Consider the following 56,175-nt stretch of genomic DNA (forward strand, 5'->3'; position numbering starts at 1 on the left):
CAAGGTTGATAGGTCAGAGGTGTAAGTGTGGTAACATATTTAGCTGACTGATACTAATAGGTCGAGGGCTTGACCAAAATATAAAATAATTCATATGCAATTTTCAGAGAATAAATCTCTTAGAATAATCCGCGATAGCTAAATGGTGGAGCATTCGGCTGTTAACCGACAGGTTGGAGGTTCGAGTCCTCTTCGCGGAGCCAAATAAGTTAGAATTACAACTAAGTGATTCTAACTTATTTTTTGTTATTAATAAAAAATAAATATAAATTTTATATGAGGTTAGTAGATAAAACATAAATTTACTAATCTTTTTTGTTTATTTAAATAAATAATAACTATATTAAATAAAAATAGGTGAAAAAAATAATATTTTATCATATAATTGATTAATGTGACGATTAAATTAATTCAAATATATTATTACTAATGAGGGGTAAAAAAAATGGAAGTTATAATTATCGGAGCCGGTAAAGTTGGTTATACCTTGGCTAAATATCTTTCGGATGAAGGAGATAATATTACTGTAATTGATAGCAACATTAATGCATTAAATGCTATTATGGAAAAATTAGATGTAATGGGGCTAAAGGGCAACGGTACTAGTTTAAAAGTTCTTCATGAAGCTGGAATAAAAAAAGCTGATGTAGTAATTTCAGTTACAAATAGTGATGAAGTTAATATGTTATGCTCATTAACAGCTAAAAAACTAGGAGCAAAATATACAATTGCTAGAGTTAGAGCACCACAGTACTCTGAAGAAATAATTATGCTAAAGGATGAGTTAGGAATTGACTTAGTTATAAATCCAGAAAAAGAAGCAGCTTTGGAGATAGTAAAATTAATTAAGTTCCCATCTGTAAGAAGTGTAGATACTTTTGCAAAAGGAATGGTTGATTTAGTTGGATTTACTATACTAGAAAGTGATGGGCTAGATGGAAACGCTATATGTCAAATAAAAGCTCTTAAGGATTCTATATTAATATCAGGAGTTGAACGAAATGGTATAGTTTATATACCTACTGGGGATTTTATATTACGTAAAGATGATAAAATATATGTAATAGGTGAACATAAAAAAATAGAAACTTTCTTTAAAAAGCTAGGAAGATTTCAAGATAAAATAAAAAATCCTTTGATAATAGGTGGTGGAAGAATAACACATTATTTAGTTAATATAATAGATAAAATAGGTGTTACTCCTAAAATTATTGAATTTAATATAGAAAAATGTAGAGAGTTAAATGAATCATTACCTGATGCTATAGTAATTAATGGTGATGGAACTGATCATGAATTACTTTTATCAGAAAACCTAGAGTGTTCAGATGCTTTTATAGCATTAACTGGAAGAGATGAAGAGAATATAATAACATCATTATTTGCAATGAATAATAATGTTAAGAATGTAATTACTAAAATTACTAGATTTAATTATAATGTAATTGCTAAAAATGTTGGGTTAGATACTATAATAAGTCCTAAAACTATAACTGCTAATAAAATATTAAAATACATAAGATTTTTAAAGGATAGAAATAAGTGTTCTATTGAAAATGTTTATAAGATATTTGATGAAAAAGCTGAAGCAGTTGAATTATTGGTTAATAATAATGTTAGTTTTTTAAATAAAAAATTAAAAGATGTAAGCTTAATGAAAGATGTGATTATAGCTACTATAGTTAGAAATGATAAAATAATTATTCCATCTGGAGATGATAAAATAGAATTTGGAGATAGAATAATAATAATATCAAAAAAAGATAAAGTTAGTGGCATTAATGATTTAGTTTCTGGAGGATTTAGATAATGAATTTTCCAGTTATATTGAATATATTAGGCCACGTAATAAAGTATGAATTATTGTTATTATTAATACCATATTTTGTAGCAATTTATTATGGTCAAGGAGATGCAAGTGCATTTTTATATACGATATTATTAATGATTCCTATATCTTTAATTTTAACTAAAATAAAATCTAAAAGAAAAGAAATATATGCTAAGGAAGGTTTTTTAACAGTTGGATTAGCATGGATAGTAATTTCTATATTTGGAGCATTACCATTTATTTTTAGTGGAGCAATTCCATCTTTTATAGATGCATTTTTTGAGACAGCATCAGGATTTACAACAACAGGTGCATCTATATTAACAGAAATACAATCATTACCTAAGGGAATATTATTTTGGAGAAGTTTTACCCATTGGGTTGGAGGTATGGGATTTTTAATATTTATTTTAGCTCTAATGCCTTCTTTTGGTGGAAATACTATACATTTATTAAAGGCTGAAAGCCCAGGACCAACTCCAGGAAAAATAGTTCCTAAAATTAATCAAACAGCAAAAATATTATATGCAATTTATTTTGTATTGACTTTAATTGAAACTGGCTTTTTAAAGATTGCTGGTATGTCATGGTATGACTCTATAATTCATGCTTTAGGAACTGCTGGTACAGGTGGGTTTTCTAATATGAATGCAAGTGTTGCTGCTTTTAATAATCCTGCTGTAGAATGGATTATTACTGTATTCATGCTTTTATTTGGAGTAAATTTTGTTTTATACTTTCAAATTATAAGAGGAAATATAAAATCATTCTTTAAAAGCGAAGAATTAAAGTGGTATATAATTGCGGTAATGGCTTCAATAGCAATTATAACAGTGAATATAATACCATTTAATACAGGAGATGTAGTAAAATCTATAAGAGATTCATCTTTCCAAGTAGCATCCATAGTAACCACTACAGGATATGCAACAGCTGATTTTAATTTATGGCCAACACTTAGTAAAATGATTTTAGTTATGCTTATGTTTATGGGAGCAATGGCTGGTTCTACAGGTGGAGGTATTAAAACTGTAAGAATAGTAATAGTTTTTAAAGCAATAAGAAGAGAAATAGATAAAATATTACATCCTAGAAGAGTTAAGAGTGTAAAAATTGATGGAAATGTAGTAGAAGAAGAAACTATATCAGGTGTATTTTTATTTATATTTGCATATATAATCATAGCGCTTATAGCTATATTTATAGTATCTTTTGATAATTTTGATGTTACAACAACTGTTACATCAGTAATAGCTACACTAAGTAATATAGGTCCAGGACTTGAAATGGTAGGTCCTACAGGAAATTTTGCAGCATTTTCAGGATTAAGTAAGATAGTATTATCTTTCTGTATGCTTGCAGGTAGACTTGAGATATATCCAATGCTTATATTGTTTAGTCCATCATTATGGAAAAAGAAATACTAATATAAAAAATGATAGTTTATATAGAATAAGAGATACTAAATTATAATAGTATCTCTTATTTTTTTATTAAAAATCATAAGATATAAATTTATAGTAAATAATAGGATTTATGGTATATAATTAATAATATATAATTCATTATATAAAAGGAGGAGTGGCATATGTTATCTCGTGAAGTAGCACAAAGGGTGCTTGGAAGATGTTTAATAACTGGTGGAGATTTTGCTGAAATTTTTGAAGAAGATACTATAGATAATTCAATAAGTATACTAAATGGTAAGGTAGAAAATTCTGTAGGAGGAAGAGCTTACGGAATAGGTATAAGAATATTTAAAGGCTTGAAGAGCGTTTATGCATATACAAACAATAATAGTTTAACATCACTTTTAAATGTTGCCCAAAAAGCAGCATTAGCATTAGGTGAATTAAAGGAAGATAAAATGATAGTTTTAAATGAAAGAGAGACTATAAGCTTTAATCCTATAATAATTACTCCATCAACAGTAGAGTTAAATAAAAAAATTGGCGTGATGAAGGTTGCATATAATGCTGCTAAAAATTATCATAGTGAAATAGCTCAAGTTGGAGTAGGATATCTAGATAAAGACCAACATGTTTTAATTGCAAACACAGAAGGATTGTATACAGAAGACAGAAGAGTCAGAACTAGATTGACTGTAAATGCAATTGCATCAGCAAATGGGGAAAATCAAACAGGAACTGAGGGGCCTGGTAGACATATGGGATTTGAAATGTTTAAAGAAATAGATCCAGAGTATTATGGTAGAGAGGCTGCTAAACAAGCTTATACAATGCTACATGCAAAGAATTGTCCTGCAGGAAGAATGACTGTTGCTATAGATAACGGATTTGGAGGTGTTATATTCCATGAGGCATGTGGACATTCTTTAGAAGCTACATCTGTTGCAAAGGGCAATTCAGTGTTTACAGGAATGCTTGGAAAGCAAATAGCATCTACAAAAGTTACTGCTATTGATGATGGGACAATTCCAAATGCATGGGGATCATTAAATATTGATGATGAAGGAAATAAAACTCAGAAGAATGTACTTATTGAAAATGGAATATTAAAATCATATATGATTGATAAATTAAATGGGCGTAGAATGGGTATGGCGCCAACAGGAAGTGGTAGAAGACAAAGTTATAAATTTGCACCAACTTCTAGAATGACTAATACTTATATAGCTAATGGTGATGATAATCCAGAAGATATAATTAAGTCAATTAGTGATGGATTATATGCTAAAAAGATGGGCGGGGGTTCTGTAAATCCTGTAACAGGAGAATTTAACTTTGCTGTATCTGAAGGATATTTAGTTAAAAATGGGGTTATACAAGAGCCTGTTAGAGGAGCTAGCTTAATTGGAAAAGGTAGCGAAATATTAATGGATATTGATATGGTTGGTAATAATATGACTCAAGGTCAAGGTATGTGTGGTTCAGTATCAGGAAGTATTGCAGCAAACGTAGGTCAACCAATGATTAGAGTTAGAGAAATAACAGTTGGTGGAAGATAGGAGGGGATATATATGGAATTAGATGTATTTGTTAAGTCTCTATTTAAAAAGGCTAAAGAAGCAGGATTTTCTGAATATGAGGTTTACTATGTAGATAAAGAAAGCCTAAGTATAAGTGTATATAAGGGTGAAGTTGAAAAATATAATTTAAATAACTCATATGGTTTATCTTTTAGAGCAAAGCTTGGAGATAAAATAGGATATTCTTATACAGAAATATTAGATGAAGCTGCTATAGAAATGCTTGTAAATAGAGCTAAGGAAAATGTTTTAGCTATTGAAAGTGAAGATGTTCAGTTTATTTATGAAGGAGATAAAGAATATAAGGATATTAGTACGTATTCTGATGCCTTAGAAAATTTACCAGCAGATAAATTAATTAAAATTGCATTAGACATGGAAAATGAAGCTAAAAATTATTGTGATAAGGTTGAAAGTTTTAGTGGGTGTGCAGTTTCTTATAGCTCAGGTAAGTATGGAATTATTAACTCAAAAGGATTAAATTTACACAACAAATCTAATATATTAACAGCATATGTTGTTCCTGTAATTAAAGAAGGAAATAACATGATTGATGGATTTGGGTATGTTGTTGCAAAATCATTAGATGAAGTTGATGCTAAGAAAATAGCAAAAATGGGAGTTGATGAAGCTTTAAGTAAAATAGGAGCGACTTCTGTTAAATCAGGAAACTATAAGGTAATAATAAATAATGAAGCAATGGTTTCTCTTTTATCAACTTTTGCAGGAATATTTAGTGCAGATGCAGTACAAAAAGGATTAAGTCTTTTAAAAGGTAAAGAAGGAGAAGTTATTGCAGCAAATAATGTTAATTTAGTTGATGATCCACATTTAGTAGATGGATTAGCATCTGTTGCATTTGATGATGAAGGTGTTGCAACTAATAAAACTTACTTAATAAAAGAAGGAACTTTAGAAAGCTTACTTCACAATTTAAAGACTGCTAATAAGGCTGGAGTTAAATCAACTGGAAATGGATTTAAAAATTCATATGCATCACCAATATCAGTAAGTCCTACTAATTTTTATATTGAGCCAGGTTCTAAAAATATAGAAGAATTAATTAATTTAGTGGGAAATGGGTTAATGATAACTGATTTTGCAGGATTACACTCTGGAGCAAACTCAATAACAGGAGATTTTTCATTAGCGGCAAAAGGTTTTTATATAGAAAATGGAATTAAAGTTCATCCAGTAGAGCAAATAACAGTAGCAGGAAATTTCTTTAATTTATTAAAAGATATTAAGGAAATAGGAAGTGATTTAAAATTCCCTATGAGTAGTGTAGGAAGCCCTAGTATTGTGATACGAGAGCTTTCTGTTGCTGGAGAGGGGTCTAATTAATGGATAAATATGATTTAGTTGTAATTGGTTCAGGAGCATCGGGATTATCAGCAGCAGTTTCAGCTTTAAAGTCTGGAATTAAAAATGTTTTAATTTTGGAGAAAGAAGATGTCCTTGGCGGAAATCTAAATTTATTTATTAATAATGGCTTTGGAGAATATTACTTAAATGAAACTGTAACAGGTCCGGAACTTGGAAGTATATTAATCGAGAATTTTATTAGTTTAGGCGGTAAAGTTAAGATTAATACGAAAGTCTTAGAGGTAAATAGGGATAAGGTAATTACTTATGTTAATCCAAGTGAGGGAATTAAATCAATTGAAGCAGAGTCTATAGTTTTAGCTGCTGGTTGTAGAGAAAAATATACAGGAAATATTATAGTTCCAGTTGATAAATTTACAGGAATATTTACAACAGCTTCAGCACATAGATTAATTAATCTTACTGGATATTTACCAGGCAAAGAAGTTGTTATATGTGGAAATGACATATGGACACTTATATTAGCAAGAAGATTAGTAATTGAGGGCGCTAATATAAGAGGATTAATAACTGAAAGAAAGTGCTTTAATAGGGATGAATTAGATATTATTAATGGATTTAATATTCCAATAGTATATCAAAGTGAAGTAGTTGAAGTTGATGGTGAAGAGAGAGTCAACTTAGTTAAAGTAAATAATTTTGAAAAAAATGAAATAAGCACAATAGAATGTGACTCCTTAGTATTATCCATAGGATATTTGCCAGAAGTAGATTTCTTAAGAAAAATGAGTATTATGATGGATGGAGAAATGATTAATACTACAAATAGTGAAACTTCAGTTCAAGGGATATTTGTTTGTGGAACTATGGAGAATGGAATTGAATCATTATTTAATAGTGGAGAAAGTGGACTTAAGGTAGGGAAGATAGCTGCTGATTATTTAAATAAGGTTAAATATTAAATGTTTTAAATTATAAGAAGTGAATTAATATAGGGAGTAAGATGCTATTTATTTAATAGATTAGATAGTAAATTACTCCCTTTAATTAAAGAATAATATTTTTAATAAATAAAAATATTTTAATATTACATTAATATTAAATTTTCAGATTCCTTAAATAATATATCCTGTCCTTTAGGGGAAAAATGAATTCCATCTGAATAAATTTCTAGTTTATTTTTAGAACTTAAAATAGCACTGTAGAAATCTAAGTATGGTAATGAATATTTAGTGCAAAGAGCAATAAGATTAATTCTTAGCTGTGATAAATTTTTTTTACAATATTCATAAGTATCACATTTCATAAAAAGTTCATTTGCAACTTCAGGTATTATAGTTGGGGGAATACCTATTATTACAGAAATATTATTACATAAAGAATCCTTTATCATTAATTCAATATTAGAAATTATAGAATCTATGGATCTATTGGAAAGAAGATCATTAGTTCCACCCATTATAAATAATTTATTAGGATTTAAATCTAATACATCTTCCTGAAATCTAAAAAGCATATCTGTTGTAGTACTACCATTAACTCCTTTATTATAAATACATAAGTTATATTTTTGTTTTAATTTATTTACCCAATTTTCCTTGGGTTTTACACCATAACCAAAGGTTAAACTATCACCTAAAAATACGTAAGTATCATTCATATAATTTTCTCCTTTTAAAAAAGTTTATTAAAACAAGATTTACAAATTAATGTTTTGCCTTTATCGGCAGTTATAAAATTATTATCTTTTAATAAACTATTACATATTGAACATTTATTTTGGGTACTTAAGTTATTAGTAGAAGTTAAAGTTTTATTAGAATTGGTTTTTATTATTTCTTTATTTTTAGCAGTTGATTTTTTTAATGATGAATATAATCTTTGTTCATCCTTAACTTCTTTTTCATTTATAGAATAAGAAATAGAATATGAACTTTCTCCAAAGAGCTCCAATTCAAATCTTGGATTTTCTTTATCATAAAATTCCTCTACTATGATTCTTCTAATTTGAGCATCATTAACGATTAAACCACTTTTTTCAATACCATCAAAAATACTTTTGGTTATATTTGCAGTATCTGGGTGACGTTTTTCACTTTTATAATAAACCTTAAGTATGGCAATAAGTGATTCTTCTAAAATCACATCAGGATTTTGACTTCTAGCATAATAAGCTATTTCTTCCTCATAAAGCGCATATTTATCATGAGATTTTCCAGTATTATAAGGTAATATGGCTCTACCATCTTTATTATGTAATTTAAAATTTGATTTAGTTATAGGTGACCCTAAAACTATTACTTTCGCATAATCTTTCATAAATTTCTCCTGAAAATTTTATTAAAATATAAAAATAGATATAAATAAGATTGAAATTATTAAATAATTATTAATATACTTAAAAAAATATAAAATATAGTAAAAAATAATGAATAAAGTCTATTAAAGGTATATAATACACATAGTATATTAATAATTATATTGTAATACTTATTAATTATAGTATTAGTTGATTGTAATAATTATAAATTGTCAATTATATAAGTAAACTATACAGTAGCATATTGATATAAACAAGCAGTAATTGATTATGATTTATTATTAAGATATAATACAAATTGTTGTTAGAGACTATAAAAAAGAGGTAAAAATAAATGGAAAATAAATATATTTTGGCGATAGAATCAAGTTGTGATGAAACTTCAGCAGCTGTTGTTGTTAATGGAAGAGAGGTATTATCTAATGTAATTGCATCTCAAATAGATACTCATCAAAAGTTTGGTGGAGTAGTACCAGAGGTTGCATCAAGAATACATATAGAGGTTATTAGTGGAGTAGTAGAAGAAGCTCTTAAAGAGGCTAATGTTACTTTAGATAAAATAGATGCAATAGGAGTTACATATGGACCAGGATTAGTAGGTGCTTTATTGGTTGGACTACAATTTGCAAAAGGATTAGCATTTGCTAGTAAAAAACCTTTAGTTGGAGTAAATCATATCGAAGGACATATTAGTGCTAATTATATACAACATAAAGAACTAAAACCACCTTTTGTATCATTAGTTGTATCTGGAGGACATACATTTATAGTGCATGTTAAAAATTATGGTGAATATGAAGTAATAGGGCAAACAAGGGATGATGCTGCAGGTGAAGCTTATGATAAAGTAGCAAGAGCATTAGGACTTGGGTATCCAGGTGGACCTAAAATAGATAAGTTAGCAAAGGAAGGAAATCCAAAAGCAATAGTATTCCCAAAAGCTAATTTCCATGAAGAAACATTAGATTTTTCATTTAGTGGTGTGAAGTCGGCAGTTCTTAACTACTTAAATAAGTGTAAGATGCAAAATATTGAAGTTAATAAAGCTGATGTAGCAGCTTCTTTCCAATATGCTGTTATAGATGTATTAAAAGAAAATGTATTATCTACTTGTAAGAAGAAAAATGTTAAAACTATAGCTATTGCAGGTGGTGTTGCATCTAATTCAAGTTTAAGAGAAACACTTATTAAAGAGGCAAGTAAAAAAGGAATAGAAGTATTATTCCCAGCACCTGTTTTATGCACTGATAATGCAGCAATGATAGGAAGTGCAGCATATTTTAACTACATTAATGGAAAAATTAGTGATTTAAATTTAAATGCAAAACCAAATTTAAAGCTTTAATAAAACAATAAATACAGTTGAATATTACTAAAGGAATATTTGAGATGAATTAGAACTTTAATTTATTTTAAATATTCTTATGCAATAAAATTATAGGGAGAGAATAAAAAAATGAAGTTTTTACCGTATTCAAACGGAGTACGTAGAGCAAATTTAAAAAAGAAAAGAAGCCCTAAGGAAAAGGCAAAATTGTTTTGTATTATATTCATTAGTTTATTAGTTATAGGGATGATTTTTCAAAATATATCTAATTTTATTGATGGTGAAAGAATAAGGGAAAAGGTAGATTATACAACAGTAGATGATTTGAGAATGGATTATAGAATATCAGGAGAAGGAAAATATTCTATAGTATTTGACGGAGCTTTAGGTGCAACATTAGAAGCATGGTCACCTATAGTAGAGCAGTTAAAAGATGATGATGTTCAAACATTTGTATATAATAGAAGAGGATATGGATACAGTAATTCTGGAAGCAGAAGAACACCTGAGGAGCAAGCCCAAGATTTGAAGATATTACTAAGAAAATCAGGAATGTCAGAACCTTATATTTTAGTAGGGGAAGGCTATGGTTCTTTAGTATTAACTAGTTTTGCAGAGCAATTTAAAGATTCAGTAGAAGCTGTTATATTAATTGATCCAATTAATGAGGATACTATAAAATCAAAATCATATGCTAGAAGTCAAGGAATAACCAAATTTAGAAGATTTATAGAAAATATAGGATCTCAAATAGGTGTGACAGCTTTAATGGACAAGCTGAACTTAGATATTAATTTAACAGACTTAGAATCGGCACTGCCAGAAGATACTAAAGAAGAGTTTTTGGCATATAGAACAAAAAGTAAGTATACATCAGCGGTTTATAATGAATTAACTACTTTAACTAAAGGGGATAGTAATAGCCAAAAGGAAGGCGTTTTTTCAGGAATACCGTATTATTTAATAACGAAATTAGAAAATGATCCTTTAGCTAAATTGGGTAGTTCAGATTTAACTACTACTTATGTAACAAAGTGTGAAAAAGACTTTTTAGCTTTGAATGATCAAGATAACGTACTAAATGCAATAAGAGATATTATAAAGAAATTAAATAATAAATAGTAACGAAGGAAACTGTAATGCAGTTTCCTTTTTTAGTCATATTAATATCTAATATTGTCATATAGTTGACACATTAACAGGGTATATTATAACTATAGAATAAAGGTTGAGAAGGAGAGAAATATATGAATAATGATAATATTTATGATGTAGCTTATAGTGAAAGCAATGATGAGAACAGTTCCAGTACAAATGCTAATATTAATGGAGGAGTAGAGGTATATAAAAAACATAACGATAAGAAACCCAAAAATAATGGATTTGCAAAGTATGTAGCAACTGCAATGATATGTTCTTTAGTGGGAGGATTTGCAGGTTCAGGTTTTACTTATATGTTAGTTAAAGATTCAAATGGCGGAACTAATACTGGTAGCACAGCTTCAAATGTTCAAGCGGATCCAGTTTCATTTGCAACTACTTCTGGTGCATTAACGGCAAGCGAAATATATAATAAGGTTGCACCAGCAGTTGTAATAGTATCTACTAAATCAATTCAAAGCTATAATGGCTGGTTTTCACAAGAAGCTGAGGGGATTGGATCAGGATTTATTATCAATGAAGATGGATATATTTTAACAAATTATCATGTTGTTGAAGGTGCTAAAGAAGTAACTGTAACCTTAAGCGATAATAGGGAAGTTAAAGCAAGTATAGTTAATTATGATGAAGCACAAGATGTAGCTATGATAAAATTAAATGAAGATGTAGATGTTCCTGGGGTTGTAGAACTTGGTGATTCTGATGCATTACAACCAGGCGAAGAAGTTTTAGCATTAGGTACACCATTATCAAAGAATTTATCATTTACATTAACTAATGGTATAGTAAGTGCATTAAATAGAAATGTTGAAACAGAAACAGGAACAACTTTGAATTTAGTTCAAACTAATGCGGCTATAAATCCAGGTAACAGTGGTGGACCACTTATAAATACTAAAGGTGAAGTTGTAGGAATAAATACAATGAAGATTAGCGACGGTGCAGAGGGAATAGGATTTGCAATACCAATTAATGATGTAAAAACAAAGATAGATGCTTTATCAAAGCCAATATTAAATTTAGGTATCTCAATAAGAACTGTTGATGAAACATTATCAAAACAGTTAAATATGGAACAAGGGCTTTATATAGTTGAAGTCAATGAATTCTCACCAGCAGAAAAGGCAGGATTAAAAGCTGGAGACTTAATAATAAATGTTGATGGCAAAAGAGTTAAAACTTTTGATGAATTAAAAGAAATTAAGAACTCAAAAGAAGAAGGAGACACAATTAAGGTAGAATTTATAAGAGATGGACAGACAAAAACTACTGAAGTAACTTTAAGTGCAAATTAATATAAAGATAGGATATATCGAAATTTTGTTTATGTTTCGATATATCCTATCTTTTTAATTAATAGTTAAGTAATGATATTTTAAGTTAAATCAGATAATGCTTTTTTATATGCATTAAGTGTTGCTTTCGCTGTTTTTGTCCAAGTAAATTCTAAACTATTTTTATAGCCTTTTTCACTATATTCCTCAAGAAGACTTGGTGAATTTAATAAAGAAAGAATAGCTGAAGCTAATTCATCTTTATTGAAAGGGTCTATTAATACAGCACAATCATTTGTTACTTCAGGTATAGAAGTTAAGTTTGAAGTAATTACTGGAGTCTTGCAACTCATTGCTTCAAGTGGAGGAAGTCCAAAACCTTCATATAGAGAAGGATATGCAAATAGATTAGAAGCATTATAAAAAATAGGTAAATCATAATCATTAATAAAACCAGTAAAAATAACTTTATCGTCTATAAATAATTCTTTACATAAGTCTTGAAGTTTAGCCCCTTCATCTTTAATAGAACCACATAAAACTAACTTATAATCATTGTTTAATGATTTATATATTTTATTAAATGCAAGTATTAATTCTTTTACATTTTTTCGAGTGCTGAAACCTCCGATATAAAGAATAAAAGGTGATTCAATATTATATTTATTCTTTATATAAGAAATACAATCAGATTTATTTAATGGCTTAAATGTATTATTTGCAGCAAGAGGAGTAACGAATATTTTATCTGAATTTATTGAAGGAAAAAATTTTAATATATCTTTTTTAGAGTAATTGGATACTGTCAATATTGCACTAGCGTTATTTATTATAATAGGCATGCATTTTAAAAATCTATCTAAGTAACCTATACCAACAGTCTCTGGTAATATATAAGGTATTAAATCATGAATAGTAACAATACAGGGAAAATTATAATCTTCATTTAAACCAATACCGTTTTGAGGTATATGGTGTAAGTCTATATTATTACTTTTTATATAACTAGGGTAATAATAATTTTCATAAAAGGCTCCATGCTTTTTTGAAGTAAAGACTATTTTAGAATTATTTTTTTTAAATTCCTTGTAATTATCTCCACACCAAAAAATAGTATAAGTATTTTCATTATCTATATTTAAAAGTTCTTTAAGTAAGTTTTCTGTATAAGTTCCAATACCAGAGCCTTTATATAGAGTTACTCCCCTAGCATCTATGGAAATATTCAAGCCTAGCGCCTCCTAAAAACACTATAATATTATAAATATTATAATACTTTAATTTATGTGATAAGAAACACAAAAAAATATGTAATTTCATATAATGAATGGAAGAAAAGTTTAGGAGTTAGCTATGGATATAGATAGACTAAAGGAAATCATAGAGAGCAATTATTGTATAGATATACACGATATTGAAAAAATTAAAAACACGTATAAGTTAAAAACAAAAGATTGTGACTATTGTATAAAAATAATAAAATACGATTTTCCACATTTCCTTTTTATCATATCAGCAATAAAATATTTACAAAAAAGAGGATTTAAGAGCATACCGCAAATATTGAAAACAAAAAATGATAGTGATTATATTAATTTAAATGAAAATTTTGCTTATTTAACTGAATGGATACCAGCTAGAGAAAGTAATTATGATAATCCAGTAGAATTAATACAAATATCAAAAAAGATAGGAGAGCTTCATACATTAAGTTCAGGGTTTAATTTAACTAGAGATATGAATCCAAGAATAGGATGGTATAAATGGATAAAAGTTTTTGAAACGAGATGTGATGAAATTTTAGATTTTAAAAAAAGAATCTCACAAAAGGCCAATAAATCAGAGTTTGACCATATATATTTAGAAAATATTAATAATGAAATTGAGAGAGGTCAAAAGGCTATTGAAGGTTTAAAAAGAAGCCATTATATAAGTCTTATGGATAAAGAAGTGCTAAAGATGGGGTTTTGCCATCATGATCTAGCACATCACAATATTTTAGTAGATAAGAATAACGAACTAAATATAATAGATTTTGATTATTGTATTTTAGATACTCATCTTCATGACTTAGCGTCACTACTTATACGAGTTATGAAAGATGGAAAATGGAGTACACAAAAGGCAAATTTAATTTTAAATGCATATTGTATAACTAATAATGTATTTGATGAAGAGTTAAGTTTAATTAAGGAGTTTATAAGATTTCCACAGGGGTTTTGGCAAATAGGACTTCAATATTATTGGGAAATGCAACCATGGGAAGAATCTGTTTTTATAAATAGAATAAAAAAATATATTGAGGATATTGGCTATAGGGAAGAATTCTTAAATGAATATTTTAGGTAAAGGGGAGAGTGGATGGACATATTGGAATTTTTAAATGACAATAGAGTTATAGTCGGAGAAAGTACATTTCCAAAAGAAAAAGCAAAGAAAAATATAATTAACACAAATGAGCAAATATCACTGGTTGTAGAAATTCAAAAAATATTAATAGGAAGAAAGACAACAATGCTTCCTAGAATAGAAAGCTCAATAGGAAAAGACATAGCTAATTTTATTGTACAAATAAAAAAGATTGAAAAAATGATTGAAATATTAGATGAAAAAAATAAAAAAAGCAATTTTGATTATTTTATTATAGAGGAAGGAAATAAAGTTTTAGACAGAGCAAAAAATTCTTTAAATAGCTTAAATGATAAAGAATATTTAGAGTTAATAATGAGGAGCATGAATAATTATGAGATATGCTTAGGAAGAGTGGATGAGGGAAACTTAATTAAGATTAATAATATAATTAATATAAGAACTATACGTTATTTATCTTATAATTTATTAGAAAATGATTGTTATAATTATATAAAAAGATTAAGAAAAAAGGGTATTGATATAAATACAGAAGAAATAATAAATTGTTTTTTAAATAAATGGAACTTAGATGATAAAAGTTTAAGATATATTAATGTATTAGCTAATTATCCCATAGAAAGTATGAAGTTATTATTAAAACTAAAATATGATAAAAGTAAATTCACTGAAGAGCAATGGATAGAGCAAATAAATCTATCAAAAAAAATTGATGGTAAAGAACTTTTATAGAGAGGGATTAAATGAATAAATTTAGGTATATAGATAAGAAGGTATTGTGTAGCTATGATTTAAGTGAAGAATTTTTTGAAAAGTTAGGAGTTAATGTTTATGATATTATTCCATTAAGAAAAGTATTTGTTTTATTTACAGACAAAGGGAAAAAAATATTAAAGAGCACCAATTCGACCAATGAAAGAATAAAATTTATAAGCAATGCTTTAGATATTATAAGGGAAACAGATCAGTGTGTATTGCAATATTGCAATAATTCACAGGGGGAAAAGATTACTAGATGGAGAGGAACTGGTTATGTATTATTAGATTTAATAGAAGGACGAGAAGCCAACTTTACAAATCCTATAGAAGTTGAATGGTGTACTAAGGCATTAGCAAATTTTCATAGGGCATCTATTGGAATAGTCGATAAGCTTGATTCTATAGAGATAGAAGAAAATAAGGGGAAAAATTTAATATATGAACAATTAAATAATTTATGTATTATTAATGAAATAGAAAGGGTAGTTAATAAATTTAATTATAAAAATGAGTTTGATTTATTATTTTTAGAAAATGTAGCAAAGGCAAAAAATGATTTAAATGTAAGTATAAATCTACTAACAAAAAGTAGTTATATAGACTTATATAAGGATGATAATAGTAAGGTTTTATGTCATTTAGATTTAGCACATCATAATTTTATTATAAATGATGAAATTGTAAATTTAATTGATTTTGACTATTGTAATATAAATTTAAAAATAATAGATTTATATAATTTTATGTCAAAAGTAATTAAAAATATAGCCTATGATAAAGAAATGCTGGATAATATATTAAAAACTTATAATAGTATAAATGAGATATCAGATGAAGAAATACAGGTACTTTATGCATTATTAAATTATCCTAGAGATTTTGTAGATATAACCATAGATTATTATTTAAAGCAAAAATCATGGGATGAAGAGGTATTTATAAGTAGGTTTAAAGATAAAATAGAAAATAATATATTTAAAAGTGAACTATTATTAAAATTAGAAAAAATCTGAAATTTTTAGAAATAAAAAAATATAAAGCAGAGACTAATAAAATACAGATTAGTTTCTGCTTTATATTTTTAGTTAGAGATTATAGATTCATAAGCCTTTATAGTGTTAATTGCAGTATTTTTCCACGTATATTTTAAGCTAGTTGATAAGCCTTTTTGAATCATTGAAAGTTTTAATAAGCTATCAGATAATACTTTTTCCATTGATAGAGACAATTCATCTATATCATTAGGATCTACTAGTAAGGCAGAATTACAACATACTTCAGGTAAAGAAGTTACATTGGAGGCTATAACAGGTGTTCCACAAGCCATAGCTTCTATTGGTGGCAAACCAAAACCTTCATAAAATGATGGATACACTAAAAATTCACAAGCATTATAGAAAATTGGTAAATCATCTAATGGAATAAAGTCAGTAAATATTACATCATCAGAGATTCCTAATTCAGAAGCTCTATTTATATATATATCATATGAAATTCCTTTTCTACCTGTAATAACCACTTTTAAATTGTGTCGCAAATGTGGATTTAATAAAGAAAAGGCTTCCATAATTCCAATAATATTTTTACGAGGACTATAGCCTCCAACATATAAAATAAAGTTATCTTCTATATTATACTTTTTCTTAATAAAAGATTTGCAATACGACCTACAAATAGGTTTATAAATATCCTCAGCTGCAAGTGGGGTTACAAAAATTTTATTTTTAGGAAAGTTAAATTCTTTAGCGATATCATCTTTTGAAAATTCAGAAACTGTAATTATACCATCACAATTATCCAATATTTTTGGAATTTCATTATTAAAAATTTTTAAATATCTTTCGCTAACAGTTTCAGGAAGTCTAAGTGGAATTATATCATGTAATGTAATAGTTTTAAGGCAATTAATATTATTGGAAAGGCCTACTCCATTTTGAGGAACGTGATATAGTTCTATACTATTATTATTTAAAAAGTTAGGAACTTTTACATCATCCCAAAAATTATTATTAATATTAGGAGATTCTTTAACATATTCTATAAAGAAGTTAGATTTTAAACTTAAATCAGAACCTTCAGGGATAAATGTAAGGTACTGATTGATATCATCGAATTTGCTTAAATTATTTATTAGCTGATAAGCATAGGTTCCTATGCCAGTTCCCCTATACCATTTGGCAGCTCGTCCATCAATACCAATTTTCATCATTTAATCCTTTCAAAATAGTTATAATTTATTATATTAATTTAAATAAAAAATGTTAATAAAAGAAAATATGTGTACATATAAATATAAGGGGGGTGAAGATTATGATGAGAGAATTTGAAATAGAAAGACAGTTTCAAATAAAAATAGATGTTATAAAAGCAAATAAAGGCATTTATTATTTAAAAACTAACAAGGGAGAACGCTGTCTTAAAAAAATAAACTATGGTCCGCAAAAACTTTTGTTTGTTTATGGAGCAAAAGAGCATTTAATTAAAAATGGTTTTAAAGCAGTGGACAGATATTATTTGAACATAGATGGAGAGCCGTATGCATTAGTTAATGAAGATTTATATACTTTATCAGAATGGCTATATGGAAGAGAATGTGATTTTCATAACATAGAGGAAGTAAAAATAGCAGCGGCTACATTAGCAAAAATGCATGAAGCTTCAAAGGGATATGATCCACCAGAAAACTCAAAATTAAAAAGTGATTTAGGGCGTTGGCCTAGCTTAATGGAAAAAAGAATAAAATCACTTGATAAGATGAGAGATATGATAAGGAAAAAAGGAAATAAAAGTAACTTTGACTTATTATATTTAAAATCTATGGAATTTTATAAGGAAATGGGAAAGAAGGCATTAAAAACTTTAAATGAGTCAGAATATTACAACTTATGTGAAATAGCTGAGAGAGAGAAAGGATTCTGCCATCATGATTATACTTATCATAATATTATACTAGGTGATAATAATTCAGTAAGTATAATTGATTTTGATTACTGCAAAAGAGAAATAAGAGCTTTTGATATATCCAATTTTATGATTAAAGTTCTAAAGAGAAATAAATGGAATATAGAATTTGCAAATGCTATAATAGAAGCTTATAACGAAGTTTCTGCTTTAGATGAATCTGAATACAGAGTTTTATATGCATTTTTACAATTTCCTCAAAGATATTGGAGATTAGCAAACAGGTATTATTACAATGAGGTTAATTGGGGGCAAAATACATTTGATACTAAATTAGAAAGTATAATAAATGAAAAGCCTGAGTATTTTAATTTCTTGGATGAATTTAAAAAACAGTATAATGTATAAAAAAAAGTCAGCTTATAAAAGCTGGCTTTTATTTAGTTATTGGTCTTAATTACTAATTACCTGTTAATTATAGATATGGGGATTTGGGATAGCCCTCTCTGTATTTTCCGCGTGTTTGTAATCCACCTATACCCTTAATGCCTGTTATTGTATTTTCTAAAATATTAGTTATAGATAATACACTATCTATATTTGTATATGCTATTTTCTCACAGACAAATACAGGATCTAAACAATGAATTAGTACTCTATTTGGAGAACTTGCAAAATTAGCGCCAGCATCTAAAAGACATTCATAACAAGATTGACAGGCTCCAGCAAATATTACTAGTTCATCATAACTAGAATTATAATTTCTTAAAGCCTTTACTGCATCAATATAATATTTTGAATTTCTATAATTATTTAAGTCTAAATAGTCATCACTTTCTTTAAGTACGCTATCGTGACCGGTTAAAACAACTATATCAGGCTTAATTTCTTTAACTAAATCAACTACATATGTGCATTGATCTTTTTCAGATATAGCTCTACCAACGGCATCTAAAGATAATTGTTTATATACTTTAAGGCAAGTTTCTAGATACTCTTTATCTCCATCTATATGAAGTATTTTTCCGGGTCGCCCAAATGCTAATTCGTTTATAGCTGGATGCTTAGATGATTTACTACCTCTAAAATTTATTTTTTCTTTTTGTAATCTGTTAGCTCTAGTTGATATAGCATTTTTTATAGCATTATTAACACGTGTATTTAAAATTTTTTCTTTTTCGCCTATAAAAGAAATATCAACAGGTTCTAAGTCATCTGCAGGGGAATCAGCAATAATTCTTATACTTATACCTTTTAAGATGTAGATAATAGTACCATTATCCTCTTTTATATCAATTATTTTAAATGTGATGTCTTTATCATAAGATTTTCTAACAACAGTATCACCAATTACCATTTTTTTCTCCAAAATCATTAATTACATTTTATAATATGAAATATTAAATAGCTTTGCTAATATTTAAGACTATTACTTTTACAATTTAAGAATAAAAAATAGATAATAATGCCATAATAAATATTAGATGATTAAATAGCAGAGAAAAAGTAAAAGTTTACATTGACAAAGCAAGCCAAAGGTGATAAAATAATTGGTTTTATTTGACAAAAATTCAAAAAAGTATTATAATTATAATTGGAAAGAGGGTGTTTATATGGAAAAGAATAAGACCTTAGCCACCATTAAAAAAGATATAGAGAGTCACGTTGGAGAAAAAGTTACATTAAAAGCAAACGGAGGAAGAAAAAAAATACTAGTTAATGATGGAGTTATAGAAAGCGTACATCCTAGTATTTTTGTTGTTAGATTAGAAAGTGATGCTCAAAGAACAGTAACCTATAGTTACTCAGATGTACTGACTAAAACTGTATTGTTATATTATGCAGTATAAATAAAAGCTTCGATATAATATCGAAGCTTTTATTTATACTAGAATTAATTATAAATTAAATAAAAAAAAGAAAGATGGCGGGTATCCATCTTTCAACTATGGTATAAAAGGGTATTGAGAATTTATGAGAGGTTATATGGTCAATAACCATCTTTATAATACGACATATTTACATATAAGTCAACAATTTATTTAAAAAAAAATTAAAAAAAAAATTAGTATGCACCAAAATTCGACATATAAATGTATTTAAATGTAATTTGATGAAAAAAATGATGAATACAATAGATAAAAAATAGTAAACACTTATTAATAATTAGAATAAATATATACTTAGAGAAATATATATTATAGTAGTTATACTATAGGGGGGATAAGATGTCACAGATAGATGTTATTAAAGAAAATGTTCAATATGAAGAATTGCTTAGAGAAAGTACTACTAACAACATTTTGAAGGGAGAATATCTAATAAGAGATTCTCATCCGGATGTACATGAGATATTAGGAGTAGAAGCAAAGGCAACTATTACCAATAAAGAAACTTTAGCAGATAAAGTTATGATAGAAGGACAAATAGCATACTCTGTTATCTATTTATCAGAGGACGAAAGCAAAATTACTAGCATTAATTCAGTAGACTTATCAGAGAAATTTACAGACTATCTTGAACTAGGTGCTGAAGAACATAAAGTCCTTTGTGATGTAGAGTGTGTTATGGAACATATTCAAGCTAGTATTATGAACGAACGTAAAATTGCTATTGACGGTATTAGAGAAACTAAGTGGCAATTATATAAAGTAGGGGAATTTGAATTTGTTAAGGATATTGAAGGAAAAGAAGATATACAAATAAAGAAAAAAAATGAAGAGATAAACCAATGTAAGGGTGAAAAGAACGTTGAATTAATGGGAAAATCTATGATAAAGGTAACGATGGATAAACCTGAAATTGAAGAAATTTTAAAATGTTCATTAAATCTTCATAAAAAGGAAGTTAAGCTTGGAGAAGGAAAAATATATTTTGGATGCTATTGCAAGGTAGAGGTATTATATAAGGGAAAAGATTGCGATGATATATTAGTTTTACAAGATGATGTATATTTATCAAAGGAAGAAGAGTTAGTTGGAGTAAATAGTGATATGATGACAACAAACGATGTAGACATTGTAAACTATGATAGTATAGTTACTCCAGATGATTTAGGAGAAAATAGAATAGTTAATATTGAATTCGTAGTAAAGGGAAATATTAGGGTCTTATCAAAAGAAATAGTTGAATTTATAAAAGATGCGTACTCACCATCATATGCTATAGATTTAGTTAAAAAGAATTATGAAGTAGGTATTACACAAGGTGTAGTTTCTACAGAGATTATTCTTAAAGATAACCTATATTTAAAAAATGAAAATGATAAGATAGGATATATATTACTTGCTTATGGTTCACCTGTAATAACTGATAAAAATGTAGAAGAAGATAGAATTAAGGTTGAAGGAAATATAAAAGTATCAGTATTATATAAGACCTCTGATGACGATAGCAAGATTGATATGTGTAGTGGAGAAATTCCTTTTTCAACAACAGTTGATTTAAAGGGAACTAAACCAAATATGAGTGCTATATGTAAAGTTCATTTAGAAAGTTTAGATGCAACTATAGAAGCAAATACTATAGCTATTAGAGCAACTTTATCATTAAATGTTAAAGTTTGCTATAAAATCAATAAAGATTGGATTGTTGATATAGTTGAAAATAATGAAGAAAAGGTTAGTAAAAAAGCATCTGTAACTATTTACGTTGTAAATAAAGGTGATACCTTATGGGATTTAGCTAAAAAGTATAGCACTACAATAGATTTATTAACTGAAATAAATGAATTAGATAGTTCAGAAAGTTTAACACAAGGACAAAAACTTATAATACCTGGAAAATGTAAATTTTAATAATGCTTAATTTTATAGGGTTGTGCATATTGCACAACCCTTTTTTATATTTAAATTAGGAATTGTGGTAAAAATTAATATTATGAATAAGTTTTTACGTTAGTGGATAAAATAGAAAATGCATGATTTGAGGTGAAGTTATGACTGAAAAAATAAGTGGAAATTTAATAATTATAGGCGGTGCAGAAGACAAAAAGGAAGATAAGGAAATATTAAAAAGAGTAGTAAAATACCTTGATAAGGATAATGAAAAAATATTAATAGCTACAATAGCAACAGAATATCCAGAAAAGAGTTATGAAAATTACTATGAGGTCTTCACAGGCTTAGGAGTTAAAAATATAAGTCAATTGGATATAAGCAGTAGAGAGGATGCATTTAAAGAGGAAAATATTAATTTAATTTCAGAATCAAATTTATTATTTTTTACAGGAGGAGACCAATTAAGGATAACTAGTATGTTAGGTGGTACTCCTATTTATGATGAAATAAAAAAATTATGTGATAGAAATGGATTAATTGCAGGAACATCAGCAGGAGCATCTGTTATGAGTGACACTATGATAGTTCAAGGAGAAGATGATGAATCTCCAAGAAAATGTACAGTAAAAATGTCACCAGGATTAGGGTTAGTAAATAATATAATAATTGATCAACATTTTGCTCAAAGGGGAAGGATAGGAAGGTTACTTACTGCTATAGCACAAAATCCAGAGGTATTAGGAATTGGTATAGATGAAGATACAGCAATAATAGTAAGTGATAAGGGTGTTGCAGAAGTAATTGGTTCTGGAGCTGTTTATTTTGTAGATGGAAGTTCAATTATATATAGTAATGTATCAGAACAATATAGCAATGAAGTTTTAAGCATGTTTAATGTGAAATTACATGTATTAAAAGAAGGAAATAGATTTAACCTTTTAAAAAAGGTACCTTTTGAGGAGGATATAGATTTTTATGAAAATCATAGATAGTACTGTTTATGAGGGAAGAAACATTCATTCTCATAAAAAATGTATAGAGCTTGTAGTAAATTTAGAAGGATATTCAGAAATTCCAAGTAAAGATATTAAGAATTTTAATGAACAATTAATAGAGATGATTCCAGAGCTAAAAACACATAGGTGCGGTATAGATGAGGAAGGTGGATTCGTAAAAAGGCTAAAGGAAGGAACTTATTTAGCTCATATTTGTGAGCATATGACACTTGCTATTCAAAATATACTTGGAATTGATGTAGCTTATGGAAAAGCTAGAGAAATTAAAGGAGATTTATATATTATAGTATATCAATATGAATATGATAGAGTCGGCGTTGAAAGTGCTAGGTTAGCGGTAGACATAATAAATGCACTTATTAAAAATAATAATATAAATTTTAAAGAAAGAATAGTTATATTAAAAGATATACTAAAAAAGGAAATGATAGGTCCTAGTACATTAGAAATATGTAATACTGCAAAGCAAATAGGATTGCCAGTTTTAAAGATTGGCAATAGTGGATTTTATCAAATAGGATATGGAAAACAAGGAAAAATTATTGAAGCTTCTATATCTAATAATACAAGTTGTGTATCAGCTGATATATCTTGTGATAAATTAATAACTAAGGAGTTATTAAGAATTCAAAATCTTCCTATTGCATACGGTGAAAAGGTATTTAACGTAATACAATTGTTAAAATGTGCTGAAGATATAGGATATCCAGTCGTTTTAAAGCCACAATTTGGAAGTAAAGGGAAGGGAATAATACTTAAAATAAAAAATGAAAAAGAGTTGGTTAGAGCTTATCAAAAGTTGAGCAATGAATATGAAGATTTAATTTTAGAGGAATATTGTGAAGGAGAGGATTATAGAGTCTGTGTAGTAAACTATGAGGTTGTTGCAGTATCTAAAAGAATACCTCCATATATTAAAGGAAATGGCAAAATGACCGTAAAAGAGCTAATTGAGAAAATAAATGAAGATCAGCTTAGAGGTGAAGATCACGAGAAACCTTTGACAAAAATAAAAATAGATGAAGAGGTTAAAGAATGCATTTATGAAGAAGGATATTTATTTGAATCAATATTAGAAGATAAAAAAGTACTTTATTTAAGAAGAAATGCTAATTTATCAACTGGGGGTATAGCAATAGATTGTACAGATGATATATCAGAAGAGAATAAAGAGTTATGTATAAGAGCTGCAAAAGCTATAGGACTCGATATATGTGGAGTAGATATATGTACAAAAGATATTAGAAAACCTTTAAAAGAAAATGGGGTAATCTTAGAAGTAAATACAGCTCCAGGACTTAGAATGCATTTGTACCCTAAAGAAGGTAAATATAGAAATATAGGCTTAAATATAGTTAATATGATGTATAATAATAATCCTATAAATATTCCTGTTGTTTCAATAACAGGGACTAATGGAAAAACTACAACTACTAGAATTATAAATAGCACATTAAGTAGAATGGGATATTGCGTTGGAATGACTAGCACGGATGGAATTTATATAAATGGAAAATGTATAGATAAGAGAGACGATACTGGAGCAGATAGTGCAAAATGTGTTTTAATGAATAGAGATGTTGATATTGCAGTTTTGGAAACGGCTAGAGGTGGAATAATAAAAAAAGGATTAGCCTATGATTTAGCTGATGTAGCGGTTATAACTAATATAACAGAAGATCACTTAGGAGTAGATAACATTGAAGATATGGAAGATTTATGCAAAGTGAAATCGCTAGTTGCAGAGGCTGTAAAGAAGGATGGATATGTAGTTATTAATGCTGATGATGAGTATAGTAAAAAGATAATAAATAGAATAACAAGTAACATAATATATTATTCTTTAGACAAGAATAATGAATTAATAATAAAAAATATAAAAGAAGGAAAAATAGCAGTATATATAAAGGATAACTATTTAGTAGTAAATAATTTAGGAAGAGAATATAGAGTTATAAAAGTTAAGGATATACCTATAACTTTAAAGGGGAGTTTAAAGTTTAACATTGAAAATTCTATGGCAGCATGTGCAGCATTAGTAGGTTTAAAAGTAGACTATAGCATGATTAAAATAGGGTTATTGAATTTTAAGCTGAATTCTGTTGAAAACTCTGGTAGATTTAATATGTATGATTATAATGGAATTAATGTTATTTTAGATTATGGTCATAATATAGAAGGATACAGAAGTGTTTTATCGTCACTTAAAAATATAGCTAATAATAAAGTTATCGGTGTTATTGGCGTGCCAGGTGATAGAAGTGATTATGTTGCAAAAAGTATTGGAAGAATAAGTTCAGAGTTTTTAGATAAAATAATTATAAAAGAAGACAAAGATAAGCGTGGTAGAAAAAATGGAGAGGTAGCACAGTTAATTAAAGAAGGTATTTTATCAAACAATAAAAATATTCCTTTTAAAGTAATATTAGATGAAGTGGAAGCATTAAAGGAAGCTATAAATCAATCAGACTCTGGTGACACAATTATAGTTTTCTTTGAAAAAATTAATAGATTAATAGAAGTTCTAAAAAATGAAAAATCCAACAATGAAAAACTAGGTAATGTTGTTAATTCAAATTAAAGAATACAAGAATGACATATTTACTAAAAATAAAATACTATATATAATAATACTTATAAGTTCAGGGGATATCCCTGAACTTTAATTAACACATAAGTACTTTCGTTGAAGGGATTTGAGTATATGAAAATAAAAGCTTATGCAAAAATTAATATTTCTTTAGATATAATAGGAAAAAGGGAAACAGATGGATATCATTTATTAAGAATGATAATGCAAAATATAGATTTGTATGATGAAATAGATATAAATAAGCAGGAGTCCGGAATAACCTTAACTTGTAATAAGAGTTATGTTCCAACAGATATTAAAAATTTAGCATATAAAGCAGCTTTATTATTTAAGGAAAGATATGATATAAAAGAAGGCGTAAATATTAATATAACAAAAAATATTCCAGTATCTGCAGGACTTGCAGGGGGGAGTACAGATGGAGCAGCTGTTTTAGTTGCTATGAATAAGTTATTTAATGTTAATGCTTCTGATGAAGAACTTATGGAACTTGGAGTAAGTTTAGGAGCTGATATACCTTATTGTATTAAAGGTGGCACTGCACTTTGTGAAGGAATTGGGGAAGAGGTAACTTCACTAAAACCATTTAAAGATAAAATAATTGTTTTGGTTAAACCAGGGTTTGGTGTATCTACAAAAGAAGTATATAAGTCATTTGATATGGACAAAGCAAGAATACATCCTAGAACTGAAGAGTTAATAACTGCTATGGCAAATGATGATTTAGAATATGTAGCAAATAATATGAAAAATTTATTAGAAAATGTTACATTAAGAAAGCATAAGGTTTTAATTAAAATAAAAGAAGATATGATTAGACTTGGAGCTATAGGTTCTATGATGAGCGGAAGTGGTCCAAGTGTATTTGCCTTCTTTGATGATATGTTAAAGGCCCAAAGATGCTTTGAGAAGATGAAAGAAAATTATAAAGAAGTATTTTTAACTAGAACTATTTAAAAAAATTTAATATTAATGAATAAACCCCTTTATATTGTCAATACTTAAGGATAGAAAGGGGTTGGAATTATGAGGAAATATATATCAATTTTATTAGTAGTATTTTTTATTAGTGGTATTTTAAATGGATGTGAACTAAAATCTTATAATATAGAGGATGGAAGTTTAGAACTTGAGGAATTAGATTATGATGAAATTAAAGACAAGCTAATTAGATTTCATGTTATTGCTAATAGCGATACGGAAGAAGACCAAGCTTTGAAGTTAAAGGTTAGAGATAGAGTAATTGATGAATTAAGTTATAAATTAAATGAAGCTGAATCTGTAGAGGAAGCAAAAGAAATTCTTGAAACTAACATTGATTTTGTTAATGAAATTGCAAAAGAAGTAATTAGTGAAAATAATTATAATTATGAAGTTAACACAATGTTATCATATGAAAATTTTCCAGATAAAGTTTATGGAGATTATATATTTCCACAAGGGACTTATGAAGCATTTAGAATTATAATAGGAACAGGTGAAGGTCAAAATTGGTGGTGTGTTATGTTTCCACCTTTATGTTTCATTGATGAGACTAAGAATTCTGTAGATTCAAAGGAATTGAAAGAAAATATTGAAGATATAACAAGTAAAGAAGATAAAGCAAAAAAAGATGTAGTGTTTAAATCTAAAATATTAGAAATAGTAAATAATTTATTTGACTAGAAAATAGGAGGACTTTAAAATGGCAAGAGCTTTAGCAATGGTATCTGGTGGACTAGATAGTATATTAGCAGCTAAATTAATTAAGGAGCAGGGAATAGAGGTAATAGGAATTTGTTTTAGATCATATTTCTTTAGTGAAGAAAGCGCAATAAAAATGACTAAACAAGTAGATATTCCATTAGTTGTTGTGGATTTTTCACCAGAACATTTAGATTTAGTTAAAAATCCAAAACATGGAAGAGGTAAAAATATGAATCCATGTATAGATTGTCATGCTATGATGATGAATTATGCGGGAAAGTTATTAGAGGAATATAATGCTGATTTTATAATAACTGGAGAAGTTTTAAATCAAAGACCTATGTCACAAAATAGACAAGCTCTAAATATAGTAAAGAAGGAATCAGGATTTGCAAATAAAATACTAAGACCTTTATGTGCTAAAAATATTGAGCCAACAGAAATGGAATTAAATGGGCTTGTAGATAGAGAACAATTATTAGGAATATCAGGAAGAAGCAGAAAGCCACAAATGGAATTAGCAGAAAAGTGGGGTATAACTGAATATCCATCACCTGCTGGAGGATGTAAATTAACAGAGCCAAACTATGCATTAAGATTAAAAGATTTATTAGATTTTAAAGAAGAAGTAGAAGAAAATGAATTAAGTCTTTTAAGATATGGTAGACACTTTAGAACTGAAGATAATAATAAAATAATAGTTGCAAGAACTAAAGAAGAAAGTGAAAACATAAAAAAATATGTAAATTCTGAATACTATTCATTCCATACTACAGATTTTTCAGGTGCATTAGTATTGTTAGAAAATAAAGGTACGGAAAGAGACATAGAATTAGCAGCAAGAATTTCGGGAAGATATAGTAAAGGAAGAGAAGAGAAAGTATTAAAGGTTAAATATGGACAATACGGAACTAAACTTGAAAATGTAATAGAAGTTAGTCCAATAAATGATGAAGAATTAGATAAATATATGATATCTGTAAGATAGGAGGAAATATGGAAAAAGACGCAATTATTTATGTACAAAGCTTTTCGGACTTAACACCAGGTGAGCCTATTGAAGTTGTAACTCCAGGAAAATTTATAAAAACAGATGATGGTTTTAAGGCTATATATGAAGAGTCAAAGTTATCTGGTATGGAAGGAACTACAACTACTTTAAATATAAAAAATGATTCTATGATATTAGAAAGATTGGGTTCAACAACTACTAATATGGAATTTAAAGAAGGTGAAGTAGCTATATCACTATACAATACACCTTACGGAATGATGGATTTAAATGTTGATACTAAAAAATTAGATATTGATATTGATGATAATGGTGGAGTTATTTATTCTAAATACATATTAGGTGTTCAAGGTGAAGCTGGAGTTACAACAGAATTAAAAGTTAAGATTAGAGTTAATTAACAAACTAGAAATAAGACTATACTTTTGTATGGTCTTATTTTTATTTATTAAAAATGTAATTATAGAATAATAAATTGAATAAACAGATAGTTAAGGGTAATAATTGTAAATAAAAAGTGATGGTGTCATATGGATAAATATAATATTATAATTTTAAATTTATGTAAATATTATGGGATAGAATTTAAAGAATTAGATTTATTATTGAGGGATAGGGAAAAGAGATTAATTTTTTTATTATTAATAAAAAATTTTAGATGCTTAGATGTAAATAAGACGATAGATATGACAAGATATATAAATGAAAAAAATATAAAAGTAAACTTAAAAAAAGCTGAGGAAAAGGTTCTTATAAATAAGCAATTTAGAGAAGATTACTTCGAGATAGAGGAAAAAATAAAGAAAAATTTTAAAAATGCATAAAAAACACTAGTCAAATTTAAACTAATGTGTTACTATAATGATTATGATTTTAAAGACACTTATGTATAAAGTGAGGTAATTTATATTATACTAATAAAAAAGTCAAGTGTCAATAAGAATTTTGAATTTTTTTAGGGGGAATTACGATGAACACTAAGTTTGTTTTTGTTACAGGTGGAGTTGTATCAGGATTAGGAAAAGGAATAACAGCAGCATCATTAGGAAGATTATTAAAGAATAGAGGATTAAAGGTTTCAATACAAAAATTTGATCCTTATTTAAATGTAGATCCAGGAACTATGAGTCCATATCAACATGGAGAAGTTTTTGTAACTGATGATGGAGCAGAGACAGATTTAGATTTAGGTCATTATGAAAGATTTATCGATGAAAATTTAACTCAAAATAGCAATATTACATCTGGTAAAGTTTATTGGTCAGTTATTTCAAAAGAAAGAAGAGGAGAATATTTAGGGGGAACTGTTCAAGTAATACCACATATAACTAATGCAATTAAAGAAAAAGTTCATAGTGTTGCTAAAGAGCAAGATGTAGATGTAGTTATAACAGAGATTGGAGGAACTGTTGGAGATATAGAATCACAACCGTTTTTAGAAGCAATAAGACAAATAAAGTATGATGTTGGAAGAGAAAATGTATGCTTTATTCATGTAACATTAGTGCCATACTTAGGTAAGTCTGGAGAATTAAAAACTAAGCCAACCCAACATTCAGTTAAAGAATTAAGAAGTATAGGAATACAGCCAGATATTATAGTATGTAGATCAGAAAAAGAAATAAGTGAAGATTTAAAAAATAAGATAGGTCTTTTCTGTAATTTAGAAGGAAAATGTGTAATACAAAATTTAGATGCAGATCACTTATATGAAGTGCCATTAATGCTACACAAAGAAGGTTTAGATAGATTAGTTATTGAAAAATTAGAACTTGGATGTAGAGATATTGAAAATAATGAATGGGTATCTATGGTTCAAAAAATAAAATCGCTTAAAGAAAATGTAAACATAGCTTTAGTTGGTAAGTATGTAGAACTACATGATGCTTATATTTCTGTAGTTGAAGCATTAAATCATGGTGGATTAGCAAATGATTCAAAAGTAAGTATAAAATGGATTAATGCTGAAGAAGTAACAATGGAAGGGGCTAGTAAGATATTTGAAGATATAGATGGAATTCTAGTTCCAGGAGGATTTGGAGATAGAGGAGTAGAAGGGAAGATAGAAGCTATAAGATATGCAAGAGAAAACAATATACCTTTCTTAGGAATATGTTTAGGAATGCAAACGGCAGTTATAGAATTTGCAAGAAATGTATTAGGCTATGAAGGGGCTAATAGTTCTGAAATAGATCCAGAAACTAAATATCCAGTAATAGATCTAATGTTAGAACAAGAAGGAATTGAAGACTTAGGTGGAACAATGAGATTGGGTGCATATCCATGTAAATTAAATAAAGAATCAAACTCTTACAAGGTATATCAAAGTGAAATTATTTCAGAAAGACATAGACATAGATATGAGTTTAATAATGAATTTAGAAAAGAAATTATAGAAGCAGGAATGAGTATAGTGGGAACTAGTCCTGATGAAAGATTAGTTGAAATTGTAGAGATTAAAGAACATCCTTGGTTTGTAGCAGTACAATTCCATCCAGAATTAAAATCAAGACCGAATAATCCACATCCATTATTTATAGGATTTATAAAAGCAGCTTTAGAAAATTAAAAAATAAGATATTGATTTAAATAAGAGTTTAAGATAGCGATTATGAGTAAGTCCTATCTTTTACTCTTAATTTTTTTGCTTTATAAATAATAGTTTGTTATAAAAAAATATAATGTGGATAAGCTTATAGTATAAGTTAGTATTGAATTTTAATAATTATTAGTTCATAATTATATATAAATTTAGGTAAAATTAATTTTAAAAAGTATATTTTTATTATACAAAAGATTATTCAAATAATGAGATTTAATTTCATTTCAATATATCAAATCTTACATTTTAATGCTTAATTATCCCAAATTAATTTTAAACTATTGGAGGTGTCATTTTGACAAGAGAAGCATACTCTGAGATGACTTTAGCAGACCTTAAAAATAAAGCTAAAGAACTTGGAATAAAAAACATAAGCAAATTAAAGAAGAGTGAATTAATAGATGAATTATTAAATGTTAATTCAAGTAAAGTAGAAGAGAGTAAATCTACTCCTAATGTTATAGAAAGAAATGGTGTTATATTAACTGAGAGAATAGCTCCAAAGACTCGTGAACAACAAAATACTACTTATAATAATTATCAATCAAGAGAAGTAAATACATTATCAGAAGAAGAAAGAGAAGAAAAGAAAGAAAGATTAAAGACTATGATAAATGAGTCTGGATCTGCAAAGGGAGTACTAGAAGTACAAGAAAATAATAATTTTGGATTTTTAAGATGTGATAATTATTTAACTGGAGAAAATGATATATATGTATCTCCTTCTCAAATAAGAAGATTTAATTTAAGAACTGGTGATGAGGTTCAAGGTAAAGTAAGGGAAGCAAAAGACGGCGAAAAGTTTAAAGCTCTGTTATTTGTTGAAAAAGTAAATGGAGATAGTCCGGAAAAAGCCATAGGAAGAAAGAGTTTTGAAACCTTAACACCAATTTATCCTAATGAAAGACTACATTTAGAAACTAGTAATGAAAAAGATTTATCATCTAGATTGATGGACATAATTTGTCCAATAGGAAAAGGGCAAAGAGGAGTAATTGTAGCACCTCCAAAGGCAGGTAAAACTACATTGCTAAAAAAGATTGCTCAAAATATTACAATAAATCATCCAGAGGTTAAACTTATAGTTCTTTTAATTGATGAAAGACCAGAAGAAGTTACTGATATGAAGAGGTCTATAAAAGGAGATGTCATTTATTCCACATTTGATGAAGAACCACAAAACCATGCAAAGGTTTCTCAAATGGTTTTAGAGAGAGCTAAGAGGATGGTAGAACAAGGTAAGGATGTAGTTATATTATTAGATAGTATTACTAGATTATCTAGAGCGTATAATTTAACGATTACTCCAACAGGAAGAACATTATCAGGGGGATTAGATCCAGGCGCTTTAATAATGCCTAAGAAATTCTTTGGTGCAGCAAGAAATATTGAAGAAGGTGGAAGCTTAACAATACTTGCAACTGCTTTAGTTGAAACAGGATCTAGAATGGATGATATGATATTTGAAGAATTTAAAGGTACTGGTAATATGGAGGTACATTTAGATAGAAGGCTTCAAGAAAGAAGAATATTCCCTGCTATAGATATTTATAAATCAGGAACAAGAAAAGAAGATTTACTATTAACAGAAGAAGAAAAAGAAGTAGCATTTGCAATTAGAAAGGTAATGTATAAAGATGGAAATATAGAAAATATTACTGAAAATCTAATTAATATGTTATCTAAGACTAAAAATAATAAAGAATTCATAGAAGTATTTCCTAAAAATGAATCTTTTAAGAAATAAATAAAATAATCAAAAAAAGTTATGGTTAAATATTAAAATTAAACCATAACTTTTTTGTTGTTATATTGTTGTATTAAGTAAACTTTTAATATTTAATATTAAAAGAAAAAAATGAGAAAGAATCATATTCCTTCTCATAAATTCAAATATAATCTTATTTGTTAAGACCGAATTTCTTGTTGAACTTATCAACTCTACCGCCGATATCAACGATTTTTTGCTTACCAGTGAAGAATGGGTGGCATTTAGCACATATATCAACTTTTAACTCTTCTTTAACAGAACCAGTTGTAAAAGTATTTCCACATGCGCACTTAACCACAGCATCGTGATGGTATTCTGGATGTATGCCTTGTTTCATTTAATTCACCTCTTTCAAAATAAACGATTCATTAGCAATTTACTAATGACCATATCGAGTATATCACATTAAAAAAAGCCAGTCAAGGTAATGCTAAAATAAAAACATATTATAATATCTTATAATATGTAGATTAAAATGTTATAATCAAAAGAGATAAATTACTTAAAGATGAGGAGCGTTAATAATGAGTAAATTATATTTTAGATATGGAGCTATGAATTCTGGAAAATCAACTAACCTTATGCAAGTTGCTTATAATTACGAAGAACGTGGAATGAAGGTTCTTTTAATAAAACCATCTACAGATAAAAAAGGTGGAGATAAATTACTTTCAAGACTTGGCGTACAACGTAAAGTTGATTTATTAATAGAAGATGAGCAAAATATTTATGATGAAGTTAATAGATGGCAAGAAACGAAATATAATATAGATTGTATTTTAGTAGATGAAGTTCAATTTTTAAAATCTCATCAAATAGATGAATTATTTAAAATTGCTGTAGTTTTAAATATTCCAGTTATTTGCTATGGGTTAAGAACAGATTTTAAAATGCAAGGATTTGAAGGTAGTACAAGATTATTATTATTAGCTCATAGTATAGAGGAGCTTAAGACTATTTGTAAGTGTGGTAGAAAAGCAGTTTTAAATGGAAGAAAGATTAATGGGAAATTTGTTTTTGAAGGAAAACAAGTCGCTATTGATAACGTAGATAATGTAGAGTATGAATCTTTATGTGGTCATTGTTATTTTAAGTATAAAAATGAGAATTAAGAGAGTGTGATTATATGAGAAAATGCGATGTTGGGGGTCAAGCTATAATTGAAGGAGTTATGATGCGTGGTTCAAAGGGATTGGCAACTGCTGTTAGAACTCCAAGTGGAAAAATTGAAGTTAAAGTTGATAGAGTTAAGCCTATAACAAAAAGATTTAAAGTTTTAAATATACCTATTATTAGAGGGGCTGTAATTTTAATAGATTCATTAATAGTTGGAATAAAAACTTTAAACTATTCAGCAAGTTTTTTTGAAGATGATGAAGAAGAATCAAAATTTGATATATGGCTTAAAAATAAATTTGGTGATAAAGGTGCAAATGATTTATTAGTTACAATAACTATGATGATTTCTCTTTTAATGGCAGCTGGTATATTTTTGGGAATTCCTACAGCTATTGCATCAGTGTTTAAAAATACTGGGATTTCACCAATTTTATTAAATTTAATTGAAGCTATTATTAGAATAGTTATATTAATTTCTTATATGTTTTTAATTAGTAAGTTAGATGATATTTATAGAGTTTTTCAGTATCATGGGGCAGAGCATAAAACAATTTTTTGTTATGAAGCAGAGGAAAAACTAACAGTAGAAAATGTTAAAAAGTTTGGAAGATTACATCCGAGATGTGGAACTAATTTCTTGTTTTTAACTATGCTCGTTAGTGTTATTATATTTACATTAACAGGATGGGGTAGTTTCTGGCAAAGGCTTATATTAAGAATAGTGTTAACACCACTAGTTGCAGGAATTACTTATGAATTAATAAAATGGCTTGGAAGGACGGAAAGTGCTTTGGGAAAAATAATTGCATATCCAGGATTGAAGTTACAAGAACTTACAACAAAAGAACCAGATGATTCACAAATAGAAGTAGCAATAGAATCTTTATTAGCAGCTGAGGGAATAGAATATAAAAAAACCATAGGTGAACTTTTAATATATGGAAATAAAGAGTTAAAGGAGGCTAATATAGATACATATATATTAGACACTCAACTTTTACTTGGAGAAGTATTAAAAAAGGATAAGCTTTATTTAATTACTCATAAAGAAGAGGAAGTTATTAAATCTGTGACTAAAGCGTTTTATTTATTAATAGAAAAGAGAAAAAATAAAATGCCAATAAAATATATATTAAAAAATACTGAGTTTATGGGCTTGGATTTCTATGTAGAAGAAGGTGTATTAATACCTAGAGGCGATACAGAGATACTAGTTGAGGAAGCACTTAAATTTATTGATGAAGATAAAGAATATGAAATTTGTGATTTATGTTGTGGAAGTGGTGCTATAGGTATATCTATAGCAGCTTTAAGAGAAAATACTAAGGTAGATTTAATAGATTACTATGAAATACCAGAAAGGGTAACAAAGAGAAATATAAGAAATCATAAATTGGGAGATAGAACATCATTTATAAAAAGTGACTTATTAGAAGAGCCAATAGCTAATGGTAAGAAATATGATATTTTAATATCTAATCCTCCATATATTAAGGAAGAAGTTATAGAAGAATTAATGGAGGATGTAAAGAACTATGAGCCACATACTGCATTAAGTGGTGGGAAAGATGGATTATATTTCTATAGAAGAATAGTTGAAGATAGTGATAAAATTTTAAAAGAAAATGGTATATTAGCATTTGAAATTGGCCATGATCAAGGAGAAGAAGTTAAGGGACTTATGACAGAAAAGGGATATAATAATGTAAGGGTTATTAAAGACTTAGCTGGACTTGACAGAGTAGTTATAGGGAATTTAAATTAGTTAATATAGCAATAAATTGTTGTATCTTGATTAATATTTAGTTGATGTGATATAATAATTCAATATGAAAAAATACAGTACGGAGTGATACTATGTTATTAGATAAATTAGCATTTACAGAAAATAAGTATGAAGAACTATCAGTAAAGATATCAGATCCTTCAATAATGGCTAACCAAAAAGAATGGAGAAAGCTATGTAAGGAGCATGCTGACTTAGAAGTTATAGTAACAGCATATAGAGAATACAAAAAGGTTGTTGAGGATTTAGAAGCAAACAAAGAAATGTTAGAAGAAGAATCAGATAAAGAAATGAGAGAAATGTTATCTGAAGAAATTTCTATGCTTAAAGAACAAGAAGAAGAATTAGAAAATAAAATTCAAATTCTTTTATTACCTAAGGATCCTAATGATGATAAGAACGTATTTGTTGAAATTAGAGGTGGAGCTGGTGGTGATGAAGCAGCTCTATTTGCAGCAAATCTTTTCAGAATGTACACAAGATATGCAGAATCTCAAAGATGGTCAGTTGAAATGATGAGTTCAAATGAAAATGATCTTGGTGGATTTAAAGAAGTTGTATTCATGATTAAAGGTAATGGAGCTTATTCAAAGCTAAAGTATGAAAGTGGAGTACATAGAGTTCAAAGAGTTCCTGATACAGAGAGTTCTGGTAGAATTCATACATCAACAGCTACAGTTGCGGTATTACCAGAAGTTGATGATGTTGAAATAGAAATAAATGATAAAGATTTAAGAATTGATGTTTACAGATCTTCAGGGAATGGAGGACAATGCGTTAATACAACAGATTCAGCTGTTAGAATAACACATATTCCAACAGGAACAGTTGTTGCATGTCAAGATGAAAAGTCACAGTTAAAAAATAAAGAAAAAGCTATGAAAGTATTAAGAGCTAGACTTTACGAAGCTGCAGAAGCTGAAAGAATGGCTGGAATTGCAGAAGATAGAAAGAGCCAAGTTGGTACTGGGGATAGAAGTGAAAGAATAAGAACTTACAACTATCCACAAGGAAGAATTACAGACCATAGAATTGGATTAACATTATATAAATTAGATAGTTTTATGAATGGAGATATTGAAGAAGTTATTAATGCTTTAATCACTGCTGACCAAGCAGAAAAGATGAAAGCAATGGGAAATACAGATTCAATGTAATTTTAAAAGCCTTGCATTTAAATATGTAAGGCTTTTAAAATAGGTGACAATATGAAAATAGATAAAGCATTAAAGAAACAAAAAAAATATAAAGGATTATTTTTTGCTTTTATGTTTTTTTTAGCAATAATACTACCTATTATAACTTATTTATCATATATGAAATCACTATATATAATGTTTTTTTTAGCTATAATAGAGATATTAATTTTTTTGGCTATTATTAGTAAAATGAATTATTATGAGCTTAAGTTTAGTTTTTATAATAATAAATTAAAGTTTAGAAGTGGATTATTTTCTAAAGAGAGCGTAATACTTTGTGATAAAGTTGCTGTAGTTCACACTAATAAAAGTAAAGAAGATATAGAGATTATTATTATAACTAGAAATAAATTTAAAAATAAAAAACTTAAACCTTTAACTAAAGTAATATTAGATAAATATCCTGAAATAGAAAAAGAAATTGAAAAACTTAAAAAAATAGATAATAATCATGTATATTATTTTCAGGTTATTAAGCGAGGGGCTTTAAGAAAATATTTATTATTAGATAATATATATAGAAATTGTGTTAATTCAATTTATACATATTCAGCTATTGAAAATATTAAAATAGCAAGAGGACAAAATGAAATTTAAGAAAGAAGGTACGCTTTGTGGAAACTAAAGTTGCCATAGTTAAAGATATTAGTAGAGATATAGAATATATCGAAGAGGCAGGAAAGGTCATAAGAGAAGGGGGAACAGTAGCGTTTCCAACAGAAACTGTTTATGGATTGGGGGCTGATGCCCTTAATGAGGATGCCGTAAAAAAGATATTTATTGCAAAAGGAAGGCCACAAGACAATCCATTAATAGTTCATGTAGCATCAAAGGATATATCTGATTTAGTAAAAGAAGTTCCAAAGATAGCACAAGAGTTAATGAATAAATTTTGGCCAGGACCGTTAACTATTATTCTAGAAAAAAAAGATATAATACCAAATGTAACAAGTGCAAATCTTAGTACTATTGGAATAAGAATGCCTAGTTCTAAAATTGCTCTTAAGCTTATAGAACTTTCAGGAAGGCCAATAGCAGCACCATCAGCTAATATATCTGGAAGACCAAGTCCTACTGAAGTTGAAAGATGTGTTGAAGATTTAAATGGAAGAGTTGATTATATAATTGGTGGAGAAAGTAGCAATATTGGAGTTGAATCTACAATTATTGATTGTACAGTAAATCCACCATTAGTACTTAGACCAGGCGGAATTACTTTGGAGATGCTTAAGGAAATTAATAGTGAAATAGAAATAGATAAGGCATTAATGAGCAAACCAAGTGATGATTTAAAGCCTAAAGCCCCAGGTATGAAGTATAGACATTATGCCCCAAAGGCGAGTTTAAAAATAATTAGTGGTAAAAATGAAAAAACTATTGAAATTATTAATCAAATGATGGAAAATTATATAGAAAAAAATAATACAGTAGCGATACTAACAACTGATGAAAATTTAAATAAATTTAATAAGGGTGAAGTTATATCACTAGGTAGCGAAAATAATTTATACGAAATTGCAAAAAATTTATTTGAATCATTAAGAAAATGCGATGATTTAGGAGTAGATTATATTTTATGTCAAGGCTTTGAAGAGTATGGAGTTGGACTTGCAATTATGAATAGATTAAATAAGGCTGCAGGATATGATATCATATATGTATAATAAAGGAGGATGGGGGAACCTATTCTCCTTTTTTTATAAATAAATAAAGAGGAAGGATGATTTTATGAAGATTGCATTAGGTTGTGACCATGGTGGATTAAATTTAAAAGAAGAGATAGCTAATTACTTAAAATCTGAAAATATAGAATTTAAAGATTTTGGTACATACACAGAAGAGTCTTGTGATTATGCTGACATAGCATTACCAGTGGCTGAAGCAGTTGTAGCTAAAGAGTTTGATTTTGGTATTTTAATATGTGGTACTGGAATTGGAATAGGAATTGCAGCAAACAAGGTTCCGGGGATAAGAGCAGCGCTTTGCTCAGATACATTTAGTGCTCATGCAACAAGAGAGCATAATAATGCTAACATTTTAACTATGGGAGAAAGAGTTGTTGGTAAAGGATTAGCTATTGATATAGTTAAAGCTTTTTTAGGGGCTGAATTTGAAGGCGATAGACATATAAGAAGACTAAATAAAATAACTGAAATTGAAAAAAAATATTCTAAATAAATATTAATAATTAATAGGTAAATTGGAATATAATAAATATAATTTGTTTAATTTGGGAGGAATAATACAATGAGTAAAGTAACAGAAATGAAACATCCTTTAATATCACATAAACTTGCATACATAAGAAGCAAAGATACAGGTTCTAAATACTTTAGAGAGTTAGTAGAAGAAGTATCTATGTTAATGGCATATGAAGTAACTAGAGATTTAGAAACAGAAGAAGTAGAAGTTGAAACTCCAATATGTACTACTAAGTGTCAAATGTTAGCTGGTAAAAAGATGGCTATAGTTCCAATCTTAAGAGCTGGACTTGGTATGGTTGATGGAATATTAAATTTAATACCAGCAGCTAAAGTTGGTCATATAGGATTATATAGAGATGAAGAAACACTACAACCAGTAGAGTATTTCTGTAAACTTCCTCAAGATATAGCGGAAAGAGATGTTATAGTTGTTGATCCAATGTTAGCTACAGGTGGTTCAGCAGCCGATGCTATAACATTATTAAAGCAAAGAGGAGCTAAAAAAATAAGATTAATGTGCTTAATATCTTCACCAGAAGGAATTAAATTAGTAGAAGAACAACATCCAGATGTTGATATCTATGTTGCTGCTATAGATGAAAAATTAAATGAAAAAGGATATATAGTACCAGGTCTTGGAGATGCTGGAGATAGACTTTTTGGAACTAAGTAATATTGTAAAAGCGAAGACTAGTGTCTTCGCTTTTATAATAGAATGATAACTAGATTAGATAATTTAATTATTAGTAGTCATAAATTGAAGCTTAACTCCTTTACAAATTTATAAGAATATATTAAAAAATTAATTATACATGAATTTTAACCACAAATCATAAGGTAGAATCGGGGGTGAAGCAAAATTTATATAAATGTATTAGATAAGGAGAATGATTTTATGTCAAAAAGAAAAGAATATTTATCTTGGGATGATTATTTTATGGCAGTTGCATTATTGTCGGCTAAAAGAAGTAAGGATCCTAATACACAAGTTGGAGCTTGTATTGTGAATAAAAATAATATAATTGAGAGCATAGGATACAATGGACTTCCAAAGGGATGTTCAGATGATGAATTTCCATGGGGAAATGAAGGTGATGCATTAGACACAAAATATCCATTTGTAGTTCATGCAGAGTTAAATGCTATTTTAAATGCAAAAGGAAAAGATTTATCAAATTGTAGAATATATGTTGCATTATTCCCTTGTAATGAATGTGCTAAAGCTATAATACAATCGGGAATAAATGAAGTAGTATATTTGAGTGATAAATATGCTAATACAGATTCAGTAAAGGCATCTAAAAGAATGTTTAAGGCTGCAGGAGTAAATTTGAAACAAATAGAGTCAGCTCATGAAAAAATAGATTTATCATTAAATATAAAAGATGTTTAAAATATTGATAATCAAATAACAATTAGTTAAAATTCATCATCAATTTTATGATTAAAATGTTATTTGAATTAATTTAAATGTTGTATTTTTTTTATTAAATTACAAAGAGAATTTACATAGATAGAAAAAATTTTTTAAAATATATAAAAAGGTAAAATATTTTAAATATTAGTTGATATTGGAAAAAATAAAGTGGTATAATAATAGTGTTAATTGTTTAACAATTTAAACAATTAGCACTATTATGATTTAAGGGTTAAAAACGAGGGAGGATTTTTTTATGAGAGATGTAGTAATAGTTAGTGCGGTAAGAACTGCTATAGGTTCATTTGGAGGATCGCTTAAGGATGTTCCAGCAGCAGATTTAGGAGCATTAGTAATTAAAGAAGCTGTAAATAGAGCTGGTGTAAAGCCAGAATTAGTTGAAGAAGTAATAATGGGTAATGTTATACAAGCTGGGCAAGGTCAAAATGTAGCTAGACAAGCATCTGTTAAAGCAGGGCTACCAGTTGAAGTTCCAGCAATGACAATAAATAAAGTTTGTGGATCAGGTTTAAGATCAGTAGCATTAGCAGCTCAAATGATTAAAGCAGGAGATTGTGATGTAGTTGTAGCTGGTGGTATGGAAAATATGTCTGCAGCACCTTATGCAATTCCAGGAGCTAGATGGGGACAAAGAATGGGCGATGGAAAAATGGTTGATACTATGATAAAGGATGCATTATGGGATGCATTTAATGATTATCATATGGGAGTAACAGCTGAAAATATAGCTACAGAATGGAACTTAACTAGAGAAATGCAAGATGAATTTGCTGTGCAATCACAAATTAAAGCTGAAAGAGCTATAAAAGAAGGAAGATTTAAAGATGAAATAGTTCCAGTAGTTATTCCACAAAGAAAAGGTGAACCAAAAGTATTTGATACAGATGAATTCCCAAGATTCGGAGCTACTATAGAAGCTATGGCTAAATTAAGACCTGCATTCGTAAAAAATGGAACAGTAACTGCAGCAAATGCATCAGGAATTAATGATGGTGCAGCAGCATTTGTAGTTATGAGTGCAGAAAAAGCAGAAGAGTTAGGGTTAAAGCCAATGGCTAAAATACTTTCTTATGGAAGCAAGGGATTAGAGCCATCAATCATGGGATATGGACCATTCCATGCAACTAAGAAAGCTTTAGAAGGAACTGGATTAACAGTCGAAGATTTAGATTTAATAGAAGCAAATGAAGCATTCGCAGCTCAAAGCTTAGCTGTGGCTAAAGATTTAAACTTTGATATGAGTAAGGTTAATGTTAATGGTGGAGCTATAGCACTTGGACATCCGGTAGGAGCTTCAGGAGCAAGAATATTAGTTACATTACTTCATGAAATGGAAAAAAGAGATGCTAAGAAAGGTTTAGCAACACTTTGCATTGGCGGAGGAATGGGAACTGCTTTAATAGTTGAGAGAATATAAGAAAAATGGATAAAAGGAGCTTTTAATAGCTCCTTTTATCATTATGGAGCTATATAAAAATATTTAATAATAATCATAAGAATAAAAAATAAATTAAAAGGAAAAAATAATGAATAAGCTAGAGTGAAATTATTCAAAAAATATAATTTTAAGTTTTTACAACGATTAAGGAAAATTTTAGAAAACTATAAAAATATATAAAAAATTTAAAAATTAATAATAAATTTTAGTAAAACTAAAAAAAAAAGAATTATTAAACGTTGCCAAAAAAAAGGCTTAACAAATCTGAAAATTATGAAAATTTTAAAAAAATAAAGTTTAAAAAAATATCTTGCAAAAAAAAGAGAAATTGATAAAAAGAGGCTTTTGAGTAAGTATTTAAGCAATAACATTTAATAATAGCTTAATTTAGGGTTAAATTGTAAAAAATAATGAAAAATGAAGTTTTAATTAATTATTGAGTAGGTATATAATTACCTCAGCTAACGGGGATAGCAAGATACTAGATAACTAAGTATTCCTATATAAGAGCTCATAAAACAAAATATATAACTATAAAATATAGTTAGTTTTTATATAGGAATAACGTAAAGTCACTAGCTCCCAAAATAAGTTATTTATTAGGAGAAAAAAATGCCTAAAGACCTAAAGAATATTATAAAATCTGTAGCAAACAATAATTTAATAAGTGGAATTGTTGTGTTCTTGATATTAGTGTTATTAAAACAATATAATATTGGCTTAATAATATTAATTGGATTAATAGTTTCAATGTTAAATTTTATTGTATCAGCTATTATAACTAGTATGTATTTAAGCAAACTTAAAAAAAATAAGGCAATTTTATTTCCCTTAAGCTATTTAATTAGAATAGTAATTATAGTTGCTATAGCAGTAGTTTTTTCTAATAGAATTGAAAATTTATTAGCTTTTCTATTAGGGTTCATTATACATTATGTGATATTAGGAATAACTACTATAAAAGTACAGAAGGGAAGTGGATAGATGGAATCATCAAAGGCTATATTTTCTTTTTATTTAGGTAAAATAGTAATTGATATAAAACCAGAATCAATAATACAACTTATAATTGTTTTATTAATTTTATTATTAGCTTGGTGGTCTACAAGGAAACTTGAAATAAGGCCAAGTAAAAAACAAACAGTTGTTGAATGGATTTATACAATGTTAAACAATGTTGTAATAAGTAACGTTGGAGAAAGTTTTACTAGTATTGTTCCTTTTGTAGGAACTCTAGGGATATTTGTTCTTGTAATGAATTTAACAGGACTAGTAGGAATTTCACCACCAACAAAGAATTTCAGTGTTACATTAACTTTGGCATTAATATCATTTGTAATGGTACAAGGATATGCTATTAAAAGAAATGGCATTGGAAGTTATTTTAAGGGATATTTAGAACCAGTATCATTTATATTACCTATTACAATATTAGAAAGAATAATGTTACCAATATCATTATCTTTAAGACTATTTGGTAATATGTTGGCTGCTACTTTTATTATAGAACTTATTTATGAGAACTTAGAAAAGTTAGCGTGGGCTGCACAGCTTGTTATACCAATACCATTACATTTATATTTTGATATATTTGATGGAGGTATACAAGCTGTAATATTTGTTATGTTAACAATGATAAACATTAAGATAGTATCTGAACACAATTAAGGAGGATTTTAAAATGAGTGAAATAGGAATGAGAGCATTAGGAGCAGGAATTGCAGTATTAGTAGGTTTAGGAGCTGGTATTGGTATAGGAAATGCTACAGGAAAAGCTGTGGAAGGTGTTGCTAGAAATCCAGAATCAACAGGAAAAATAACAACTACTTTAGTTATAGGTTCAGCATTTGCAGAAGCAACAGCTATTTATGGATTATTAGTATCAATATTATTAATATTTGTAGGAGTAAAATAATATTTTAATGACTCCAAAGGGGGTAGAATAAGTAATGGAATTTAATCTTGGTATTATGTTAGCCACAGTAGTAAATTTTTTAATTCTATTATTTGGATTAAAATATTTCTTTTTTGAAAAGGTAAGATTAATAATTGAAGCAAGAGAAAATGAAATAGTCGATAAGCTAGATAATGCTGATGAAGAGTTAGAAAAAGCAAGGACTCTTGCAATAAATAATGAGAGATTATTAAGTAAAGCAAGAGAAGAAGGTAAAGCAATCACAGAAGAACATAAGAGAAGAGCTGAAAAAATATATGAAGAAATAGTTGATGAAGCAAAATCAGAAGCTAATTTAATCATTGAAAGAGCTAAAGTTGAAATAGAAAGAGAAAAGGAAAAAGCGGAATTCCAATTAAAGAAGGAAGCCATAGACTTAGCTGTAGAATTATCTAAGAAGGTAATTGAAAAAAATATTGATGAAGAAAAAAATAGACAATTAATTGATGAGTTTATTTCTGAGGTGGGTAATTAAATATGTATGAATATTTAGACCGAAGATATGCCCTTGCATTGTATGAGGTTGCAGAAAAAAAAGGGAAGGTAGATGAATACCTAGGCGATTTAAGAGAAATATGTAGTCTTATTGACAATAATAGTGATTTTTTAGAAGTAATAAAACATCCACAAATAGGAACAAAACAAAAGAAGAAAACATTTATTAATATATTTAAAGGAAAAATAGATGAAGAGTTATTATCCTTTTTATTAATACTAATAGAAAAAGATAGAATACTATTTCTAAAAGAAAAATTAAGAGAAATGGAAAAAATACATTTAGATAAGTTAAATGTATTGCAAGGAATTGTAAAGACTACTATACCATTAGAGGAATATGAATATAATTCGTTGGTAGATAAGCTTGAAAAGAAATATAAGAAAGAAATTATATTAAAAAAAATAGTTGATCCTGAAATTTTAGGCGGAATTTATGTAAGAATAGGAAATGATGTCTTAGATGGATCTGTAAAAACAAGGTTAGATGATTTAGAAAAGCTAATGCTTACTACGGAATAGAGGTGATGGCATGAATATAAAACCAGAAGAAATAACATCTATCATAAAAAAAGAAATACAAAGATATGAGAATCAAATCAAAACTTCAGATTCAGGAACTATAATTCAAATTGGTGATGGAATAGCAAGAGTTTATGGGTTAGATGATTGTATGCAAGGTGAACTTTTAGAATTTCCAAATGGAGTATTTGGAATGGCTTTAAACTTAGAGCAAGATAACGTTGGATGCGTTTTATTAGGCTCAGAGGAAGGAATAAAAGAAGGAGATATAGTTAAAAGAACTAATAAAATAGTTGAAGTGCCAGTAGGTGAAGGACTTTTAGGAAGAGTTGTTAATTCACTAGGTGAAGAAATAGATGGAAAAGGACCTATAAATTATGCAGGGACTAGACCTATAGAAGTACCAGCACCAAGTATAATAGATAGATCTTCAGTAAATGAACCAATGCAAACTGGTATAAAAGCTATAGATTCCATGATTCCAATAGGTAAAGGACAAAGAGAACTTATCATAGGTGATAGACAAACAGGAAAAACAGCAATTGCAGTTGATACAATATTAAATCAAAAAGGTAAGAATGTTATATGTATATATGTTGCAATTGGTCAAAAACAATCAACAGTAGCACATATAGTTAATACACTTGAAGAAATGGGAGCTTTAGACTACTCAATAGTAGTAGCAGGAACTGCATCAGAAACTGCACCACTACAATATCTAGCACCATATGCTGGTTGTAGTATGGGTGAATATTTTATGCATAAGGGCAAAGATGTTCTTATAATATATGATGATTTGTCTAAGCATGCAGTGGCATATAGAACTATGTCATTACTACTTAGAAGACCGCCAGGAAGAGAAGCATATCCAGGAGATGTATTCTATATTCATTCAAGATTATTAGAAAGAGCGGCAAAGCTTTCTAAAGAGCACGGTGGAGGTTCTTTAACAGCACTTCCAATAATAGAAACATTAGCTGGAGATGTAACAGCATATATTCCTACAAATGTAATATCAATTACTGATGGGCAAATATTCCTAGAAACTGAATTGTTTAATTCAGGACAAAGACCTGCAGTTAATGCTGGTATATCTGTTTCAAGAGTTGGAGGTAATGCTCAAATTAAGGCTATGAAACAGGTTTCAGGAACATTAAGATTAGAACTTGCACAATATAGAGAACTTGCGGCCTTTTCACAATTTGGATCTGATTTAGACTTAGATTCAAAGAGAAGATTGGAAAAGGGTAGAAGAATAGTCGAGATATTAAAGCAAGATCAATATAAGCCAATGGATGTTGAAAAGCAAATAGTAATATTATATGCAGCTGTTAATGACTTTTTATCAGATGTAAAAGTAACTGATATAAGAAAGTTTGAAGAAGAGTTCTTGGAGTATATGGATACTCATCATAGAGATATTTTAAAACAAATAGTTACTGAAAAAGAATTGACAAAAGAATTAAAAGAAAACATTGAAAAATGTATTATTGAATTTAAAAAGATGTTTTTACAAGATGCATAGCTTTATAAGCTATGCAATTCTTTAGGAGGTAATATACAGTGGGAGCAGCTGGACTTATAGAAATAAAAAGAAGAATAAAGTCTGTTGAAAGCACTAGAAAAATAACTAAAGCTATGGGGCTTGTTGCCACTTCTAAATTGAGGAAAGTAAGAAAAGAACTTATAGCTAATGAGCAATATTCAAATATGTGTAAAGAAGTTATAAATGAAGTGATTTCTAGTATTCCAGAAGGTTATGAATCAATTTATTTTAATGAAAATAATGGAGATAAACTATATATTGTATTAACTTCAGACACAGGGTTATGTGCAGGATATAACAATAACGTAGCATTAATCTTAAGTAATAGATTGATAAAAGAAAGCAATGAATCTAAGGTTTTAGTTGTAGGAAGTAAAGGAATTTCTTACTTATCACGTTATGGCGTAGATACATTTAATGAATATGTAGATTTGCCTGATATACCAGCAACTAAAGATATAAATAAAATATATAATGATGCCATATATTTATATGAAAAAGGTGAAGTTTCTGAAGTAAATATAGTATATACAAAGTTTATATCACCAGTTAAGCAAGAAGTTCTAATAGAAAAGATTCTACCAATAAAAAAGGATAGAAATTTAGGAACAGAATATATAATAGAACCGAGTGTAGAAGAAGTTTTAAAAAATTCTATGGATATGTATTTAAAGAGTCAACTTAAGACTTGCATGCTTAGTGCTAAAGCAAGTGAGCATAGTGCAAGAATGACAGCTATGGATGGAGCAACAGAAAATGCAAATGACTTATTACAAGAATTAAGTATTAAATTCAATAGAATTAGACAGGGAATTATAACTCAAGAAATTTCAGAAATTGTTGGTGGAGCTGAAGCTCAAAAGTAGCAAGGAGGAAGAGGTATGGCTGATAGCAAAATTGGAAAAGTAGTTCAAGTAATTGGACCGGTAGTTGATATAAAGTTTGATGCAGAATGTTTACCAAACATATACAATGAAATTAAAATTGATATGGGAGATAGAGAATTAGTTACAGAAGTTGAACAACATATAGGAGATGATATTGTTAGAACAATATCAATGGAATCAACAGATGGATTAAAGAGAGGAATGAAGGCTTTAGATACAGGAAAGCCGATCTCAGTTCCAGTAGGAGAGAATGTATTAGGAAGATTGTTTAATGTATTAGGTACTCCTATTGATAATAAAGGTCCAGTAAAAACTGAAGAAAGTTATCCTATACATAGACCAGCGCCAAGTTTTAAGGAGCAATCATTAGAGCCAGAGATGTTTGAAACTGGAATAAAGGTTATAGACCTTATAGCTCCATATCAAAAAGGTGGTAAAATAGGTCTATTTGGAGGAGCTGGAGTTGGTAAGACTGTTTTAATCCAAGAATTAATTAATAATATTGCTAAAGAGCATGGTGGACTTTCAGTATTTACAGGAGTAGGGGAAAGATCAAGAGAAGGTAATGATCTTTATCATGAAATGATAGATTCAGGAGTAATTAATAAAACAGCTCTTGTATTTGGTCAGATGAATGAATCACCGGGTGCTAGAATGAGAGTATCATTAACAGGTCTTACTATGGCTGAATATTTTAGAGATAAAGGGCAAGATGTATTATTATTTATAGATAATATATTTAGATTTACCCAAGCAGGTTCAGAAGTATCTGCACTACTTGGAAGAATTCCTTCAGCAGTTGGATATCAACCAACACTTGCTACAGAAATGGGTGCTCTTCAAGAAAGGATAACTTCTACTAAGAATGGTTCAATAACATCAGTTCAAGCTGTATATGTGCCTGCTGATGATTTAACTGACCCAGCACCAGCAACTACATTTACTCACTTAGATGCAACAACAGTTTTATCAAGATCTATTTCAGAGCTAGGTATTTATCCAGCTGTAGATCCACTAGAATCATCATCTAGAATACTTGATCCAAGAGTAGTTGGTAAGGAACATTATGAAGTTGCAACAGAAGTTAAAAATATACTTGAAAGATATAAAGAGTTACAAGATATAATAGCTATATTAGGTGTAGATGAATTATCAGATGAAGATAAAGCTGTAGTTGCAAGAGCTAGAAGAATTCAAAGATTTTTATCACAACCATTTACTGTTGCAGAGCAATTTACAGGTATGCAAGGAAGGTATGTGCCAGTAAAAGAAACTGTTAGAGGATTTAAGGAAATATTAGAAGGAAAATATGATGATTTACCAGAATCAGCATTTTTATTTGCAGGTACAATAGAAGAGGTTGTAGAAAAAGCAAATAGCATGAAATAGGAGTAGTATTATGGCAAAGTCAATGAAATTAAATATTATAACGCCAGGTAGGGAAGTTATAAAAGAAGATATAATAAGCCTAATAACATCTGAAAGTGATGGGAAGATTGAAATATTAGCTAATCACGTACCTATTATTGCATCTACAATTCCTACAATAAGTAGTTATAAAACAGAAGATGGACAGATTAAAAAGTTTTTTACATCTCAAGGAATTATATATATAAAAAATAATGAATTGAATTTTTGTTGTGATTCTTTAAATTTTAAGGAAGAAATAGATATAGAGAGAGCCGAGAAATCTAGAGATAGAGCTATTGAAAGGTTAAAATCAAAAAAAGATATAGATGTAGAGAGAGCTAAAAGGTCTCTGGCGAGAGCTTTAGCTAGATTGGAATTAAAGTAATATTATAAAAAGAACTAATACGTAAATGTATTAGTTCTTTTTTTGTATGTAAAATTTTATTGAAATTAGTACAAATAATAGTGTTTTATAAAAATTTTAGAGTAAAGAGAACTATTAAGGGGGATGTTTAATATATTATAATATACTATTTATTTAGTATAAAAAAAGAATAGTTGGACAATAATTTAGAGGAAAGGCAGGGGAGTTTATATGAAAAAAAGCTTTTATATATTTCTTTTAATCTTTTCTCTATTATCTATTAATGGAAGAGAATATAGATGTGAAATTGAGAATTATTCTTTTAATATTATTGAAAAATACTTTATGGAAGAGTGTGATTTTATTCAAAATGGTCTTAAGGTAGAATACACTACAAGAGAATCAAGAGTAAATGAATATCAAAGAATACTTGAAGCGTTGTTTAAAGATAATTTATATGTAAAAGAAGAAAAAAACAGTATTTCTGCTTATAGTGAAAATATTAATTATAGTGTTAAATTTGTACAAGATAATGAAATATTAAAAGTAGAGATTGTAATTTTAAACACGGATAAAACAGTTAATAAAATAAATTTAGAAAAGCTAGTAAAAAATATAAAGAGTAGTGAAACTATAGATGAAAGATATTTTTCGTTTATTAAGGGTAAGATAAGTAATGATAGTAATGATATATTTAATAAAATAGAAGAAAATTTATATGAAGATTCAATTAAAGTTGCAGAAATTAATAATGGATACTCTATAAAGGCAACTATGAAGGATAATGAAATGATAAATATTGGAAAGGTTAATTACGATACAGGTTCATATTTAATTATTGGAACCCCGATAATTTTCATAACATACTAACAATAAATTATGGAGGATAATATGGAAAAGATTATAGTTAAAGGTGGAAGAGAGCTTCATGGTGAAGTTGATATAAGTATTGCGAAAAATTCAGTATTACCAATAATAGTTGCGACTATTTTAAATCCGACAGAGATTACATTAAATAAGGTACCAGTGTTAGAGGACGTAATAGTTTTAATAAATTTATTAAGAGAATTACAATGTGAAGTAGATTTTTCGCCTATAACAGGGGAATTAAGAATAAATACATCTAATTTAAAAGAATTAGATCCTAATAGTGAATTGATAAGAAAGATGAGAGCTTCATTTTTAATTATGGGGCCAATGTTAGCTAGATTTGGAAGATGTAAAATATCTATGCCAGGAGGATGCAACATAGGAAGTAGACCGATAGACTTACATTTAAAAGGATTTAAAAACTTAGGAATAGAATCAGAAATAGGATATGGATATGTTGAAGCTAAAACAGAGAGAATTGTAGGCAATAGAATATATTTAGATTTTCCTTCAGTTGGAGCTACAGAAAATATAATGATGGCAGCAGTATTAGCAGATGGAGATACAATAATAGAAAATGCAGCTGAAGAACCAGAAATATGGGATTTAGCTAGATTTTTAAATAGCATGGGGGCTAAAATTGAAGGCGCTGGATATGGGAAAATAACTATTCATGGAGTTAATGAATTAAAGAGACCTAAGCCATTCACACCTATATTTGATAGAATTGAAGCTGGAACATTTATGGTTGCAGCTGCAATAACAAATAGCAAAATAACCATTAATGGTGTTAATGAAGAACATTTAATGCCTACTCTTGAAAAATTAAAGGAAATAGGGGTGCAATGTACAATAACAGGAGAAAAAATGTTTGTTGATGGGACATTAAGAAAAAATTCTGTAGATATAAAAACTATGCCATATCCAGGATTTCCAACAGATATGCAACCACAAATAATGGCGTTATTGTCATTAACTAAAGGGGTTAGTGTAATAACAGAAACAGTATTTGAAAATAGATTTATGCATGTTGGAGAATTAGGAAGATTAGGTGCAAATATAAAGATAGATGGAAGAGTAGCTATTGTAGATGGAGTAAGTAACCTTACTGGATGTGAAGTTAAAGCTACAGATTTAAGGGCTGGAGCAGCTATGATTTTAGCTGGGCTTGCAGCTAATGGTCAAACAGAGATAGGAGATATTTATCATATAGATAGAGGATATACAAATATAGAAGAAAAATTTAGAAATTTAGGGGCAGATATTTATAGGGTTCATAGGTAAAATATTTACTTAAAGATAATAAAGAGTTGTTAAAAGGCTGGATCGAAATTAAATATGAAGTAATATTATTTATAAGTTTTAATAAATAATATTACTTCATATGGTATTTTGATACAGTCTTTATCTATGGATTTTAATATGTATAAAATTAGAATTATTTAACAGATTAAAACATATATATAGATGTATAAATGTCTTAGGAGGGGCTATGAAAAAAAATAATAAATATATAAATAAGTTTAATCCATTAATATATACAACAATATTAATATTAATTTTTATGATTATAATACCTATGATGATAATGGGAAATAACTCAGTAAGTGCTGGGAAAATTGAAGTTGCAAATGGAGATGACGCAATTCAAACTATGGAAAGTAATGAAACAAAAGTATCTATAAATTCAAAAAATACAGTATCAATATACATAACTTTAGAAGATAGAATAGAAGAGGTTGATTTAGAAGACTATGTCTGTGGAGTTATTGCAAATGAAATGCCAGTAAGTTTTAATGTTGAGGCATTAAAAGCTCAAGCAATTGCTAGTAGAACTTATGTAGTTAGTAAAATGATAAATAAATGCTCTATTGGAAATGGTGCAGATATTTGTGATTCTACGCATTGTCAAGTGTATTCATCAAAGGAAAAGGTTTTTCAAAAATGGGGAGAGATAAATTCAGATGAATATTGGAACAAAATAAAAGAGGCAGTTGATGAGACTAAAGGAAAGGTATTAACATATAATAATGAGTTGGTTTTATATCCTCAATTCTTTTCAACTAGTTCTGGAAAGACCGAAAGTTCTGTAGATGTTAATGGAAATGACATACCATATCTTAAATCAGTAGATAGCTTAGGGGAAGAAATAGCACCTAAGTTTACCAGTGTAAAGGAAGTTGCTATACAAGAATTAATATCAACAATAAACTCTAAATATCCTAATAGTGGTTTGAATGAAAGTAATGTTGCTGACAGTATAGAAGTTTTATCTAGAAGTGATGCTGGTGGAGTTATTGAGATTGAATTAGGAAATCAAAAAGTAAGGGGAAGTGAATTTAGATTTTTGGTTGGATTAAACTCAACTAATTTTGATTATTCAATAGATGGAAATAAAATAATATTTAATTGTAAGGGGTATGGCCATGGAATTGGTATGAGCCAGTGGGGCGCTAATGTGATGGGCAAGAATGGTAGTACTTATGAAGAAATATTAAAACACTACTATACAGGTGTAGAAATAAATGACTTAACATTTAACTAATAATATAAATTATGAAAGATCTCTATTTATATAGAGGTCTTTTTGTTTTTTTATGGCGAAATTTGATGCAAAAAAATAAATGAATATATGAATTAAATTATATAACAAGGCAAGAATACAAGAAAGGAGGTGTTTAAATGGATAAAAATAATAAAGTAAAGGACTTTTTTAGAAGGGAGGGCTTTTACTTAGTTCTATTTATTTGTTTATGTATTGTTGCTACTGTAGCTGCTTTTACAATTAAAAATAATTCAACAGCTAAGGAGCAAAGCCAATCAAATAATGAATTTACAATGAATACAGAAGAGGCTACTTCAGATGAGTCTTTTGAGTTTCAAAAGAGAAATGCAGAGAGAGTTGAAAATAATGATGCTTTAGTTGAAGAAAACAACACTGAAGAAAATGAAGTAGCAGAAAATACTAATGAGGTAGAAGAAATTACTGATGAAGTAGCAGAAGTTAATGAAACAGAGGAAAATGGGGAAATAGCAGAAGTTGAAAGTGAAGATGAATATGTTGATGTATCATCAACAACAGATGTTATGTTTGCATTACCTATAGATGTTAATGCAGATGCTATTTCAAGAAAGTTTGGAACTATGGTAAGAACATATGAGGATGAAAGTAGAACAGAGGATAATACTAGAAGAGGAATTGATTTAAATGCAGCTGTAGGAACTGTTGTAAAAGCAGCAGCAGAAGGTAAGGTTGAAGAAGTATCAAAGAATACAACTGATGGAAATTATATTGTTATTTCACACGCAAATGGATTAAAAACAAAATATGCAAATTTAAGTGATGAAGTATATGTTGCAGTTGGAGATACAGTAGAAGAAGGTACTGAAATAGGTACAGTTGGAAATAGTTCAGGTATATTTACAGCTCAAATTTGTGGAGATGTATTAAATCTTCAAGTTCAAGATGCAAATGGTAATGATGTAGATCCTGAAGCATATTTTAATTTTCAATAATATTTAATATTAGTGTTAGGAGGGGGATAAACTCCTAACACTAATAAAATGTTTTTATAATGATATTTTAATTTAATAATAAAATAGATAAGATATGAGGAGGTAGCGTATTGAAAGACTATATAGAGGAAAGAGTATTAGAGGTAGCTCAATATATAATAGATTCAAAAGCTACAATAAGGAAAACTGCCAAAGTATTTGGGGTAAGTAAAAGTACAATTCATAAAGATATGACCGAGAGATTGCCTAAAATTAATCCAGCTATTGCAGAACAAACTCATCTAATATTAGAGCTTAATAAGTCAGAGAGACATATTAGAGGTGGAAAAGCAACTAAAATGAAATATAAGGTTGAAAACTTAAAAGATCAAATGGAAAATAAAATGGAAAAAGCGGAAAATGAAGGTGATTTAAAATATAAAGCTATTGAATGATATTTCCAATACATATATAATGAGAGAGTAATAAATTGTAGAAAAATTGATTATTTTGAAATTATTATATGTTGTAGGAGGATAAGATGTGGTTTTGGAGAAGTAGTAATGACATTGGAATAGATTTAGGTACAGCAACGGTTCTTGTTTATGTTAAAGGTAAAGGGATTTTATTAAAGGAGCCATCAGTTGTAGCTATAAATAAAAGTAATAACAAAATTTTAGCTGTTGGAGAAGAGGCTAGAAAAATGATAGGAAGAACACCAGGAAATATAGTGGCTGTTCGTCCACTTAGAGATGGAGTTATATCAGATTATGATGTTACAGAAAAAATGCTTAAAGAATTTATAAAAAAAGCATGTGGTAAAGGAAGAGTTATTGCGCCTAATGTTATGGTTTGTGTTCCTTCTCAAGCTACTGAAGTAGAAAAGAGAGCTGTAATAGATGCTACAATGAACTCAGGAGCAAAAAAAGTACATCTTATTGAAGAACCTTTAGCGGCTGCAATTGGAGCTGGTTTAGATATAACCAAGCCTAATGGCCATATGATAGTTGATATCGGTGGTGGAACAACAGATATAGCTGTAATATCATTAGGTGGAGTAGTTATTAGAGAATCCATTAAAATAGCTGGAGATAAATTTGATGAGGCTATAATTAGATATGTAAGAAATAAGTATAAAATTTTGATTGGTGAGAAAACAGCTGAAGATCTAAAGGTTTCAGTTGGATCTGTATTTAAAGGATCAAGAAATCTTTCTACATCAATAAAGGGTAGAAACTTAATTACAGGATTACCAGATGAAAAAATTATAGCAACAGAAGAATTAAGAGAAGCTTTATTAGAACCAGTATCAATAATTGTAGAAGGTGTAAAGACAGTATTAGAAAAGACGCCACCAGAATTATCTGCTGATATAATAGAAAGAGGAATATTAATGACAGGTGGAGGATCGCTTTTAGATGGGCTTGATAAGCTTATAGAATTCAATACAGGTATAAATGTTAATATTGCTAATAATTCTATAGAAGCTGTTGCTCTTGGAACAGGTCAAGTATTAACTTATATAGGAAAATTAGATAGTAAAAATATAAATGGTGAAATATCATTAATAGATTAAAATATAATAAATATTTACAAATAAAAAAAGCTAGAAAACAAAATGTTCTAGCTTTATTTTATTATAGTATTTAAGTAATAAGCATGAATTAAGCCATGAGATATAACTTTAGCCATTTCAAAAACTAAGTGAAGTCGAATACTTCTAGAAGTAAAGAATTCAGCATTATCACTTGAATCAATAATACCAATTATAGAAGCAACACCGACATCAGGAAGAGATTTTCCAACACCTTTTCCAGGGTGAATAGGATAATCCCGTGTATGAATTTCACCTATAGATTTTGCGTCACCCAAGCAAGCATCAATACCAATAATTGAAGAGGTAGGATGAAGTTTATTTATTTCAGCTAATCTTTTATCTAAATTTAATGCGTGAATAGGGTTTTGTAGCGTTCCATAAATTGGCAATGGGAAATTATGATCTTCTAAAAAGGTACCTACTAAAGGACCAAGGCAATCACCAACACATTTATCAGTGCCAATACAAACTATAATACTATCATTATTAATATATTTTCTCATAAATTCAGCAATCTCATAATATGCTAAATTAGATTTATAGTTAAATTTTCTTTTTATCAAATAATTCCCCCCTTGATCACTATATAGTTTAAAGAAATAAGTAGTAATGCTTAGTATATAAAACTTAAGTGATAGTAATATTGATAAATTAAATTAAATTAAATGTTGTTGATGTTAAATATATAGAATGATACTTCCATTAATATATATGATTATATGATGAAGAATATAATTTTAAATGAATAAAATATTTCTTTATTAATAAAATAAGAAATACTAACACAAAATGTTACTAATTAAATTAAGTATATTAAATGAATTATTATAGAAAGTTACATTTATATTTTAAATTTAATTATGATAAGCAAAATAAAATAAGAAAAACACATTAAATAAGAGTAAATAAAAGAAAAACGTAGAAAATGAAAAATAAAATCGATAAACAATAAAATTTAGGAGTTGAAAAAACAAGATAATGACTATATACTAGTCTTTGTCAGTTCGGTAACACGAAGTTAAAGGACGACAAGTTATTAATTATATAAAGTTTAAATGGGGGAGTTCCCGAGTGGCCAAAGGGGGCAGACTGTAAATCTGTTACGTTTCGTTTCGATGGTTCGAATCCGTCCTC

At 28.3% G+C, this 56,175-nt stretch carries 53 protein-coding genes, 1 tRNA gene, 1 rRNA gene and 1 pseudogene; 49 read left to right on the top strand and 7 right to left on the bottom strand.

The window, feature by feature from the left end:
- The 7 genes from LPC13_RS09900 to LPC13_RS09930 all read left to right on the top strand — a co-directional run.
- Positions 1–77: ribosomal RNA gene (locus tag LPC13_RS09900) — 23S ribosomal RNA — on the top strand; the annotation flags it as partial.
- Between the two features lie 51 nt (positions 78–128).
- Positions 129–203, top strand: a tRNA-Asn gene (locus tag LPC13_RS09905).
- A 242-nt stretch (positions 204–445) separates the two neighbouring features.
- Positions 446–1,810 (top strand): Trk system potassium transporter TrkA, encoded by a 1,365-nt coding sequence (gene trkA, locus LPC13_RS09910; RefSeq protein ID WP_005212311.1) that lies wholly within the window; start codon positions 446–448, stop codon positions 1,808–1,810.
- A complete protein-coding gene (locus LPC13_RS09915) occupies positions 1,810–3,258 on the top strand; it encodes a TrkH family potassium uptake protein (protein ID WP_005212313.1) in 1,449 nt (482 codons plus the stop codon). The genes trkA and LPC13_RS09915 overlap by 1 nt, the downstream gene beginning before the upstream one ends.
- Positions 3,259–3,419: 161 nt before the next feature.
- Positions 3,420–4,799, top strand: coding sequence for a TldD/PmbA family protein (locus LPC13_RS09920; RefSeq protein ID WP_005212315.1), 1,380 nt, complete (start codon positions 3,420–3,422; stop codon positions 4,797–4,799).
- 12 nt (positions 4,800–4,811) lie between these two features.
- Positions 4,812–6,164: a TldD/PmbA family protein gene (locus LPC13_RS09925; RefSeq protein ID WP_005212317.1), complete on the top strand. Its 1,353-nt coding sequence runs from the start codon at positions 4,812–4,814 to the stop codon at positions 6,162–6,164.
- On the top strand, positions 6,164–7,108 hold the full coding sequence (locus tag LPC13_RS09930) for an NAD(P)/FAD-dependent oxidoreductase (protein WP_005212320.1): 945 nt from the start codon (positions 6,164–6,166) through the stop codon (positions 7,106–7,108). The genes LPC13_RS09925 and LPC13_RS09930 overlap by 1 nt, the downstream gene beginning before the upstream one ends.
- A 125-nt stretch (positions 7,109–7,233) precedes the next feature.
- Here the strand turns inward: LPC13_RS09930 and LPC13_RS09935 are convergent, their stop codons facing one another.
- Complete coding sequence (locus tag LPC13_RS09935; protein WP_005212325.1) at positions 7,234–7,806, bottom strand: GDSL-type esterase/lipase family protein; 573 nt, start codon at positions 7,804–7,806, stop codon at positions 7,234–7,236.
- A gap of 14 nt (positions 7,807–7,820) precedes the next feature.
- Positions 7,821–8,465 carry a RusA family crossover junction endodeoxyribonuclease gene (locus LPC13_RS09940; protein WP_005212327.1) on the bottom strand — a complete coding sequence of 215 codons (645 nt, stop codon included), beginning with the start codon at positions 8,463–8,465 and terminating at the stop codon, positions 7,821–7,823.
- A gap of 335 nt (positions 8,466–8,800) precedes the next feature.
- Here LPC13_RS09940 and tsaD point away from each other — a divergent pair, with 335 nt between their 5' ends.
- The 3 genes from tsaD to LPC13_RS09955 all read left to right on the top strand — a co-directional run bounded on the left by tsaD (position 8,801) and on the right by LPC13_RS09955 (position 12,249).
- Positions 8,801–9,811 (top strand): tRNA (adenosine(37)-N6)-threonylcarbamoyltransferase complex transferase subunit TsaD, encoded by a 1,011-nt coding sequence (gene tsaD / locus LPC13_RS09945; protein ID WP_005212329.1) that lies wholly within the window; start codon positions 8,801–8,803, stop codon positions 9,809–9,811.
- Positions 9,812–9,922: 111 nt separating this feature from the next.
- Entirely contained in the window at positions 9,923–10,915 is a 993-nt protein-coding gene (locus LPC13_RS09950; RefSeq protein ID WP_005212330.1) for an alpha/beta fold hydrolase, read from the top strand.
- 125 nt (positions 10,916–11,040) lie between these two features.
- Complete coding sequence (locus tag LPC13_RS09955) at positions 11,041–12,249, top strand: S1C family serine protease (protein ID WP_005212332.1); 1,209 nt, start codon at positions 11,041–11,043, stop codon at positions 12,247–12,249.
- Between the two features lie 80 nt (positions 12,250–12,329).
- Here the strand turns inward: LPC13_RS09955 and LPC13_RS09960 are convergent, their stop codons facing one another.
- Complete coding sequence (locus LPC13_RS09960) at positions 12,330–13,457, bottom strand: glycosyltransferase family 4 protein (RefSeq protein WP_195245261.1); 1,128 nt, start codon at positions 13,455–13,457, stop codon at positions 12,330–12,332.
- A 124-nt stretch (positions 13,458–13,581) separates the two neighbouring features.
- On the opposite strand from LPC13_RS09960, the gene LPC13_RS09965 reads away from it, so the two are divergent.
- The 3 genes from LPC13_RS09965 to LPC13_RS09975 are packed head-to-tail and all read left to right on the top strand — an operon-like array spanning position 13,582 to position 16,370.
- A complete protein-coding gene (locus LPC13_RS09965) occupies positions 13,582–14,577 on the top strand; it encodes a CotS family spore coat protein (RefSeq protein WP_005212335.1) in 996 nt (331 codons plus the stop codon).
- Between the two features lie 12 nt (positions 14,578–14,589).
- On the top strand, positions 14,590–15,330 hold the full coding sequence (locus LPC13_RS09970) for a hypothetical protein (protein WP_005212337.1): 741 nt from the start codon (positions 14,590–14,592) through the stop codon (positions 15,328–15,330).
- Between the two features lie 11 nt (positions 15,331–15,341).
- Positions 15,342–16,370, top strand: a complete 1,029-nt coding sequence (locus LPC13_RS09975; RefSeq protein WP_005212339.1) for a CotS family spore coat protein — start codon at positions 15,342–15,344, stop codon at positions 16,368–16,370.
- Positions 16,371–16,438: 68 nt separating this feature from the next.
- On the opposite strand, the gene LPC13_RS09980 is transcribed toward LPC13_RS09975, so the two are convergent.
- Entirely contained in the window at positions 16,439–17,563 is a 1,125-nt protein-coding gene (locus tag LPC13_RS09980; protein WP_195245265.1) for a glycosyltransferase family 4 protein, read from the bottom strand.
- A gap of 104 nt (positions 17,564–17,667) precedes the next feature.
- On the opposite strand from LPC13_RS09980, the gene LPC13_RS09985 reads away from it, so the two are divergent.
- On the top strand, positions 17,668–18,666 hold the full coding sequence (locus LPC13_RS09985; RefSeq protein WP_234088776.1) for a CotS family spore coat protein: 999 nt from the start codon (positions 17,668–17,670) through the stop codon (positions 18,664–18,666).
- 67 nt (positions 18,667–18,733) lie between these two features.
- Here LPC13_RS09985 and yabG read toward each other — a convergent pair whose 3' ends face one another.
- Positions 18,734–19,615, bottom strand: a complete 882-nt coding sequence (yabG, locus tag LPC13_RS09990; protein ID WP_040419094.1) for a sporulation peptidase YabG — start codon at positions 19,613–19,615, stop codon at positions 18,734–18,736.
- Positions 19,616–19,871: 256 nt separating this feature from the next.
- Between yabG and LPC13_RS09995 the strand changes: the two genes are divergently transcribed.
- The 11 genes from LPC13_RS09995 to rho all read left to right on the top strand — a co-directional run bounded on the left by LPC13_RS09995 (position 19,872) and on the right by rho (position 32,693).
- Positions 19,872–20,108 (top strand): Veg family protein, encoded by a 237-nt coding sequence (locus LPC13_RS09995; RefSeq protein WP_040419106.1) that lies wholly within the window; start codon positions 19,872–19,874, stop codon positions 20,106–20,108.
- Between the two features lie 378 nt (positions 20,109–20,486).
- Positions 20,487–22,055 (top strand): DUF3794 and LysM peptidoglycan-binding domain-containing protein, encoded by a 1,569-nt coding sequence (locus LPC13_RS10000; protein WP_005212359.1) that lies wholly within the window; start codon positions 20,487–20,489, stop codon positions 22,053–22,055.
- Positions 22,056–22,195: 140 nt separating this feature from the next.
- On the top strand, positions 22,196–23,029 hold the full coding sequence (locus tag LPC13_RS10005) for a cyanophycinase (RefSeq protein ID WP_005212360.1): 834 nt from the start codon (positions 22,196–22,198) through the stop codon (positions 23,027–23,029).
- Positions 23,013–25,634 carry a cyanophycin synthetase gene (gene cphA / locus LPC13_RS10010; protein ID WP_234088777.1) on the top strand — a complete coding sequence of 874 codons (2,622 nt, stop codon included), beginning with the start codon at positions 23,013–23,015 and terminating at the stop codon, positions 25,632–25,634. The genes LPC13_RS10005 and cphA overlap by 17 nt, the downstream gene beginning before the upstream one ends.
- Before the next feature lie 123 nt (positions 25,635–25,757).
- Positions 25,758–26,603 (top strand): 4-(cytidine 5'-diphospho)-2-C-methyl-D-erythritol kinase, encoded by an 846-nt coding sequence (gene ispE / locus LPC13_RS10015; RefSeq protein ID WP_005212362.1) that lies wholly within the window; start codon positions 25,758–25,760, stop codon positions 26,601–26,603.
- Positions 26,604–26,672: 69 nt separating this feature from the next.
- Complete coding sequence (gene spoIIR / locus LPC13_RS10020) at positions 26,673–27,311, top strand: stage II sporulation protein R (RefSeq protein ID WP_005212364.1); 639 nt, start codon at positions 26,673–26,675, stop codon at positions 27,309–27,311.
- Between the two features lie 19 nt (positions 27,312–27,330).
- Positions 27,331–28,320: a DUF814 domain-containing protein gene (locus LPC13_RS10025; protein ID WP_005212366.1), complete on the top strand. Its 990-nt coding sequence runs from the start codon at positions 27,331–27,333 to the stop codon at positions 28,318–28,320.
- A gap of 8 nt (positions 28,321–28,328) precedes the next feature.
- Positions 28,329–28,745 carry a DUF1934 domain-containing protein gene (locus LPC13_RS10030; protein ID WP_005212368.1) on the top strand — a complete coding sequence of 139 codons (417 nt, stop codon included), beginning with the start codon at positions 28,329–28,331 and terminating at the stop codon, positions 28,743–28,745.
- A gap of 129 nt (positions 28,746–28,874) precedes the next feature.
- The gene (locus LPC13_RS10035; protein ID WP_005212369.1) at positions 28,875–29,168 is read left to right on the top strand and encodes a hypothetical protein; all 294 of its coding nucleotides are present in this window, start codon (positions 28,875–28,877) and stop codon (positions 29,166–29,168) included.
- A gap of 146 nt (positions 29,169–29,314) precedes the next feature.
- Complete coding sequence (locus tag LPC13_RS10040; RefSeq protein ID WP_005212371.1) at positions 29,315–30,913, top strand: CTP synthase; 1,599 nt, start codon at positions 29,315–29,317, stop codon at positions 30,911–30,913.
- Positions 30,914–31,241: 328 nt separating this feature from the next.
- Entirely contained in the window at positions 31,242–32,693 is a 1,452-nt protein-coding gene (gene rho / locus LPC13_RS10045) for a transcription termination factor Rho (protein WP_040419097.1), read from the top strand.
- Positions 32,694–32,847: 154 nt separating this feature from the next.
- Here rho and rpmE read toward each other — a convergent pair whose 3' ends face one another.
- Entirely contained in the window at positions 32,848–33,054 is a 207-nt protein-coding gene (rpmE, locus tag LPC13_RS10050; protein WP_005212373.1) for a 50S ribosomal protein L31, read from the bottom strand.
- 187 nt (positions 33,055–33,241) lie between these two features.
- On the opposite strand from rpmE, the gene LPC13_RS10055 reads away from it, so the two are divergent.
- The 24 genes and pseudogenes from LPC13_RS10055 (at position 33,242) to mreB (ending at position 55,020) form a co-directional block, all read left to right on the top strand.
- Positions 33,242–33,829 carry a thymidine kinase gene (locus LPC13_RS10055; RefSeq protein WP_005212375.1) on the top strand — a complete coding sequence of 196 codons (588 nt, stop codon included), beginning with the start codon at positions 33,242–33,244 and terminating at the stop codon, positions 33,827–33,829.
- A gap of 14 nt (positions 33,830–33,843) precedes the next feature.
- Positions 33,844–35,601: a peptide chain release factor N(5)-glutamine methyltransferase gene (prmC, locus tag LPC13_RS10060; RefSeq protein ID WP_005212377.1), complete on the top strand. Its 1,758-nt coding sequence runs from the start codon at positions 33,844–33,846 to the stop codon at positions 35,599–35,601.
- A 92-nt stretch (positions 35,602–35,693) separates the two neighbouring features.
- Positions 35,694–36,779, top strand: a complete 1,086-nt coding sequence (gene prfA, locus LPC13_RS10065; protein WP_005212383.1) for a peptide chain release factor 1 — start codon at positions 35,694–35,696, stop codon at positions 36,777–36,779.
- Positions 36,780–36,830: 51 nt separating this feature from the next.
- Positions 36,831–37,418: a hypothetical protein gene (locus LPC13_RS10070; protein ID WP_234088778.1), complete on the top strand. Its 588-nt coding sequence runs from the start codon at positions 36,831–36,833 to the stop codon at positions 37,416–37,418.
- Between the two features lie 17 nt (positions 37,419–37,435).
- Positions 37,436–38,485, top strand: a complete 1,050-nt coding sequence (locus tag LPC13_RS10075; RefSeq protein WP_005212387.1) for an L-threonylcarbamoyladenylate synthase — start codon at positions 37,436–37,438, stop codon at positions 38,483–38,485.
- A 64-nt stretch (positions 38,486–38,549) separates the two neighbouring features.
- Positions 38,550–38,999, top strand: coding sequence for a ribose 5-phosphate isomerase B (gene rpiB / locus LPC13_RS10080; protein WP_195245254.1), 450 nt, complete (start codon positions 38,550–38,552; stop codon positions 38,997–38,999).
- A gap of 69 nt (positions 39,000–39,068) precedes the next feature.
- Positions 39,069–39,698: a uracil phosphoribosyltransferase gene (upp, locus tag LPC13_RS10085; protein ID WP_195245253.1), complete on the top strand. Its 630-nt coding sequence runs from the start codon at positions 39,069–39,071 to the stop codon at positions 39,696–39,698.
- A gap of 222 nt (positions 39,699–39,920) precedes the next feature.
- Entirely contained in the window at positions 39,921–40,418 is a 498-nt protein-coding gene (locus LPC13_RS10090) for a deoxycytidylate deaminase (RefSeq protein WP_005212393.1), read from the top strand.
- Between the two features lie 280 nt (positions 40,419–40,698).
- Entirely contained in the window at positions 40,699–41,880 is a 1,182-nt protein-coding gene (locus tag LPC13_RS10095) for an acetyl-CoA C-acetyltransferase (RefSeq protein ID WP_005212395.1), read from the top strand.
- 633 nt (positions 41,881–42,513) lie between these two features.
- Complete coding sequence (locus LPC13_RS10100) at positions 42,514–42,885, top strand: ATP synthase subunit I (protein ID WP_005212397.1); 372 nt, start codon at positions 42,514–42,516, stop codon at positions 42,883–42,885.
- A complete protein-coding gene (locus LPC13_RS10105; protein ID WP_005212399.1) occupies positions 42,886–43,569 on the top strand; it encodes a F0F1 ATP synthase subunit A in 684 nt (227 codons plus the stop codon).
- A 13-nt stretch (positions 43,570–43,582) separates the two neighbouring features.
- Positions 43,583–43,816, top strand: a complete 234-nt coding sequence (atpE, locus tag LPC13_RS10110) for an ATP synthase F0 subunit C (protein WP_005212401.1) — start codon at positions 43,583–43,585, stop codon at positions 43,814–43,816.
- A gap of 34 nt (positions 43,817–43,850) precedes the next feature.
- A complete protein-coding gene (locus LPC13_RS10115) occupies positions 43,851–44,330 on the top strand; it encodes a F0F1 ATP synthase subunit B (RefSeq protein WP_195245545.1) in 480 nt (159 codons plus the stop codon).
- Between the two features lie 2 nt (positions 44,331–44,332).
- Complete coding sequence (locus LPC13_RS10120; RefSeq protein ID WP_195245544.1) at positions 44,333–44,872, top strand: F0F1 ATP synthase subunit delta; 540 nt, start codon at positions 44,333–44,335, stop codon at positions 44,870–44,872.
- 10 nt (positions 44,873–44,882) lie between these two features.
- Positions 44,883–46,397, top strand: a complete 1,515-nt coding sequence (atpA, locus tag LPC13_RS10125; protein WP_005212410.1) for a F0F1 ATP synthase subunit alpha — start codon at positions 44,883–44,885, stop codon at positions 46,395–46,397.
- Between the two features lie 38 nt (positions 46,398–46,435).
- Positions 46,436–47,284 (top strand): ATP synthase F1 subunit gamma, encoded by an 849-nt coding sequence (gene atpG, locus LPC13_RS10130; RefSeq protein ID WP_005212412.1) that lies wholly within the window; start codon positions 46,436–46,438, stop codon positions 47,282–47,284.
- Positions 47,285–47,299: 15 nt separating this feature from the next.
- Entirely contained in the window at positions 47,300–48,694 is a 1,395-nt protein-coding gene (gene atpD / locus LPC13_RS10135) for a F0F1 ATP synthase subunit beta (protein ID WP_005212415.1), read from the top strand.
- A gap of 10 nt (positions 48,695–48,704) precedes the next feature.
- The gene (atpC, locus tag LPC13_RS10140) at positions 48,705–49,100 is read left to right on the top strand and encodes an ATP synthase F1 subunit epsilon (RefSeq protein WP_005212417.1); all 396 of its coding nucleotides are present in this window, start codon (positions 48,705–48,707) and stop codon (positions 49,098–49,100) included.
- Positions 49,101–49,310: 210 nt separating this feature from the next.
- Entirely contained in the window at positions 49,311–49,949 is a 639-nt protein-coding gene (locus tag LPC13_RS10145; RefSeq protein ID WP_005212418.1) for a hypothetical protein, read from the top strand.
- A gap of 21 nt (positions 49,950–49,970) precedes the next feature.
- The gene (murA, locus tag LPC13_RS10150) at positions 49,971–51,233 is read left to right on the top strand and encodes a UDP-N-acetylglucosamine 1-carboxyvinyltransferase (protein WP_040419102.1); all 1,263 of its coding nucleotides are present in this window, start codon (positions 49,971–49,973) and stop codon (positions 51,231–51,233) included.
- A gap of 208 nt (positions 51,234–51,441) precedes the next feature.
- Complete coding sequence (gene spoIID, locus LPC13_RS10155) at positions 51,442–52,494, top strand: stage II sporulation protein D (protein ID WP_005212421.1); 1,053 nt, start codon at positions 51,442–51,444, stop codon at positions 52,492–52,494.
- Between the two features lie 137 nt (positions 52,495–52,631).
- The gene (locus LPC13_RS10160) at positions 52,632–53,465 is read left to right on the top strand and encodes a M23 family metallopeptidase (RefSeq protein ID WP_005212424.1); all 834 of its coding nucleotides are present in this window, start codon (positions 52,632–52,634) and stop codon (positions 53,463–53,465) included.
- Between the two features lie 110 nt (positions 53,466–53,575).
- A pseudogene (gene spoIIID, locus LPC13_RS10165) lies at positions 53,576–53,815 on the top strand (sporulation transcriptional regulator SpoIIID); the annotation flags it as partial.
- A gap of 170 nt (positions 53,816–53,985) precedes the next feature.
- Positions 53,986–55,020 (top strand): rod shape-determining protein MreB, encoded by a 1,035-nt coding sequence (gene mreB, locus LPC13_RS10170; RefSeq protein ID WP_005212427.1) that lies wholly within the window; start codon positions 53,986–53,988, stop codon positions 55,018–55,020.
- Positions 55,021–55,073: 53 nt separating this feature from the next.
- Here the strand turns inward: mreB and yyaC are convergent, their stop codons facing one another.
- On the bottom strand, positions 55,074–55,604 hold the full coding sequence (yyaC, locus tag LPC13_RS10175) for a spore protease YyaC (RefSeq protein ID WP_005212429.1): 531 nt from the start codon (positions 55,602–55,604) through the stop codon (positions 55,074–55,076).
- Positions 55,605–56,175 lie beyond the last annotated feature (571 nt).

Source organism: Clostridium celatum, from assembly GCF_021412605.1.
In the GTDB taxonomy this organism is placed as follows: Bacteria; Bacillota; Clostridia; order Clostridiales; family Clostridiaceae; genus Clostridium; species Clostridium celatum.

Bases quoted from the DNA above. Each gene is read 5' to 3' on its own strand.
- trkA (WP_005212311.1), top strand. From the start codon at position 446: ATGGAAGTTATAATTATCGGAGCCGGTAAAGTTGGTTATACCTTGGCT.
- LPC13_RS09915 (WP_005212313.1), top strand. From the start codon at position 1,810: ATGAATTTTCCAGTTATATTGAATATATTAGGCCACGTAATAAAGTAT.
- LPC13_RS09920 (WP_005212315.1), top strand. From the start codon at position 3,420: ATGTTATCTCGTGAAGTAGCACAAAGGGTGCTTGGAAGATGTTTAATA.
- LPC13_RS09925 (WP_005212317.1), top strand. From the start codon at position 4,812: ATGGAATTAGATGTATTTGTTAAGTCTCTATTTAAAAAGGCTAAAGAA.
- LPC13_RS09930 (WP_005212320.1), top strand. From the start codon at position 6,164: ATGGATAAATATGATTTAGTTGTAATTGGTTCAGGAGCATCGGGATTA.
- LPC13_RS09935 (WP_005212325.1), bottom strand. From the start codon at position 7,806: ATGAATGATACTTACGTATTTTTAGGTGATAGTTTAACCTTTGGTTAT.
- LPC13_RS09940 (WP_005212327.1), bottom strand. From the start codon at position 8,465: ATGAAAGATTATGCGAAAGTAATAGTTTTAGGGTCACCTATAACTAAA.
- tsaD (WP_005212329.1), top strand. From the start codon at position 8,801: ATGGAAAATAAATATATTTTGGCGATAGAATCAAGTTGTGATGAAACT.
- LPC13_RS09950 (WP_005212330.1), top strand. From the start codon at position 9,923: ATGAAGTTTTTACCGTATTCAAACGGAGTACGTAGAGCAAATTTAAAA.
- LPC13_RS09955 (WP_005212332.1), top strand. From the start codon at position 11,041: ATGAATAATGATAATATTTATGATGTAGCTTATAGTGAAAGCAATGAT.
- LPC13_RS09965 (WP_005212335.1), top strand. From the start codon at position 13,582: ATGGATATAGATAGACTAAAGGAAATCATAGAGAGCAATTATTGTATA.
- LPC13_RS09970 (WP_005212337.1), top strand. From the start codon at position 14,590: ATGGACATATTGGAATTTTTAAATGACAATAGAGTTATAGTCGGAGAA.
- LPC13_RS09975 (WP_005212339.1), top strand. From the start codon at position 15,342: ATGAATAAATTTAGGTATATAGATAAGAAGGTATTGTGTAGCTATGAT.
- LPC13_RS09980 (WP_195245265.1), bottom strand. From the start codon at position 17,563: ATGAAAATTGGTATTGATGGACGAGCTGCCAAATGGTATAGGGGAACT.
- LPC13_RS09985 (WP_234088776.1), top strand. From the start codon at position 17,668: ATGATGAGAGAATTTGAAATAGAAAGACAGTTTCAAATAAAAATAGAT.
- yabG (WP_040419094.1), bottom strand. From the start codon at position 19,615: ATGGTAATTGGTGATACTGTTGTTAGAAAATCTTATGATAAAGACATC.
- LPC13_RS09995 (WP_040419106.1), top strand. From the start codon at position 19,872: ATGGAAAAGAATAAGACCTTAGCCACCATTAAAAAAGATATAGAGAGT.
- LPC13_RS10000 (WP_005212359.1), top strand. From the start codon at position 20,487: ATGTCACAGATAGATGTTATTAAAGAAAATGTTCAATATGAAGAATTG.
- LPC13_RS10005 (WP_005212360.1), top strand. From the start codon at position 22,196: ATGACTGAAAAAATAAGTGGAAATTTAATAATTATAGGCGGTGCAGAA.
- cphA (WP_234088777.1), top strand. From the start codon at position 23,013: ATGAAAATCATAGATAGTACTGTTTATGAGGGAAGAAACATTCATTCT.
- ispE (WP_005212362.1), top strand. From the start codon at position 25,758: ATGAAAATAAAAGCTTATGCAAAAATTAATATTTCTTTAGATATAATA.
- spoIIR (WP_005212364.1), top strand. From the start codon at position 26,673: ATGAGGAAATATATATCAATTTTATTAGTAGTATTTTTTATTAGTGGT.
- LPC13_RS10025 (WP_005212366.1), top strand. From the start codon at position 27,331: ATGGCAAGAGCTTTAGCAATGGTATCTGGTGGACTAGATAGTATATTA.
- LPC13_RS10030 (WP_005212368.1), top strand. From the start codon at position 28,329: ATGGAAAAAGACGCAATTATTTATGTACAAAGCTTTTCGGACTTAACA.
- LPC13_RS10035 (WP_005212369.1), top strand. From the start codon at position 28,875: ATGGATAAATATAATATTATAATTTTAAATTTATGTAAATATTATGGG.
- LPC13_RS10040 (WP_005212371.1), top strand. From the start codon at position 29,315: ATGAACACTAAGTTTGTTTTTGTTACAGGTGGAGTTGTATCAGGATTA.
- rpmE (WP_005212373.1), bottom strand. From the start codon at position 33,054: ATGAAACAAGGCATACATCCAGAATACCATCACGATGCTGTGGTTAAG.
- LPC13_RS10055 (WP_005212375.1), top strand. From the start codon at position 33,242: ATGAGTAAATTATATTTTAGATATGGAGCTATGAATTCTGGAAAATCA.
- prmC (WP_005212377.1), top strand. From the start codon at position 33,844: ATGAGAAAATGCGATGTTGGGGGTCAAGCTATAATTGAAGGAGTTATG.
- prfA (WP_005212383.1), top strand. From the start codon at position 35,694: ATGTTATTAGATAAATTAGCATTTACAGAAAATAAGTATGAAGAACTA.
- LPC13_RS10070 (WP_234088778.1), top strand. From the start codon at position 36,831: ATGAAAATAGATAAAGCATTAAAGAAACAAAAAAAATATAAAGGATTA.
- rpiB (WP_195245254.1), top strand. From the start codon at position 38,550: ATGAAGATTGCATTAGGTTGTGACCATGGTGGATTAAATTTAAAAGAA.
- upp (WP_195245253.1), top strand. From the start codon at position 39,069: ATGAGTAAAGTAACAGAAATGAAACATCCTTTAATATCACATAAACTT.
- LPC13_RS10090 (WP_005212393.1), top strand. From the start codon at position 39,921: ATGTCAAAAAGAAAAGAATATTTATCTTGGGATGATTATTTTATGGCA.
- LPC13_RS10095 (WP_005212395.1), top strand. From the start codon at position 40,699: ATGAGAGATGTAGTAATAGTTAGTGCGGTAAGAACTGCTATAGGTTCA.
- LPC13_RS10100 (WP_005212397.1), top strand. From the start codon at position 42,514: ATGCCTAAAGACCTAAAGAATATTATAAAATCTGTAGCAAACAATAAT.
- LPC13_RS10105 (WP_005212399.1), top strand. From the start codon at position 42,886: ATGGAATCATCAAAGGCTATATTTTCTTTTTATTTAGGTAAAATAGTA.
- atpE (WP_005212401.1), top strand. From the start codon at position 43,583: ATGAGTGAAATAGGAATGAGAGCATTAGGAGCAGGAATTGCAGTATTA.
- LPC13_RS10115 (WP_195245545.1), top strand. From the start codon at position 43,851: ATGGAATTTAATCTTGGTATTATGTTAGCCACAGTAGTAAATTTTTTA.
- LPC13_RS10120 (WP_195245544.1), top strand. From the start codon at position 44,333: ATGTATGAATATTTAGACCGAAGATATGCCCTTGCATTGTATGAGGTT.
- atpA (WP_005212410.1), top strand. From the start codon at position 44,883: ATGAATATAAAACCAGAAGAAATAACATCTATCATAAAAAAAGAAATA.
- atpD (WP_005212415.1), top strand. From the start codon at position 47,300: ATGGCTGATAGCAAAATTGGAAAAGTAGTTCAAGTAATTGGACCGGTA.
- atpC (WP_005212417.1), top strand. From the start codon at position 48,705: ATGGCAAAGTCAATGAAATTAAATATTATAACGCCAGGTAGGGAAGTT.
- LPC13_RS10145 (WP_005212418.1), top strand. From the start codon at position 49,311: ATGAAAAAAAGCTTTTATATATTTCTTTTAATCTTTTCTCTATTATCT.
- murA (WP_040419102.1), top strand. From the start codon at position 49,971: ATGGAAAAGATTATAGTTAAAGGTGGAAGAGAGCTTCATGGTGAAGTT.
- spoIID (WP_005212421.1), top strand. From the start codon at position 51,442: ATGAAAAAAAATAATAAATATATAAATAAGTTTAATCCATTAATATAT.
- LPC13_RS10160 (WP_005212424.1), top strand. From the start codon at position 52,632: ATGGATAAAAATAATAAAGTAAAGGACTTTTTTAGAAGGGAGGGCTTT.
- mreB (WP_005212427.1), top strand. From the start codon at position 53,986: ATGTGGTTTTGGAGAAGTAGTAATGACATTGGAATAGATTTAGGTACA.